The organism is Microbulbifer rhizosphaerae (genome assembly GCF_014191725.1).
Lineage (GTDB): Bacteria > Pseudomonadota > Gammaproteobacteria > Pseudomonadales > Cellvibrionaceae > Microbulbifer > Microbulbifer rhizosphaerae.
This window is the reverse complement of the sequence record NZ_JACHWZ010000026.1, coordinates 1-57,671: the sequence shown is the minus strand read 5'-3', so window position 1 is coordinate 57,671 and position 57,671 is coordinate 1. Positions and strand designations below refer to the sequence as shown.

General features: G+C 54.6%; 50 protein-coding genes, 5 tRNA genes and 1 pseudogene (1 of these 56 running past the window's edge). 46 read left to right on the top strand and 10 right to left on the bottom strand.

Annotated features, from left to right (window positions below; translation table 11 throughout):
• A protein-coding gene (locus FHS09_RS19935; protein ID WP_183463214.1) for a DUF1289 domain-containing protein crosses the window boundary here: on the top strand, positions 1-352 show its 3' portion. It extends 104 nt beyond the left edge of the window; the window shows 352 of its 456 coding nt (coding positions 105-456); its start codon lies off the left edge, out of view; the stop codon is at positions 350-352.
• A gap of 191 nt (positions 353-543) precedes the next feature.
• Here FHS09_RS19935 and FHS09_RS19930 read toward each other — a convergent pair whose 3' ends face one another.
• The gene (locus FHS09_RS19930) at positions 544-1,470 is read right to left on the bottom strand and encodes a hypothetical protein (protein WP_183463212.1); all 927 of its coding nucleotides are present in this window, start codon (positions 1,468-1,470) and stop codon (positions 544-546) included.
• A gap of 183 nt (positions 1,471-1,653) precedes the next feature.
• Between FHS09_RS19930 and FHS09_RS19925 the strand changes: the two genes are divergently transcribed.
• Together FHS09_RS19925 and FHS09_RS19920 are read left to right on the top strand one after the other, a co-directional pair.
• The gene (locus tag FHS09_RS19925) at positions 1,654-2,412 is read left to right on the top strand and encodes an iron-containing redox enzyme family protein (protein WP_183463210.1); all 759 of its coding nucleotides are present in this window, start codon (positions 1,654-1,656) and stop codon (positions 2,410-2,412) included.
• Positions 2,413-2,728: 316 nt separating this feature from the next.
• The gene (locus tag FHS09_RS19920; protein ID WP_183463208.1) at positions 2,729-3,349 is read left to right on the top strand and encodes a MiaE family protein; all 621 of its coding nucleotides are present in this window, start codon (positions 2,729-2,731) and stop codon (positions 3,347-3,349) included.
• A 130-nt stretch (positions 3,350-3,479) separates the two neighbouring features.
• On the opposite strand, the gene FHS09_RS19915 is transcribed toward FHS09_RS19920, so the two are convergent.
• The gene (locus FHS09_RS19915) at positions 3,480-3,740 is read right to left on the bottom strand and encodes a DUF3081 family protein (protein ID WP_183463206.1); all 261 of its coding nucleotides are present in this window, start codon (positions 3,738-3,740) and stop codon (positions 3,480-3,482) included.
• A gap of 81 nt (positions 3,741-3,821) precedes the next feature.
• Here FHS09_RS19915 and FHS09_RS19910 point away from each other — a divergent pair, with 81 nt between their 5' ends.
• Positions 3,822-4,454 carry a malonic semialdehyde reductase gene (locus FHS09_RS19910; RefSeq protein ID WP_183463204.1) on the top strand — a complete coding sequence of 211 codons (633 nt, stop codon included), beginning with the start codon at positions 3,822-3,824 and terminating at the stop codon, positions 4,452-4,454.
• Between the two features lie 86 nt (positions 4,455-4,540).
• On the opposite strand, the gene FHS09_RS19905 is transcribed toward FHS09_RS19910, so the two are convergent.
• Together FHS09_RS19905 and FHS09_RS19900 are read right to left on the bottom strand one after the other, a co-directional pair.
• On the bottom strand, positions 4,541-4,993 hold the full coding sequence (locus FHS09_RS19905) for a DUF2269 domain-containing protein (RefSeq protein WP_183463202.1): 453 nt from the start codon (positions 4,991-4,993) through the stop codon (positions 4,541-4,543).
• A gap of 81 nt (positions 4,994-5,074) precedes the next feature.
• Positions 5,075-6,019, bottom strand: a complete 945-nt coding sequence (locus FHS09_RS19900; protein ID WP_183463200.1) for a LysR substrate-binding domain-containing protein — start codon at positions 6,017-6,019, stop codon at positions 5,075-5,077.
• Between the two features lie 120 nt (positions 6,020-6,139).
• On the opposite strand from FHS09_RS19900, the gene FHS09_RS19895 reads away from it, so the two are divergent.
• Both FHS09_RS19895 and FHS09_RS19890 read left to right on the top strand, forming a co-directional pair.
• The gene (locus FHS09_RS19895) at positions 6,140-6,802 is read left to right on the top strand and encodes a carbonic anhydrase (protein ID WP_183463198.1); all 663 of its coding nucleotides are present in this window, start codon (positions 6,140-6,142) and stop codon (positions 6,800-6,802) included.
• Between the two features lie 7 nt (positions 6,803-6,809).
• Positions 6,810-8,447, top strand: coding sequence for a SulP family inorganic anion transporter (locus tag FHS09_RS19890; RefSeq protein WP_183463196.1), 1,638 nt, complete (start codon positions 6,810-6,812; stop codon positions 8,445-8,447).
• Positions 8,448-8,574: 127 nt separating this feature from the next.
• Here the strand turns inward: FHS09_RS19890 and FHS09_RS19885 are convergent, their stop codons facing one another.
• The 3 genes from FHS09_RS19885 to FHS09_RS19875 all read right to left on the bottom strand — a co-directional run bounded on the left by FHS09_RS19885 (position 8,575) and on the right by FHS09_RS19875 (position 11,181).
• Complete coding sequence (locus FHS09_RS19885) at positions 8,575-9,702, bottom strand: saccharopine dehydrogenase NADP-binding domain-containing protein (protein ID WP_183463194.1); 1,128 nt, start codon at positions 9,700-9,702, stop codon at positions 8,575-8,577.
• Between the two features lie 132 nt (positions 9,703-9,834).
• Positions 9,835-10,560 carry a UDP-2,3-diacylglucosamine diphosphatase gene (locus tag FHS09_RS19880; protein ID WP_183463192.1) on the bottom strand — a complete coding sequence of 242 codons (726 nt, stop codon included), beginning with the start codon at positions 10,558-10,560 and terminating at the stop codon, positions 9,835-9,837.
• 123 nt (positions 10,561-10,683) lie between these two features.
• Positions 10,684-11,181, bottom strand: a complete 498-nt coding sequence (locus FHS09_RS19875; RefSeq protein WP_183463190.1) for a peptidylprolyl isomerase — start codon at positions 11,179-11,181, stop codon at positions 10,684-10,686.
• Between the two features lie 139 nt (positions 11,182-11,320).
• Here FHS09_RS19875 and FHS09_RS19870 point away from each other — a divergent pair, with 139 nt between their 5' ends.
• The 11 genes from FHS09_RS19870 (at position 11,321) to FHS09_RS19820 (ending at position 24,553) form a co-directional block, all read left to right on the top strand.
• Positions 11,321-12,994 (top strand): glutamine--tRNA ligase/YqeY domain fusion protein, encoded by a 1,674-nt coding sequence (locus tag FHS09_RS19870; protein ID WP_183463188.1) that lies wholly within the window; start codon positions 11,321-11,323, stop codon positions 12,992-12,994.
• Positions 12,995-13,126: 132 nt separating this feature from the next.
• Entirely contained in the window at positions 13,127-14,500 is a 1,374-nt protein-coding gene (cysS, locus tag FHS09_RS19865; RefSeq protein ID WP_183463186.1) for a cysteine--tRNA ligase, read from the top strand.
• Positions 14,501-14,654: 154 nt separating this feature from the next.
• Positions 14,655-14,843 carry a DUF3012 domain-containing protein gene (locus FHS09_RS19860; protein ID WP_183463184.1) on the top strand — a complete coding sequence of 63 codons (189 nt, stop codon included), beginning with the start codon at positions 14,655-14,657 and terminating at the stop codon, positions 14,841-14,843.
• A gap of 15 nt (positions 14,844-14,858) precedes the next feature.
• Positions 14,859-16,286, top strand: coding sequence for a Wadjet anti-phage system protein JetA family protein (locus FHS09_RS19855; protein WP_183463182.1), 1,428 nt, complete (start codon positions 14,859-14,861; stop codon positions 16,284-16,286).
• Positions 16,279-16,980, top strand: a complete 702-nt coding sequence (locus tag FHS09_RS19850) for a DUF4194 domain-containing protein (RefSeq protein WP_183463180.1) — start codon at positions 16,279-16,281, stop codon at positions 16,978-16,980. The genes FHS09_RS19855 and FHS09_RS19850 overlap by 8 nt, the downstream gene beginning before the upstream one ends.
• Positions 16,981-17,085: 105 nt before the next feature.
• Positions 17,086-20,712: an ATP-binding protein gene (locus FHS09_RS19845; protein WP_183463178.1), complete on the top strand. Its 3,627-nt coding sequence runs from the start codon at positions 17,086-17,088 to the stop codon at positions 20,710-20,712.
• A 188-nt stretch (positions 20,713-20,900) separates the two neighbouring features.
• Positions 20,901-22,160 (top strand): Wadjet anti-phage system protein JetD domain-containing protein, encoded by a 1,260-nt coding sequence (locus FHS09_RS19840; protein ID WP_183463176.1) that lies wholly within the window; start codon positions 20,901-20,903, stop codon positions 22,158-22,160.
• Positions 22,161-22,353: 193 nt separating this feature from the next.
• Positions 22,354-22,803 (top strand): hypothetical protein, encoded by a 450-nt coding sequence (locus tag FHS09_RS19835; protein ID WP_183463174.1) that lies wholly within the window; start codon positions 22,354-22,356, stop codon positions 22,801-22,803.
• Between the two features lie 10 nt (positions 22,804-22,813).
• Positions 22,814-23,284 (top strand): GAF domain-containing protein, encoded by a 471-nt coding sequence (locus FHS09_RS19830; protein WP_183463172.1) that lies wholly within the window; start codon positions 22,814-22,816, stop codon positions 23,282-23,284.
• The gene (locus tag FHS09_RS19825) at positions 23,284-24,024 is read left to right on the top strand and encodes a spermidine synthase (RefSeq protein ID WP_183463170.1); all 741 of its coding nucleotides are present in this window, start codon (positions 23,284-23,286) and stop codon (positions 24,022-24,024) included. Before FHS09_RS19830 ends, FHS09_RS19825 begins: the two co-directional genes overlap by 1 nt.
• A 73-nt stretch (positions 24,025-24,097) precedes the next feature.
• Entirely contained in the window at positions 24,098-24,553 is a 456-nt protein-coding gene (locus FHS09_RS19820) for a hypothetical protein (RefSeq protein ID WP_183463168.1), read from the top strand.
• 113 nt (positions 24,554-24,666) lie between these two features.
• Here FHS09_RS19820 and FHS09_RS19815 read toward each other — a convergent pair whose 3' ends face one another.
• From FHS09_RS19815 to folD, 3 genes are all read right to left on the bottom strand, one after another.
• Positions 24,667-25,701, bottom strand: a complete 1,035-nt coding sequence (locus FHS09_RS19815; RefSeq protein ID WP_183463166.1) for a class I SAM-dependent methyltransferase — start codon at positions 25,699-25,701, stop codon at positions 24,667-24,669.
• Positions 25,698-26,459: a pseudouridine synthase gene (locus FHS09_RS19810; protein WP_183463164.1), complete on the bottom strand. Its 762-nt coding sequence runs from the start codon at positions 26,457-26,459 to the stop codon at positions 25,698-25,700. The genes FHS09_RS19815 and FHS09_RS19810 overlap by 4 nt, the downstream gene beginning before the upstream one ends.
• 93 nt (positions 26,460-26,552) lie before the next feature.
• Positions 26,553-27,401, bottom strand: a complete 849-nt coding sequence (gene folD / locus FHS09_RS19805; protein ID WP_183463162.1) for a bifunctional methylenetetrahydrofolate dehydrogenase/methenyltetrahydrofolate cyclohydrolase FolD — start codon at positions 27,399-27,401, stop codon at positions 26,553-26,555.
• A gap of 208 nt (positions 27,402-27,609) precedes the next feature.
• Here folD and FHS09_RS19800 point away from each other — a divergent pair.
• From FHS09_RS19800 to FHS09_RS19660, 29 genes and pseudogenes are all read left to right on the top strand, one after another.
• Positions 27,610-27,686 (top strand) — tRNA-Pro (locus FHS09_RS19800).
• A gap of 20 nt (positions 27,687-27,706) precedes the next feature.
• A tRNA-Arg gene (locus FHS09_RS19795) sits at positions 27,707-27,783 on the top strand.
• A gap of 296 nt (positions 27,784-28,079) precedes the next feature.
• Positions 28,080-28,155, top strand: a tRNA-His gene (locus tag FHS09_RS19790).
• A gap of 209 nt (positions 28,156-28,364) precedes the next feature.
• Positions 28,365-28,988 carry an adenylyl-sulfate kinase gene (gene cysC / locus FHS09_RS19785; protein ID WP_183463160.1) on the top strand — a complete coding sequence of 208 codons (624 nt, stop codon included), beginning with the start codon at positions 28,365-28,367 and terminating at the stop codon, positions 28,986-28,988.
• Positions 28,989-29,161: 173 nt separating this feature from the next.
• Positions 29,162-31,537, top strand: coding sequence for a DUF6351 family protein (locus FHS09_RS19780; RefSeq protein ID WP_183463158.1), 2,376 nt, complete (start codon positions 29,162-29,164; stop codon positions 31,535-31,537).
• Positions 31,538-31,790: 253 nt separating this feature from the next.
• Positions 31,791-31,866, top strand: a tRNA-Val gene (locus tag FHS09_RS19775).
• Between the two features lie 18 nt (positions 31,867-31,884).
• Positions 31,885-31,961: transfer RNA gene (locus FHS09_RS19770), tRNA-Asp, on the top strand.
• 283 nt (positions 31,962-32,244) lie between these two features.
• On the top strand, positions 32,245-33,198 hold the full coding sequence (locus FHS09_RS19765) for a pyridoxal-phosphate dependent enzyme (protein ID WP_183463155.1): 954 nt from the start codon (positions 32,245-32,247) through the stop codon (positions 33,196-33,198).
• Positions 33,199-33,406: 208 nt separating this feature from the next.
• Positions 33,407-34,273: an NAD(+) kinase gene (locus FHS09_RS19760; protein WP_183463153.1), complete on the top strand. Its 867-nt coding sequence runs from the start codon at positions 33,407-33,409 to the stop codon at positions 34,271-34,273.
• A gap of 201 nt (positions 34,274-34,474) precedes the next feature.
• Positions 34,475-34,876: a MarR family EPS-associated transcriptional regulator gene (locus FHS09_RS19755; protein ID WP_246395158.1), complete on the top strand. Its 402-nt coding sequence runs from the start codon at positions 34,475-34,477 to the stop codon at positions 34,874-34,876.
• Positions 34,873-35,367, top strand: a complete 495-nt coding sequence (gene rfaH / locus FHS09_RS19750; protein ID WP_183463151.1) for a transcription/translation regulatory transformer protein RfaH — start codon at positions 34,873-34,875, stop codon at positions 35,365-35,367. Before FHS09_RS19755 ends, rfaH begins: the two co-directional genes overlap by 4 nt.
• 192 nt (positions 35,368-35,559) lie before the next feature.
• Positions 35,560-36,729 carry a nucleotide sugar dehydrogenase gene (locus FHS09_RS19745; protein WP_183463149.1) on the top strand — a complete coding sequence of 390 codons (1,170 nt, stop codon included), beginning with the start codon at positions 35,560-35,562 and terminating at the stop codon, positions 36,727-36,729.
• 51 nt (positions 36,730-36,780) lie between these two features.
• Positions 36,781-37,701, top strand: coding sequence for a hypothetical protein (locus FHS09_RS19740; RefSeq protein WP_183463147.1), 921 nt, complete (start codon positions 36,781-36,783; stop codon positions 37,699-37,701).
• Positions 37,702-37,754: 53 nt separating this feature from the next.
• Positions 37,755-40,550 carry a hypothetical protein gene (locus FHS09_RS19735; RefSeq protein ID WP_183463145.1) on the top strand — a complete coding sequence of 932 codons (2,796 nt, stop codon included), beginning with the start codon at positions 37,755-37,757 and terminating at the stop codon, positions 40,548-40,550.
• A 32-nt stretch (positions 40,551-40,582) separates the two neighbouring features.
• On the top strand, positions 40,583-41,581 hold the full coding sequence (pseB, locus tag FHS09_RS19730) for a UDP-N-acetylglucosamine 4,6-dehydratase (inverting) (RefSeq protein WP_183463142.1): 999 nt from the start codon (positions 40,583-40,585) through the stop codon (positions 41,579-41,581).
• Positions 41,582-42,742, top strand: a complete 1,161-nt coding sequence (pseC, locus tag FHS09_RS19725) for a UDP-4-amino-4,6-dideoxy-N-acetyl-beta-L-altrosamine transaminase (protein WP_183463140.1) — start codon at positions 41,582-41,584, stop codon at positions 42,740-42,742. It abuts the gene before it with no gap.
• Positions 42,739-43,437 (top strand): pseudaminic acid cytidylyltransferase, encoded by a 699-nt coding sequence (gene pseF / locus FHS09_RS19720; protein WP_183463138.1) that lies wholly within the window; start codon positions 42,739-42,741, stop codon positions 43,435-43,437. The genes pseC and pseF overlap by 4 nt, the downstream gene beginning before the upstream one ends.
• Before the next feature lie 4 nt (positions 43,438-43,441).
• Positions 43,442-44,560, top strand: a complete 1,119-nt coding sequence (pseG, locus tag FHS09_RS19715) for a UDP-2,4-diacetamido-2,4,6-trideoxy-beta-L-altropyranose hydrolase (RefSeq protein ID WP_183463136.1) — start codon at positions 43,442-43,444, stop codon at positions 44,558-44,560.
• Entirely contained in the window at positions 44,557-45,069 is a 513-nt protein-coding gene (gene pseH / locus FHS09_RS19710) for a UDP-4-amino-4,6-dideoxy-N-acetyl-beta-L-altrosamine N-acetyltransferase (RefSeq protein WP_221192147.1), read from the top strand. Before pseG ends, pseH begins: the two co-directional genes overlap by 4 nt.
• Before the next feature lie 5 nt (positions 45,070-45,074).
• On the top strand, positions 45,075-46,154 hold the full coding sequence (gene pseI / locus FHS09_RS19705; RefSeq protein ID WP_183463134.1) for a pseudaminic acid synthase: 1,080 nt from the start codon (positions 45,075-45,077) through the stop codon (positions 46,152-46,154).
• 191 nt (positions 46,155-46,345) lie between these two features.
• The gene (locus FHS09_RS19700) at positions 46,346-48,115 is read left to right on the top strand and encodes a hypothetical protein (RefSeq protein WP_183463132.1); all 1,770 of its coding nucleotides are present in this window, start codon (positions 46,346-46,348) and stop codon (positions 48,113-48,115) included.
• Entirely contained in the window at positions 48,084-50,414 is a 2,331-nt protein-coding gene (locus FHS09_RS19695) for an alginate lyase family protein (RefSeq protein WP_183463130.1), read from the top strand. Before FHS09_RS19700 ends, FHS09_RS19695 begins: the two co-directional genes overlap by 32 nt.
• Before the next feature lie 103 nt (positions 50,415-50,517).
• Entirely contained in the window at positions 50,518-51,387 is an 870-nt protein-coding gene (locus tag FHS09_RS19690; RefSeq protein ID WP_183463128.1) for a glycosyltransferase family 2 protein, read from the top strand.
• 77 nt (positions 51,388-51,464) lie between these two features.
• Positions 51,465-52,604, top strand: a complete 1,140-nt coding sequence (locus FHS09_RS19685; protein WP_183463126.1) for a glycosyltransferase — start codon at positions 51,465-51,467, stop codon at positions 52,602-52,604.
• Between the two features lie 107 nt (positions 52,605-52,711).
• On the top strand, positions 52,712-53,830 hold the full coding sequence (gmd, locus tag FHS09_RS19680; protein WP_183463124.1) for a GDP-mannose 4,6-dehydratase: 1,119 nt from the start codon (positions 52,712-52,714) through the stop codon (positions 53,828-53,830).
• On the top strand, positions 53,831-54,817 hold the full coding sequence (gene fcl, locus FHS09_RS19675; protein WP_183463123.1) for a GDP-L-fucose synthase: 987 nt from the start codon (positions 53,831-53,833) through the stop codon (positions 54,815-54,817).
• A 55-nt stretch (positions 54,818-54,872) separates the two neighbouring features.
• Positions 54,873-55,628: a glycosyltransferase gene (locus FHS09_RS19670; RefSeq protein ID WP_183463121.1), complete on the top strand. Its 756-nt coding sequence runs from the start codon at positions 54,873-54,875 to the stop codon at positions 55,626-55,628.
• Positions 55,629-55,736: 108 nt separating this feature from the next.
• A pseudogene (locus FHS09_RS23305) lies at positions 55,737-56,162 on the top strand (transposase).
• Between the two features lie 151 nt (positions 56,163-56,313).
• A complete protein-coding gene (locus tag FHS09_RS19660) occupies positions 56,314-57,393 on the top strand; it encodes a polysaccharide pyruvyl transferase family protein (RefSeq protein ID WP_183463117.1) in 1,080 nt (359 codons plus the stop codon).
• Positions 57,394-57,671 lie beyond the last annotated feature (278 nt).

Here is a 57,671-nt window from a genome sequence, read left to right as displayed (position 1 = left end):
GAATGCCTATTCCGAGGAGCAGCGGCGGATTATCGCCGAGCGTCGCGAGGGTTACCTGGCCAATGCGGTGCGCAGCCAGTTGGAGATTGTGGATGATCGGGTGCTGCTGGCGCAGTTGCGCCATCAGCAGATCGCCTTCAATGCGGACCAGAATCCCTACTGTTGGGTGTTCGAACTGCTGCGCGCCGGCGCCAGCCAGATCGACAACCCGGCGGACTACGGCCTGCGCCCCACAGCCCAGGCCCGGGGTGTGCCGCTGACGGAGCTGCGCCGGCGTATCGACGAGGATTTTTATGCGCTATCGGGGGCCTACTACCAGCGCTATGTGGCCCCCGGGTTGCAGAAAGCCTGATTCCCGGAATTTCCCGTTGCTTACACAACAACAAATATCCTTATCTATGTAGGAGAAGCGGCCGTTGGCCGCGATGGGCGTCATTTCGTAGTTGAGGGCGGGCAACCCTGCGATCAGTGGCCTTTTTGCATCTCGTCTTCCGTCCTTGTCTGATACCAATCGCGGCCAACGGCCACTCCTACAGTGACGCGCTAGCCGGCCTCGCGCAAATACACCCGCAACGCCGCCAGAAACGGCTCGCGGGACAACGCCAAATCCCGCCGCTGCCGGCGCAGGCTCACCGCCGGCTGGTGATCCACCCGGGTAAATTCCGGCAGCTGGCTGCTTTCATCCCCCAGTACCAGAACCGGCATGGCCGCGTAGCCCACTTGGCGATAGGTTTCGCCACTTTTGTCGCGAAAAATTTCCGCCACCTGCAGATTGGGGCGGCTCTGCACCTGCACTTGGCGCAGGTCGCCGTGCTGGTTCCGGTGCAGCCCCGCCAGCAATTGCCGCTGGTACTGGATGCCCGGGTCCGCCCCCTGGGGGTCCAGCTGCACCAGTTTTCTCTCGCACCATTCCACCGATACCTTGCGGATCGACTTGCGCGCTTTGATCCAACTCAGTGCGATGGCCTGGGGCCGCTCGGGGCAGAGCAGCACCTGGCGGTAGCACTGGCGCAGATGGGCGCGGGGGTGGCCGGCGGTTGAGAGCAGGTCGCGCAACTGGCGGTCCCGTTCCGGGGCGGGGCGTTCAGCCAGTGCGGCCTTGAATTCAGCCACGGCTTTGAAGAAGGCGTCTTTGTCCATATTCAGCTGTTGCGCGAGTTCGATAACCGGCGCGGGCACGCAGAGCAGGCCGGGAATCTGCAGGGTGGCGCGGGCGTCGCCGGGAGTGCCCGCGGAATCGCAGTAGTCCAGTTGGGCGTAGAGGGCGCCAGCGAGGGCGAAGGGTTTTTCGAAAGTACCGCCCAGCAGTTCGGCGGCATTGCGGGCGAAAACCGGCTGTAACAGGTAGTGCTGCCAGGGCCTGGGTGAATCCTGCAACTGTTCCAACGCGTTGCGGAGTTCGTCGGCGCTGGCATGCAGTTTGTCGAGCAATGGCGGAATGCGCCGAGCCAGCTTTTGCTGTTCGCCCATCTGGAAATCTCCCATGTACTTCCTGCAATATTAAACCACTTAATAAACCGTTATCAATTTGGAATTTAATCAGGGTCAGGTTTCGGAGTACAACCAGAAGTCATCAGGGTAGGGGATTAGTAGGGTGGATAAGCGCAGCAGGCCGATTAGTGCCGGTGCCCCGATCTTCCTACCATTCTCCATATGAACCGAAGCGAATTTCGAGAGGGACTGCTGCGGGTGATGGAGCGCAAGGTGCATTGGGCCTGTCCGGCGTTTGCCGGTGGGCTGGTGTTGAAGGAGCGGTTGCATATCCATCTGGAGCAGGAGTACGCGGTCTATGTGCGCGATCTTCCGGTAATGATCGGCCGCGCCTATGTGCAGTGTCCGGTGGCCAAGGTGCGACAGGAACTGGCGGAAGATCTCTACGAGGAGGAGACCGGCGGCCTGAGCGGCGGCAGGCCGCATCCGGAGCTGTTCCTGCAGTATCCCCGCGGCCTGGGAATGAACCTGGATCGCTTCAGGCGGGTGAAGCTGCTGCCGAAGGCGGCGGAGTTTCGCGCGCTGCTGGATGAGGCCGTCAGCGGTCACGGCTGGGAGGTGGCGGCGGCGGTGACCACAATTTTTATCCAGGGCACCCAGTACGAGCGCGGTGAACTGGAGCCCGGTGCGCCCCGGCGCCCGCAACTGCCGCTGTCCCAGCACCCGCTGGTGAAACACTACGGGCTGCCGATCGAGAACCTGGTCCTGGCGCGGGTGCACCGCCAAGTGGAGCGGGGCCACCGCAAGGTCGCCTGGCACCTGATGCTGGATTTTGTGGAGGAGGGCGCCCGCCCGCGGGTGCTGCAGTGGATGGGGAAGGTATTGCACGGCTGGCAGGCCTATCGCGATGAAGTGGCCGAAGCCTGTGGCTTGGTGAAGTCCGACGGCGGCGCTGCAAATCCGCGGGCGTCGTCGTTATAATCCCGCGCTCGAATCAGACAACTGCTAGTGTCCTGTATGGTACTAAATAGTGATACCAGAGCCCCCCAGGTTGTTCACAGTTAGGCGCAGCTCGCAGGGAATGGTCATTCCATTTTCAAGAGCTGCAACACGGCTGTGGGCCCTCTCGATTGGTGAAGAGGGGGAGCTCCCTTCGGGCGGGCCGCTAAGCAGCCATCTGCGGCGTTGCACTTGCTTGACGTAGAATGACTACGCCGGCGCAAGTGCGCCTTGCATCTGGCCGCTTAGCGGCCCGCTGGTATCACTATTTAGTACCATACAGGACACAGTACCGCCCATGAACGCTCCGGTCCCCGATCTCTCCGCCATTCACGATTTTCTGTTGTGCCCCACGCCGGATGCCTGGGTGCGGGCCGCGCTGGAGTCGCCGGAATTGATGCTGGTGGACCACGCCAACTGCGAGAAAAAGGCGGCGGGAACGGCGTTGAACCTGATGTTCCGCTACCTCGACAACTTCGACCTGCTCAGCAAGATGTCGCGCCTGGCTCGCGAGGAACTGCGCCACTTCGAGCAGGTGCTGGCAATTATGAAAAAGCGCGGCATCGCCTATCCCCATATCAGCGCCTCCCGCTACGCCGCCGGCCTGCGCGAGCAGGTGCGCAGCGCGGAGCCGGGGCGGCTGGTGGATACGCTGATCTGCGGCGCGATTATCGAGGCCCGCTCCTGCGAACGCTTTGCGCGCATCGCGCCGCATCTGGACGAGGAGCTGCAGAAGTTCTACCTGTCGCTGCTGAAATCCGAGGCGCGACATTTTCGCGATTACCTGGCCCTGGCGAAGAAGGCCAGCGAGGAGGATATAGAGCCCCGGGTGCGGCAGTTGCTGGAGGTGGAGCGGCAATTGGTCGAGGGGGCGGACGGCCAGTTCCGCTTCCACAGCGGCGTGCCCGCCGGGGCCTAGTTTCAATACAGTTGGGTTAAGACTTGGCACCCTGTAGGAGCCTGCTTGCGGGCGAAAAGACCAGTGCTCCGTAGCTGTTCGCTTGCAAGCAAGCTCCTATAAAAAGTGGTCTGACTCAACGGTATGTGGCCTAACTGCGCTCGATTTTCTCCAGCAGATTGACGAATTCCTCAAGCTCCGCCGCGTTGGCGTAATCGACCGTATATTTGTTGTGAAAGAAAATGGTCAGCTGCACCTTTGATGAACTGATAAAAACCGTATAGCCGTCGAAATCGGTACTTGCGGTCAGGCCGCTGTAGTGCCAGCCGTCTCCCTCTTTCACGCCTTTTCTGGTGATCTTGTCAAACACGCGCAATGCCTGTTTGACGTCGATTTTGTGCTCTTGGTCCACGTCTTCGCCCGTTGTCGGAAGTAGCTGATACCACGCTATAGTATCTATTCGATACCGGCAATCCCACACAAGGAGCAGACCATGGGTGAGAGCATTTCCAGCGAGTCCCTGAAGCAGCTCTTTACCGAGGCGCGCACCCACAGCCACTGGCTCGACAAGCCGGTGAGCGATGAGACGCTCCGGCAGCTGTACGACCTGATGAAAATGGGGCCCACCAGTGCCAACTGCTGCCCGGTGCGGGTCTTGTTTCTACGCAGCAAGGAGGCCAAGGAGCGCCTCAAGCCGGCGCTGAATGAGGGCAACGTGGATAAGACCATGGCCGCGCCGGTAACCGCGATCATCGCTCACGATATGAAGTTTTACGACTACCTGCCGAAACTGTTCCCCCACGCGCCGGCGCGGGACTGGTTCGTGGACAACTCCGAACTGGCGGCCGCCACGGCGTTCCGCAACGCCTCCCTGCAGGGCGGTTACTTCATTCTCGCCGCGCGCGCGGTGGGACTGGATTGCGGACCCATGTCCGGTTTCGACAACACCGCGGTGGACAAGGAATTCTTCAGCGAACCCTGCGAGGACAGGGCATTCCAGCAGGAGCACTCCCCGGACAGCCATATCAAATCGAATTTCCTGTGCAACCTGGGCTACGGCGATCCGGTAATGTTGCACCCGCGCAGCCCGCGGTTCGATTTCGACGACGTCTGCAAAGTCATCTGACAAATCGCAGGGGCGAACGCAATTTCGTCGTTTCGGCGCCGGTATGACGAGTCGATGAGAAGTTGATTTGAAGCAGAGTATCCACATCAAAAATGCGGTTTTGCCACCATCAGAAAAACAATGGCAATCATCAGCGGAAATGCAGCGGCGCCGAGTGCGCACCAGAGTTTCATCACCCGGTGGACTTCGAGGTCACTGGACTTTTGGGCGTGTATTCTCAGGCGATATTGCAAAACCATCACCGGCAACCACAGCAGGAAAACCAGCACTGTCAGGGTCATGGCGACTTTTAGCCAGGATTGCTGCAACCAGGCGGGGTAGATGGACAGCATTCCGGCGGCGCTGCCGAGCAGCATAACGATAGCGCTGGTGGTAAATACCCAGTCTGCGGTCACCGTTTCGCGGCTGATCCAGCGGAATACCTGCCGGTCTCCGGAAAGCCAGCCGCGCAGCGTATACCAGGCGATACCGACGCCGGTGCCGAGCACGACAATGGCGCTGATGACATGCAGGGTTTTCAGCAGCAGGTAGATGGACATGGGGCACCGCGGTGAATTTCGCACTCAAATTACCACAATTGCCCGGGGCAACATCAACGTCCGCGCCGAACCTTCGCCCACTCACGGACTGTCGACCGTGACCACGTCACCCAGCCGCCGGCGTATGATCTCCCGTGTATGGGCCGCGAGCTCCCGGTAGAACCGCCGTCCCGGCGCGCTGGCGCGCCACACCAGCCCGTGTTGGCGGAGAATGGGCTTGGCCTTGAGTTCGCTCACATGGAGCGCTTCGGGATTATGCATTTCGGAGTGCACGTAGAGCCCGGGCAGGAAAGCCACCCCGAGCCCCATCACCACCATTTGCCGCAGGGTGTCCAGGCTGGTGCCCTCGTAGTCCCGCTGCAGCTGCGCTCCCAGGTCCTCGCAGATTTCCTGTACCTGGTGGTGGAAGTGGTGCTGCTCCTCCAGCGTGAGCACCTTCTCCCCGCGCAGTTGCGAGGGCATAACCTGGGGTTTCCCCGCGAGGCGGTGGTCCGCCGGAACCACAAATTTGAGGGGTTCGGTAAACAGCGGCTCCACCGCCAACCCCTCCACGTCCACCGGCAGCGGCACGATCGCCAGGTCGTATGCGCCCTCCACCAGGCCCCGCTGGAGCAGTCGCGGAGGACCCTCCCGTACGTAGAGTTTCAGCGCGTGGTAGCGGGCGTGTAGCTCGGGCAGAACGTTGGGCAGCAGGTAGGGGCCGACGGTGGGTGGCACGCCCAGTTTGTAAGTGGTCTGGTACCCCTGGGCGAGCACCTGGGCGTTTTCCCTGAATTCCCGCATTGCGAGCAGCATCTGGCGCGCCTGATCCAGCAGCTCGCGGCCCTCCGGCGTGAGTAGGGTGCCGGCGCGGGAGCGCTCAAACAGGGAGAGGCCGAGCGCGCTTTCCAGCGCTGCAATCTGGGTGGTCAGAGCCGGTTGGCTGACCCCTAGTTCCTCCGCTGCGCGGCGATAGCTGGACTGCCCGGCGATGGCTGTAAAGTACTCCAACTGCTTGATCGTCGGCGCCTGTCGATTGGAAGCCACGGGATCCTCCGGCGGTTATATGATAATAAAAAGTTATCATTAAATGGTATTTCATCCTATTGAGCTATCAATAAATAATGATTGCCACAATTGTTCGGTAGGTTCGCAAAAGGAGTTTCCATGGAGCACGTGATATCCGGGGTGGCCAAGTTTCAGAAAGAGGTCTATCCGGCGAAGAAAGAGCGATTTGCCAAACTGGCAAACGGCCAGAATCCGGAGGTGCTGTTTATCACCTGTGCGGATTCCCGTATCGATCCCAACCTGGTGACCCAGACGGAGCCGGGGGAGCTGTTTATCTGCCGCAATGCCGGCAACGTGGTGCCGCCCCACAGCAGCCAGACCGGCGGCATGACGGCGTCCATCGAGTTTGCGGTGGCCGCCCTCGGCGTCTCCCATATCGTGGTCTGCGGCCACACCGATTGCGGTGCGATGAAGGGCGCCATCGAGCCGGAAAAGCTGGAGGGCCTGCCCCATGTGAAGGAATGGCTGGGCCACTGCCGCTCCGCCACCGAGGTGGTGCGCGGGCGGCGGGGCGGCCTGAGCAAAGATCACCTGGAGGAGGTGACCTGCGAGAACGTGGTACAGCAATTGCAGCACTTGCGCACACACCCTGCGGTTGCCACCGGCCTGGCCAACGGCCGCATCGAGCTGCACGGCTGGCTGTACAACATCGCCAGCGGAGAAGTGCTCTATTACCACGGGCAGTCCGGTGGCTTCAAACCCATGGACGAGGAATATCGGGCCGCATTCGGGGCCCGTTCAATGGAGGCAGTCGAGGAGTAAGGCTGAGATGAAGTTCGATCTATCTACGTTGCGGGGCGACATCACCGGCGGCGTCACCGCCGGTGTGGTGGCGCTGCCCCTGGCCCTGGCGCTGGGGGTGGCCTCGGGGCTCGGCCCCATGGCCGGTATCTACGGCGCCATCGCGGTCGGCTTTTTTGCCGCCCTGTTCGGCGGTACCGGTCCGCAGATCTCCGGCCCCACCGGGCCCATGGTGGTGGTTCTGGCCGGTCTCTTTGCCAGCCTCTCCGGCGACGCTGCGCTGATTTTCACCGCGGTGATTCTCGCGGGCCTTATCCAGGTGGCATTCGGCCTGTTTGGCCTCGGCCACTACATTCGGCTGGTGCCTTACCCGGTGATCTCGGGCTTTATGACCGGTATTGGCGTCATCATCATTATCCTGCAGCTCAACCCGCTGCTGGGTCACGACTCACCCAGCGGGACCCTCGGGGCCCTCGGTTTCCTGCCCACAGCGCTGTCGGACGTCCATCTGGTAAACCTGCTCCTCGGCCTGGGCACCCTGGCGATGGTGTACAGCTGGCCCGCCCGTTTCGGCCGCTACCTGCCGGCGCCGCTGGCGGCCCTGATCGCCGGTACCCTGGTGGCTTACTTCGCGTTTGAGGTGCCCGTGCTCGGTAATATTCCGACCGGCCTGCCGGAGCTGCACCTGCCGGTATTCAATGGCGACAAGGTGTTCCTGGTGGTGGAAGCGGCGGTCATTCTCGCGGTGCTCGGTTCTCTCGACAGCCTGCTCACGTCACTGGTTGCCGACAACATGACCCGCGAGCGGCACCACAGCAACCGGGAACTGATCGGGCAGGGGCTCGGCAATACCGCGGCCGGTCTGGTCGGCGGTATCGCCGGGGCCGGCGCCACCATGCGTACCGTGGTCAACATCCGCTCCGGTGGGTGCAGCCGCCTGTCGGGGATGATTCATGCCCTGGTGCTGTTGGCGGTGGCTCTGGGCCTGGGCCCGCTCGCGGCGAATATCCCGATGGCGGTGCTGGCAGGCATCCTGGTGAAAGTCGGCCTGGATATCATCGACTGGAGTTACCTGAAGCGCGCCCACCAGGGCCCGCGATGGGACTTGATCCTGATGGCACTGGTACTGGTGCTGACCATTTTCGTGGACCTGATCACCGCGGTGGCCGCCGGTGTGGTGCTGGCTGCCCTGGCGTTCGTGAAGCAGATGGCCCAGTTGCAGATTGCCGGCCTGCGTCACCTGCCGGAGCATCTGGACTCCCCGGAGGACAAGGCTATTCTCGAGTGCAATCGCGAGGCCATTGCGCTGTTCGAGTTCAGCGGCCCCCTGAGCTTCGGTGCCGCCGCCGATCTCGGTCACCACGTGCGCGAGCACAGCGAGCCGGGCTCCCGGATTCTGATCCTGGATTTCTCCTCGGTGCCGTTCCTGGACCTGTCCGCTGCGCTGGCGGTGGAGACTATCGTCGCGGATGCCCGGAGCAGCGGCCGGCAGCTGTATCTCGCGGGCATGAATGAGGAGGTACGCTCCGTACTCGCCAACCTGAACGGGGGGCTGCCCGGGGACGGCCAGTTCCACGATCGCAGCGAGGCCCTGCGGGTGGGGGACGGAGCTCTGCGGCAGCGGGAAAGCGAGAGCGGCGGCGACTGGCTGCCGGCGGGAGCCTGAGCCGGTGCATCCGGTGGTTCGAATGGCATAAGCGCCCCTTGTAGGAGCGGGCCATGCCCGCGATCAATGTGGAATTCAACCACCGCCGATCGCGGGCATGGCCCGCTCCTACAGGTAGGTTCAAGGCTCAGCTATCCGGTTCCAGCCTTTCCACAGCAGTCACCACCGAGAAGCGGGTCAGTTCGCGCAGGATTTCGTCCAGGTTGAGCAGCTGCCAGCAGGCCTGCGCCCCCGCCCGGTTCCACTCGCCGCGCAGTATTTTCCTGGCCATCGCCGCCGCCGGTGCCGCGGGAATCCAGGGCCCGTCACCGTTCAGGCCGAGGGCCTGCCAGCGGTAACCCAACGGCTGGCCGTTCCGGTCTATGCCGCCCAGGTGGATCAGCATACCGCCGTGGCCGCTGCCGCCGGGCCAGTGCGCGGCGAGCCGGTAGCCGAGTCTCGACAGTTGCAGTTTGTTGAACGGTAGCGGCTGCCGGGCCAGCTGTGCGCACAGGACCAGGCCCAGTTGCAGTGCGCGCGGCTCGACGCCGGTGGCAAAGCGGGCATTTTTCAGGCCGGGGAGGGCGCGGGGCCAGAGTTCCAGGTCCGGCACGTCGAAGTCGCACAGCCAGCGTTCACCCACCGGGTGGGCCAGCCTGTGCCGGCGCAGGTGATTGCCGGCGTAGGTCTCGCGCCACTGGCCATCCTGCAGTTGGGGAAAGCTGTTGCCCAGGGACTCGAATCCGGCGCGCACCGTGGCCAGCCCGCGCTCGATACGGTGCGCGGGGGCGATGCTGATATCCACTGAGTCCAGTTCGGCGAACTTGTCCTGCAGTTCCTTCAATACCGCCGAACTGAGCGCCGGCAGGCTGCTGGCGCCGGAGACCAGCGGCACACCCGCGCCCTCGGCGGCGGGGGAGAGGCGCTGGAAATCGCATACGAAGCGGCGCCCGTCGGCGATATCGATATAGGGGGTGCGGGCTTCGATACAGGCCCGGGCTACGCGGTAGTCCTGATGCTGGAAGGGGCCGGCACAGTGAATCAACAGGTCCAGGTGCAGGGCCTTGAGCTGTGCGGCCAGGTTGACCGCGTCGCGCTCCAGGCGCAGGCCCTCGGCGAAATTGGGGAACTGGGAGGCGCAGAGGTCTGCCTTGAACTTGTCGTGCCCGGCTATGATCAGTTGCAGTTCGCTGTCGCTGCTGAGCAACCGGGCGATACGGGAGCCGAAGGTGCCGTAGCCGCCGAGGATCAGTACGCGTTTTTTCAGGTTCTTCACGTCAGCGGTTCTCTGATCCGTTATTTCTCCAGGGCGGGTCTCCGGCCCGATGCCTGGCTGGGCTCGGCGGTGATTCGTTCCATCCCTGGCGCTCGTCCGCGTCGCGGGCGGCTGCGGTGTCCTAATCGGCAATCATGCTATGGGCCAGTGGATCAGTTCAAGCGAATCCCCGTCGGCCTTCACGCACCAGCCCAGGTCTCCCCAGTCGCCGAGCACGATGCGCTCGGCGGCTTCGCCGTCCATGGTGATCGCGTGGCGTGCGGGCCTGTGGGTGTGGCCGTGGATCAGGGTGCGCACGCCCTGTTCGCGCATCACTCTCTCCACTTCCTCCGGGGTCACGTCCATGATGTCTTCCGCCTTGCGGCTGTTCATGGACTTGGATACCGCGCGCAACTGCGCGGCGATAGCGCGCCGCTCCTCGAGGGGCTTGGCCAGCAGCTCCCGCTGCCAGTTGGGATCGCGGGCTTGCTGGCGGAAGGTCATATATTCGCTGTCGCGGGTGCAGAGGCTGTCGCCATGCATCAGCAGGACGCTCCGCCCGGCCAGGGTGACTGCGGTGGGGTCCGGCAGCAGGATAGCGCCGGCGCGGTGGGCGAAGTCCTCGCCGATCAGGAAATCCCGGTTGCCGTGCATCAGGTACAGCTCGGCGCCGGTGCCGCTGTAGGCGCTCAACTCGGCGGCCACTTCCGCGGCCAGCGGGGCGTCGTCGTCGTCGCCAATCCACACTTCGAAGAAATCACCGAGGATATACAGGGCCCCGGCGCCGGCGGCGGGGCCGCGCAGGAAGTCGAAGAAGGCCCGGGTTACCTGCGGGCGGCTCTCGTCTAGGTGCAGATCGGAGATCAGGTAGCTGGTCACTTGTTTGCTCCCTTTGCCGGGACCGCGGAGCTGTTTGCCTTTGAGCGCTGAAGGCCCCAGCTCCGCATTGTTGAATGGCGGGCCTTTGGCCCGCTTGCGGAGCTGGAGCTCCGCGCTCCCGGGTCAGTCCTCGGTGATAGTCACACCGGTGATTTCGATGGTCTCCACCGGCACATCCTGGTGGAAGCCCTTACTGCCGGTCGGCACGCCCTTGATCTTGTTGACCACGTCCATACCCTCTACCACCTTGCCGAATACGCAGTAGCCCCAGCCCTGAGAGTCCTTGCTGCGGAAGTTGAGGAAGTCGTTGTCGTTGACGTTGATGAAAAACTGGGAGCTGGCAGAGTGCGGCTCCATGGTGCGCGCCATGGCCAGGGTGCCGGTATCGTTTTTGAGACCGTTGTCCGCCTCGTTTTCGATAGTGTCGCGGGTGGGCTTTTGCTCCATATCCGGAGTCATGCCGCCGGCCTGGACCATAAAGTTGTCGATCACCCGGTGAAAAATCGTGCCGGTGTAGAAGTCTTCGCGGCAGTACTGCAGGAAGTTGGCGGCGGTTTTCGGGGCCTTGTCGAAATCCAGTTCAACGACGATATCGCCATAGGTGGTGTGCAGGGTGATCATAAAACATCCTGTGAGTGGCTGGTTAGGTAAATTGCGGCCGGCATCATACCTTAGGACGCCGTTCCGCAAAACCGATGTTCTGAGACTCAACTGCGCTATAATCCGCCGCTTACATTGCACAGCTGTAATCGAGACATCTATGACATCCGAGAGCAAGCCGGCTCACTTTTTACAGAACATTATCCGCGAAGACCTGGCCGGGGGCCGGGTATCCGAGGTGGTCACGCGCTTTCCGCCCGAGCCCAACGGCTACCTGCATATCGGCCACGCCAAGTCCATCTGCCTGAACTTCGGCCTGGCGCAGGAATTCGGTGGCAGCTGCAACCTGCGCTTCGACGACACCAACCCCGCCAAGGAGGAGGAGGAGTACGTCGAATCCATCAAGCGGGACGTGTCCTGGCTGGGCTTTCAATGGGCCGGCGAAGCCAAATACACTTCGGACTACTTCGATCAGTTGTACGACTGGGCGCTGCACCTGATAAAGGAAGGCAAGGCCTACGTCTGCCACCTGTCGCCGGAGGAGGCCCGCGCCTACCGCGGCACCCTGACCGAGCCGGGTAAAAACAGCCCCTACCGGGACCGCTCCGTGGAGGAGAACCTGGCGCTGTTCGAGCAGATGAAGAATGGCGAGATGAAAGAGGGCGAGTGCAGCCTGCGCGCCAGGATCGATATGGCCGCGCCCAATATCAACCTGCGCGACCCGATCATCTACCGCATCAAGAAGATGGCCCATCACCAGACCGGCGACAAGTGGTGCATCTACCCCAGCTACGACTTCGCCCACGGCCAGTCGGACGCCATGGAGGGCATCAGCCACTCGATCTGCACCCTGGAGTTCGAGGACCACAGGCCGCTGTACGACTGGTTCCTGGAGAACCTGCCGGTGCCGGCACACCCGCGCCAGTATGAATTTGCGCGCCTGAACCTGAATTACACGGTGGTCTCCAAGCGCAAGCTCAAGCAATTGGTGGACGAAAAGCACGTGGACGGCTGGGACGATCCGCGCATGCCCACCCTGTCCGGCATGCGTCGCCGCGGCGTACCGCCGGCGGCGATCCGCAATTTCTGCGAGATGATCGGCGTGACCCGTTCCGACTCGGTGGTGGACCTGGGCATGCTGGAGTATGCCATCCGCGATGACCTGGACAAGAACGCCCCCCGCGCCATGTGCGTGATGGACCCGCTCAAGGTTACCCTCACCAACTATCCGGAAGGCGAGGAGGAAAACCTCAACGCCCCCGGCCACCCGGTGCGCGAGGATCTCCCGGCGCGGGTGCTGCCGTTTACCCGCACCCTCTATATCGAGCGGGAGGACTTCCGCGAAGAGGCCAACAAAAAGTACAAGCGCCTGGTACTGGGCAAGAAAGTGCGTCTGCGCAACGCCTATGTAATCCACGCGGACGAAGTGGTGAAGGATGCCAACGGCGAAATCGTCGAACTGCGCTGCTCTGTGGACCGGGATACCCTGGGCAAAGATCCGGCGGATGGCGTCAAGCCCAAGGGCGTGATTCACTGGGTCTCCGCGGAAAAAAATGTCGACTGTGAAGTGCGACTCTACGACCGCCTGTTCAGCGATCCGGCGCCGGATGCTGGGGACAAGAATTTCCTGGACTTCGTCAACCCGGACAACCTGGAAATCCTCAGCGGCTGCAAGGCTGAGATCGGCCTGGCGAATGCCGAGCCGGAACAAAGCTACCAGTTCGAACGCAATGGCTACTTCTGCCGCGACAGCAAATACGGCACTGTGGAAAAGCCGGTGTTCAACCGCACCATTGGCCTGCGGGACAGTTGGGCCAAGGAACAAGATAAGTAGCGAGGCCGGGTACTGGATGCCGGCCTGCGCCGGCATGACGAAAATTAAATATCGTCATTCCGGCGAAGGCCGGAATCCAGATTTATCGCACTCGACGCGCAGTGAATTCACAAAAAATAGTTATCGAAATCAATGCCTCTACAGCTCTACAACACCCTCTCCGGGAAAAAGGAAATCTTCAAGCCATTGCTGGAAGACCGGGTGCGCATGTACGTCTGCGGCCCCACCGTGTACAACCGCGTGCATATCGGCAACGCCCGCCCGGTGGTGGTGTTCGATACCCTCTACCGGCTGTTGAAAAACCGTTTCAGCGACGTGGTCTACGCGCGCAATATTACCGATATCGACGACAAGATCATGAAGGCCGCGCGGGACAACGGCGAGGAGATCGGTGTGCTCTCCACGCGCTTTGCCCAGGCCTATTTCGAGGATATGGCCGCGCTCAATAACCTGGAGCCGGACGTCACCCCCTACGCCACCGAACACCTGCCGGAAATGATCGCCATGATCGAGCGGCTGGTCGAGAAAGGCCACGCCTACGCGGCCGAGGGCCACGTGCTCTTCGCGGTGGAATCCATGGACGGCTACGGCAAGCTCTCCAAGCGTTCGCTGGACGACATGCTCGCCGGCGCCCGCGTCGAAGTGGCCCCCTACAAGAAATACGCCGGCGACTTCGTGCTGTGGAAACCCTCGAAAGATGACGAGCCCGGCTGGGACAGCCCCTGGGGCCGCGGCCGCCCCGGCTGGCACCTGGAGTGCTCGGCGATGATCAAGAAACACCTGGGGGACACCATCGATATTCACGGCGGCGGCCGCGATTTGACTTTCCCCCACCACGAAAACGAGCGCGCCCAGAGCTGCTGCGCCAACGGCGTGGATTTCGTGCGCTACTGGATGCACAACGGCTACGTCAATATTGAAGGCGAGAAGATGTCCAAATCCCTGGGCAACTTCCGCATGGTCAATGACCTGCTGCAGCAGTACCCGGGCGAAGTACTACGCTTCGCATTGCTCTCCGCCCACTATCGCTCGGAACTGAATTTCAGTGCCGACCTGCTGGAGCAGGCGTGGCGCAGCCTCGATTCACTCTATGGTGCTTTGCGCGAGGCGCAAAGCATAAAAGTAGACGAGTCGAACCTTGAGGGCACTGCATTTATGGCTGCACTTGAGGACGACCTGAACACGCCGGTGGCCATCGGTGAACTGCATCAGATGGCCAGGGAGCTGAACAAGTCGGAGACGGCAGGGAAGGCGCGTTGGAAAGCCTTATTGCTGGCCGCAGGCCGGCAACTGGGCGTCCTGCAACAGGACCCGGAAGCCTGGTTCAAGCAGGCCCGGGGAGCGGAGACGATTTCCGAACAGGAAATCGAGCAACTGATCGCCGAGCGCCAGCAGAGTAAACTCGACAAAAACTACGCCCGTGCAGACGAAATCCGCGAGGAGTTGAAAGCCAAGGGCGTCGTTCTGGAAGACAGCCGCGAAGGCACCAAGTGGCGGCGGGAATAGCTATTGCGCCCCCCTCTCCCTAACCCTCTCCTCAAAGGGGAGAGGGAAAAGATACATAGATGGGCAAAGCGCAGCGTGCCCATCAAGACCCGGGAAGATGGGCATGTCGCTGCGCTCCTTTGCCCATCCTACAAAAGAAGCAACAGATAGCAGAATGAAAAAACTATTTATCCTCACGACCGCCATTATCGCCGTACTAACCGTCACCGCCTGCGAACCCAAGCGCGGCTCAGAGAAGTGGTGCAACAAAATGGACGAAACCCCCAAAGGCGACTGGACCCTGACCGATGCCGGTGACTACACCAAGTACTGTGTGCTCAACCAGAAGCCCGAAGAAGAATAAGCGGAACCTGCCCTGTTGTTTTTCGCGGATGCCTACCAGCACTTCTTCCGCCCGCTCACCGGAAAATACCGCGAGCAGGTGGTGGAGTGCCTGCGCCTGCTGTACGAGCGCCTGTACACCGCCAAGGCGGACTACGGCGAATCCCTGGCGCGCGAGCAGATCCTGGAGATTTTCAGCGAAGCGCTGACCCGCGCCCCGCAACTGGATACCGACGACAATAATCCGGATTCCGAAGGGCGCTTTCGCAACCTGCGCGAGCAGGCGGTCTGGGTGCTGAACAGCCTGGTGGAATACGGCTGGCTGGAAAAGCAGGTGGACAGCGCCACGCTCAGCGCCAGCTATCCCTTCAGCCGCCGCGGCCGCCTGTTTACCCAGCCGCTGGTGGAGGTGAACAGTACCCGCGTGCGCACCCGCCACCGCAATACCCGCAACACCCTCAATGCCCTGGAAGCCTTTGCCAGCCGTGGTGAAGTGCACGACCTGATCGACGCCTGGGAGTATTCCGAGCGCATCGTCGCCGACTTCACCGATATGATCGCGGAGCTGGAAGAGCGCAAGCGCGAACTGGTGCGCGAGGTGGAGGCGCAGCTGCTGGTGCAGCAGGCCACGGATGAATTTTTTTCCTTTATGGAGAGTCGTTTCCAGCCGGACCTGGCGATCCGCCTCTCTGCCGACAGCGTGGAAAAGCACCGGGACGCCATCGGCCGGGTGATCGCGCGTATCCGTCGCAAAGACAGGGAGCGCAAGGCGCAGTGGGAGCGGCGCCTGCGCCAGCTGCTGCCGGAACTGGCGGAAGAGGGCCGCTCGCTGCTGTGGCTGATGCTGGACACCATCGAGGACCGCATGCGCCGCGCCTGCGAGGTAAAATTGCCGGCCCTGCGCCGCGCACTGCAAGGCTTTACCAAGCGCGCGGACATCATTATCCGCCAGCTCAGCTATCTGCACAGTCAGTCCGAGGGCGAGTTTGCGGATATGTGCCAGCGCCTCGGTGAGCAGCCGGAAAAAAAGGAATTGCTGGAGCGGCTCGGCGATCAACTGGGTGGATTTCAGCTGCGCCTGTTCGACCCCAGGCAGACCCAGCTGTGGCAGCGCAGCCGCCGCCAGCCGGTGAATACCCTGGTGGAGGAAGATGTGCCGCTGGCAGAGGAAAACCAGCGGGATATCCTCCTGCAGCAGTTGCTGGACCAGGCGTTCAATTTCAACGGTGGCGATCTGCGGAATTACCTGCAGACCGCCCTCGGCAGTGGCCGGCGTATTAATAGCCGCGACCTGCCGTTAAAAGACGCGCGGGATCTGCTGGCCATGAGCCACGCGCTGGAAGCGGCCGCGGTCAACCAGGATTCCGCCGCGGCGCTGCGGGTGGAGTTTACTGGGGAGACCGCGAGCAATGACTACTTTGCCCAATTCGACGAGTACTTTTTAGAGTTGAAAGAAAGTGATTGAACAGGCCTTGGAAGAAGCGTTGGCCCAGTGCCGCCTGACCCGCGGGGAATTTTCCGAGTTACTGGTGCGCCTGCTGGACTACGGAGTGATCTGCCGGGAGGAGAGCCAGGTGGAGGCGCAACTCTACGACCGCTTCCAGCGCTGCGAGCAACTCATTCGCGAGTGGCTGGCGCCGCTGGGGCTGCGCCTGCAGCACGACAGCCGCTTCCAGTTTATCCGCGTCTATCCGCCGGGTTCCGAAGTGCCGGGCCTGCCGGACCAGGAGGAACCCCATCACGGCGGCCTGCGCGCGCGCCTCAGCCAGTGGGAAGTGGCGGCGATCCTGGTGTTGCGGGTGGAGTACGACAAGGCGCTGCGGGAGGGGCAGGTGGACGACAGTGGCTGTGTAGCCCTCTCCCTCGAGGCACTGGAACTGGGCCTGCGCAACCTGCTGAAGATGTCGCTGCCGGACAAGTTGGCGGAGCGTAAAAGTCTGTTAAAGAAACTGCGCCAGCTGCGCCTGGTGCAGTTTGCCGGCGACGACGCGGAACCCCTGGCGGAAACCTGGCTGCGGGTGCGCCCGACCATCGCGCACTTTGTCACGGAATCGACGTTGCAGCAGTTGTTCGACGGCCAGCCAGCCGGAGAACCGGAAGAGCGCATAACCCCGGAGAGCGAAGACCACAGTCTCTTCGTTGCCACCGAGTCCGAATAGTGGTTGTAGGAGCCTGCTTGCAGGCGAAAGGCTACGGAGTTCCGATCTTTTCGCCTGCAAGCAGGCTCCTACAGGCACCATCCCTGCATCTGTGATGGCAAAAAAATGTTTCTAAAAAAACTGATCCTGATCAACTGGGGCAATATCCCCCAGCTGGAATACGAATTCGGCCCCATCAACCTGTTTTCCGGCGGCAACGGCTCCGGCAAGACCACCGCGGCCGACGCTATCCAGACACTGATGACCGCGGCCCACGATACCCTGTTTACCTTCAACCCGGGGCAGGATGAAACCACCCAGCGCGGCCGCGGCGGCAAGCAGGTGCGCACCCTGGCGTCCTACGTGCTGGGCTGTGACGACGGCAGCTACGCGCGGCTGCAGCCCACCGACTGCTATATCGCCGGAATTTTTTCTCCCACGGAAGGAGAGGACGGTGAACCCTTTACCTCAGTGATGGCGATCCGCGCCCACCTGGACAACAGCACCAAGCCGGCCCAGGCGCGCCAGGACGACCTGCGCTTCTTTATCTTTCCCGGCGAAGAGCTGGCCATCGGCGATTTTATCCGCGAATACAAGGACGGCAGGCATCTGCTGCCGCTGGATAAGTTCCTCTCGGTGCTGGGCAAGCAGTTTGCCAAGGTGGAGCAGTACGATAAAAAGAAAGCCTATCTGCGCCGCCTCTACGGCGCCCTGCGCGGCCGCCGCGATGCGGTGCCGGATCGCGAGGCTATGCACGCCGCGCGCACCTTCTCCAACTTCATGGCCTACAAGCCGGTCAAGAGCATCAACGATTTCGTCGCCCAGGAAGTACTGGAAAAGCGCGACCTGGGTGAGGCCATCCGCTCCGTCTCCGAATTGATGAAAACCATCCACGCCATGGAGCAGGAGGCCCGGCAGATTGTCGAGCGGGTCGGCGCACTGGAACAGATAGCCCAGTCCGCAAGCCTGTACCGCGAGCAGTGGCTGCAGCTGCGTCTGCAAGAGTATCTGCAGGCGCGCCACCGCCAGCTGCGGGTGCAGAAAACCTATCTCGCCGGCAAGAACAGCCAGCAGCAGTTGCGCGCCGATCTGGAGAACAATGGGCGTGAAACGCGCATCGTCGCCGAGCGCGCCGAACAGCTGAACCAGCAGCTGGTGGAATTGCAGGCCCAGCGCCTGGGTATCGACGCCCTGCGCAGCAAGGACGAACTGGAGCAGCGCATAGCCCGCGCGCGCCAGCAGCTCTCCGGCCAGGGTGGGCCGCTAGCAACTCAGGAGCAGCGATGGCAGCACAACCGCGACGCCGCCGGCGAGTTACTGGAACTGCTGAACAGCTCCGCAGCGGAACTGGAAATTCCGGCACGGCGCAACAAGGCATTGGTCCAGTGTGTCAAACAGGTGATCCGCGAAGAGGATCTGCCGGATCTGCACAAGCTGCTGGGCAAGGATTGGATAGACCTGGCCGCACTGGAACCCCTGCGCGAGCGGGCTGCCGGCAGCGAAGCGCTGCACAACAAACTTTGCGATCTGCTGGCCGGCACAGACGCGGGTGAAACCTCGCTGCGCGAACGGATCAGCCAGCAGGTTTCCCGCTGGGAGCTGCAGGTACAGCAGCTGCAAAAACGATTGCAGGCGCAGGAGAGCCGCATCCAGCACCTGCAGGCCAACCGCGTGCGCTATCCGCAGTCGGTGGAGCAGGCGCTGGCGGCGATCCGCGAGCAGTGCCCTCTGGCTGAGCCGCGGGTGCTGTGCGACTATGTGGAAGTATTGGACGAGCGCTGGCAGATGGCCGTTGAAGGCTATCTCGGCGGTGCGCGCTTCTCGATCATCGTAGAACCCGAGCACGAGGCCGCTGCCATCCGCATAGTCCGCAACCTGCCCGGTAGAAACAACCGCGCGCGGGTGATCCAGGGGGACAAGGCGCGCCGGGATGCGGAACGTGTGCCGCTGCCCAAAGACTCCATCGTCGAACTGATGGAGTTCAATCACAAAACCGCCGAATACTACCTGCGCGCCTCCTATGGCTCAGTATTGCAGGTGCGCGATGAGAACGAACTGCGCGGCACCCGCCGCGGCCTTACCGCGGACGGCATGGCCAGCGGCAATTACAGCATGTGGCGCTGCGATATCGACGACGCCGAGCTGGTTTTCGGCCAGGGTGCCCGCGCCCGCGCACTGGCCGCCCAGCAGCAGGCGCTGGAACAGTTACTGGCGGAAGCGGCGCAGGTGAACGAACAGCACCGGCTTTACCGCCGCGTCGCCTCCGCGGTGCGCGACCTGAACGGCCTGCAGCTGCTACCGGTGGTGGACGCGGCACTGGCGGCCCAGCGCGACTGGCGCAGTGCTGAACAGGCGCTGGAAAACCTGGACCTGAAGGACTGCGAACAGCTGGAACAGCAGGTGGAGGAACTGAAGGCCCAGCTGCAGGCGCAGCAGAAACTGCAGTCCGGCCTGCTGCTCGACGCCGGCAAGCTGGAGCGGGACCTGGAAAATACCGGCAGGCAGCTAAAGGCACTTTCCACCGAGCTGGACACACTGGACGATGCCCTGAGCGATTGCGAGTCCGCGGTGCGCCGCATCGCCCAGATCACTCCGGACTACAATGCAGAAGAAAGCCTGGAACAGGCGGACGGGCAGGCGGAGCGCGCCGGCGACAGCTTTGATTTCGGTGCGGATATCGAAGAGATGCAGGGGCGCCTGGAAAAATACTGCCGCCAATTGGACCGATCAGTAATGGAATACAATGCCAGCACCGCCGCCGGCGATACCCTGGTCTTCGAGCCGGACCTGGGCGCCGGTCATAACGAGGCGCTGTTCAAACTGGTGTGCAGCCTGCGCGACCAGGTGGAGGCGCTGCGCAACCGATTGAAAAACAATCTGCTGGTGGACCGACACGAGCAGTTGATGGGCCTGAAGAAATCCTTCAACACCACCTTCGTCACGCATTTGTGCCACGCTATCTACCAGTCGATCAACGATGGCAAGCGGGTGCTGGACGATCTGAACAGGGAGCTGGAACACCACCGCTTCGGCGCCGATCGCGAGCGCTTCCGTTTCGCCTACAGCTGGGTGCCGGAATTCAGGGAGTACTGGAATTTCTTCAAGGCGGTGATCGAACTGCCGAACCTGGGCGAGGAGGAGAGCCTGTTCGACGCGCAGTTAAACCCTGCCCAGCAGAAAGTGCGCGACAAGCTGCTCAATATGCTGCTCAGCGAAGACGAGCAGGTGGCGCGACGGGAACTGGATCGTATCAGCGACTATCGCAATTACCGCAACTACGAGATTTTCAAGGAGCCGGAGGGCAAGGAGCCGATTGCGCTGAGCCAGTACGGCACCGGCTCCGGCGGCCAGCTGGAGACCCCCGCGTACATTATCCGCTCCGCCGCGGTGACCTCGGCCTTCCGTTTCAACGAGGGCAGCAGTCATCTGCAGATGGTGCTGGTGGACGAGGCTTTCTCCAAGATGGATGAATCCCGCTCGCGGGAGGTGATCCGCTACCTGACGGAAACCCTGGGCCTGCAGTTGCTGTTCATTATGCCGAGCAGCAAGTCCGGCCCGTTTATGGACCTGATCTCCAATCAATTTGTGTTCAGCAAGTGCCCGAGCGCCAAGCCCATCGGCCAGCTCAATACCCGCGTTTATGTGGATCGCAAAATCTGCAACCGGGAGAAGATCGCCGAACTCTGGGCCAACCACCGCCGCACCATCCGCCGGCAGGCTTCGCTGGATTTTATGGAGCTGGTGGAGAATTAGTTGCGTGTGTTGTAGGTGGCCCGGGCTGCCGGACCCGACTTTGTGCCACATTGAACATTTGACCGCACTCCTTGTAGGAGCGGCCGTTGGCCGCGATCGGTGTGGCTACCGGTAAAGACCGATCGCGGCCAACGGCGGAGGGCCGCCCCGCCGCTCCTACAAGGGATGGCGAAAACAGGGAGGAGTGTATGACGAGGCAAATCCCCGAACTGGCCGCGGCCAACCCGGTGATTATGGGGCTGCTGGAATACGTGCTCGACAGGCGCGACGAGCAGATTCTCACCGGCGAGGAAAAGCCGATCGGCATGACTCTCGACCCGAGGAAGGCACCCCGTGCGCTGCGCGCCGCGCTGGCTCCCTTTACTGATCCCGTGTACGACGACGGTGAACTCTGGGACGAACTGGTGTGGCTGTCCCGCGATTACCGCTGTTTTTCTATCAAGCCTCCGGGGCGCCGGCCCGCGGGCGGCGCCGCCTGGGAGGGGGCGCGGCTCTACTTTGAAGACAGCCGCGAGTCGATGATCCGCGAGTGGCTGGACAGGTCGCGCCCGGTGCGGCTGGACCCGGAGTGGCAGGCTGCGCTGACAAAGTTTGCCGGGCGCTTCGAAGTCCCGGATGCATTTCCGCCCGGCGGCCTGGAGCTGGACCCGGGCTTCGAGGATTTCGAACAGATGCTGGCCTGCTGGGCCGACCTGGGCGAAGAACTGAACCGCGCGGAAGGCCGCCCCGCGGAAGGCCCCCCTGCGGAGGGCCGCCCCGCGGAGCGCCTTTCCTGGCGCCAGCTGTCGGCGCGCTGTTTTCTCGGCGATTCCAAATACCTGGACGGTGATGGGCGCCAGGCACTGGTTCGCGCGCTCTTCCCGAGCCATTGCGACAGGGTTCACGAGCGGCCGCTGCTGATGCACTTGTACCTGCCAGCGCAAACGGAGCGGGTGCTGCTGATAGAAAACCAGGACTCCTTCCTGATGCTGGCGGACTGCGGGCCAGAGCACACGGCACTGGTGTATATCGAGGGCTACCGCGGCGGCGCGGCGCGGGTGCGTACGCCCGGTGTGGCCCGCTTTAGCACCCTGAACAATGCGCAGCAGACAGTGCGCAGGGATTTCCTCCAGTGGTGGCAGGGGCAGGGCGCGGTGGAGCTGCCGGTGTACTTCTGGGGTGACCTGGATTACGAGGGCATGCAGATCGCCGCGGCTCTCAAGCGCAGCTTCGCCAACCTGGTTTGCTGGCGGCCGGGCTATGAGCCATTGCTGGAGAGGTTGCTCGCCGGTGACGGCCACCTGCCGCAGCAGACCAGAAAGACGGGCCAGCGGCCAATCGAGAGCACCGGCTGTGAATACGCCGACGGGAAACTGATCCCGGCGCTTCGGCAGAGCGGATGCTGCGTGGATCAGGAGGCGGTGACGCCGGAACAGCTGCTCGCTGCGGTATCGTCCGACAATGAGTGAAATATAACCCCCAGCTTTTTAGGTGAAGGGTTAATGCAGCACAGGGAGGCGTCGCCGCTGGATAATGAAGCAGGTTGCCCGGTCACCATCCGCTATTGAGATTTATGCACAAGTTCGCAGAAGATAGCCGCAGTTTATTTGGATAATGCCTGTTACTTTTAGTGGGGCGAAAGGGGACTTATCGGAGATTGTTATGCGTCAGTTTTCCATTCTGGTTGTTTTTGCCCTGGCCTTCGGCGGCGCCGCGGTACTCTACGAGCAGGAGAGCCGCAAGGTAAAAGGGGTGTTGACCCAGATTACCGAGCTGCAGGCGCAGCTGGGCGATCTGCAGGCGGAAGTTAACCGGCTCAGCGCTGAGCTGGAGGCAACAAAGTTGACCGAGCGGCGCCGCCCAGGTTTGAAGTCCATGGCCAGCCGCGTGTTGCGCGATGAAAAACCGGCCGACAAGCCGGCGGTCCAGGTGCGGGATTCCTCCGGTAAGCTGATTGCTTCCGATGTCACCAGCGCCCCGCCCGCCATTCGCGGCCGTGGAGAAGACCCGGATGAGGACGAATGGAACAGGCCGACGATGGATGCGGAGCAGTATCAACCGGAGTCTGCCGGCTCGCAGTCGGAACAGGCTGTTGCCGATCCCTATCAGTAGTTGAAGACGCATGTCATTAACATCATTTTATTCTTCCCTTTGTGCCCAGCTATCCGGCCTGCTGACCGATGAGCGCGACTGGCTGGCGAACACAGCCAATGCCAGTGCGCTGCTGTTCCTGGAACTGCGGGATATCAACTGGGCCGGCTTCTATTTCCTGTATGGTGATGAGCTTCGCCTCGGGCCTTTCCAGGGCAAACCGGCCTGCACCCGCATCGCCGTGGGTTCCGGTGTCTGTGGTACCGCGCTGGCCAGTGGTGAGTCGCAATTGGTGGAGGATGTGCACCAGTTTCCCGGGCATATTGCCTGCGATGCGGTTTCTGCGTCGGAAGTGGTGATCCCCCTCTATGCTGGCGGGCGCTGCCTGGGCGTGCTGGATATCGACAGTCCCTCGCTGGCGCGCTTCGATGCGGAGGACCTGGCGGGCCTGGAAGCGTTCGCGCAGGTATTGCTGGACCACTCGGATACCCCTGGCGCCTGATGGCTGTCGTATGGCAGCGGCAGATGGGGGGCACCTGCTACCAGGTGCGCCGACACGGTGCCAGCGTGCGCCTCTACAGCAACGGCATATTTCACTCCCAGTGGAATCCCCGCGATCCGCTAAAAGGTTCGCTCTGGGAACTGTTATTGTTGCCGGCTTTCTTCCTGCCGCCGCGAAAAATTCGTTCGGTGCTGGTCCTGGGTGTGGGCGGTGGTGCGGTGATCCGCCTGCTGCAGCAATTTGTCGAACCCGAATGCATTGTCGGTGTGGATCTGGATGCGGTTCATCTCTCTGTTGCGCGCCGCTATTTTGGTGTACGAGGCGCCGAGCTGGTATGTGCCGATGCGAGGGAGTATGTTGCCGGCAGCCTCGCTGCAACAAAACAAAATTCCTATGACCTGATAGTCGATGACCTTTTCGGCCACAATGAGAGGGAAGCGGAGCGAACGGTTGCCGCCGACCTGGACTGGTGTAAGAGCCTTTTGCAACTGCTGGCGCCGGATGGACTGGTAGTCAGCAACTTTGGCAGCCGGCGGGAGATGATTACCAGCGGCTGGCGCCGTACCGGGCTGCGCGAGCAGTTGGCCAACTGGAGTGCGGAAATGCCCCAGTATGAGAACTGTGTGTTGACCGTGAGCCGCCGGCCGCTGGCGATGACTGACTTGGTCACCCGGGCCCCGGGTGCCATCAACCCCCAGAATCCCCGCCGGCGGCTCAAATGCCGGCTTCGGCGCCTCTGAGTTATTTGATTGGCGCCTTTTCGCACTGGCTGTCTATACTCAGGAAGAGACAGAATTTCCCTGAGGCGGGGCGATGCGCTACAAAACCTTGGAGGATGTGATCCAGGAGGGAAGGGATTTCCACGCGAAGCTGGCTCAGCAGTATGGTGAGTACGAGCAACTTGCCAGCGATGAGCGTATAGAGTTGCTGTTGGACCAGCTGCGGCGACGGGAGGATTCAATGACCCACTCGCTGGAAAACTTCCGCGAGGATATTTCCCCCGGTGCTCTGCACACCTGGTTCCAGTTCGCCCCAGAAGGACGCGAGCAGGAATTCCTGAAGCGGGTGCGCAATCTGGATATCAACAAGCTGGACAGCATCGCCGAACTGGCGATGGATATCGAGATGTACCTGGCGGATCAATATCGGGACCTGTTACAGGGGGCGGACACACCGTCCGCCCGCGAAGCGATGGAGCGGTTGCTGGAACTGGAGGAACTGGAGGAGCACACGCTTTCCAGGAATCTGTTTAATCTGCGGGATTATTGAACCGGCCTCGTCGCTCCGTCATACCGGCGCAGGCCGGTATCCAGTGCCATATGGGTTCCGGCCTGCGCCGGAACGACGAAAGTACACCGTAGGGGCGAACACAAGATTCGCCCCTACGTCTTGAATTCGCCTGGGTTACGGAGGCGGTAGACGCAGAAGCCCTGATCCTTCGCAATCATTTCCACCTCGGCAAAGCAGGCCCCGGCTTTTTTCCCCAGCGGAATAAATTCATTCACCACAAACAGCGCCTGGCCGCCGGGTTTCAACAGCCGTGCGGCCTGCTTCAGGAAACGGTCGGTAAGATCCCCCTCTACCTGGAATCCCTGGTGAAAAGGTGGGTTGCAGATCAGGTAGTCGGCGATGTCGCTTTCCAGCTCATCGCCCGCATTGGAGGGAAGTACAACGCCCTGCAATCCAAGGTCCTGGAAATTTTTCGTGCAGGCGAGCAGGGCGGCGGCATTGTTGTCCGTTGCGGTGAACCGGTAATCACCCAGCGTTGACAGTTGGGTACAGAGGTAGCCGTAGCCGCAGCCCAGGTCCACCACGCTTGCATTGTCCACTGGTGGGCAGTGGGTGAACTGTTGCGCTAGCAGGGCGCTGCCGGTATCGATCTTGTCCCAGCCGAACAGGCCAGGCTTGCTGTAAAGCCGGTTCAGCGTCTCCCGTTGGCGTAGGTGGGAATAGTCCTGGTCGTCCAGCATTGTGCCAGTGGCAGTTTCGCCGGAGCGGATATTGGTGCTCGAGTAGTTCGCGCCGTGCTTCTGAAGATTTTTCCCGCCGGCAAAACGTTGTGCGGCCTTGGCCGCATAGGTTTTGATGCCGCTCTGCTTGCCGCCCAGCAGTATCAGTTCTCCACCTTCGGTGAGCGCGTCCGGTGTGCAGTTGATAATATGGTGCACCACCGCCTTTTCCTTGGATACCGGGTAGACGATACGGCGATAGCGCTGCTCCAGTTCCTCGAAGCGGAAGTCGTTAAAACAGCTGCGTCTTACTCTGCCTTCCGCCAGCTTGGCGATATCCCAGCGATTGCTGAGCAGGTCACCGGCAAAAGTGAAGCCCTCGACCAGTAATTCCTTGCTGTTCTCGTCGGCGATCCACAGGGTTTCTCCGGGGTCTTGTTGCAGCAGTTGGCTCAGCAGTGTGTTCATTGAACGGAGGCAATTTCTTCCGGGGTGAGCGGGCGATATTCGCCTTCAGGCAAATCCTCGTCGAGCTGGATTTCGCCGATGCGCTCCCGGTGCAGCTCCAGTACCCGGTTGCCCAGGGCGGCGAACATGCGCTTGACTTGGTGGTAGCGGCCTTCGCTGATGGTGATGCGCACTTCGTTGGCAAAGAGGATTTCCAGGTTTGCGGGTCTGGTGCGCTTTTTTAGCCGGACGCGTCCCTGCGTCCGGCCCTTCGGGCCGCTGCGCGGCTCAAAATCGTTCCTGACGATTTTGTCATCCGCGAGCCATATCCCCTTGGCAAATTTTTCCACCGCACTTTGATCAATTTTCTCCGCCAAGTGGGCGTAATAGGTCTTGTCACAGTGATGGCGAGGGGAGGTGATTCTGTGGGACCACTGGCCGTCGTCGGTGAGCAGTACCAGGCCGCTGGTGTCGATATCCAGGCGGCCGGCGATATGCAGTTTGTGCTTGTTGGGCTCGTCGATCAGGTCGAGCACCGTGGGGTGTTCGCTATCCTTGGTGGCGCTGATGTAGCCGAGCGGCTTGTGCAGCATAAAGTAGCGCGGCCCCGGCTCCAGCAGCGGCTCGCCGTCCAGGCACAGGGTATCCGATTCCGAGACTTTTGTGGCGGGATCGGTCACTACCGCGCCGTTGACGGTGATGCGCTCCGCTTTGGCGGCTCGCTTTACCTGGACGCGGGAGAGGTCGGTGACCTGGCTGACAGCTTTGTCTAGGCGCACGGGTTTTCCCTCTCCTCAACCCTCTTTCCAGAGGAGACACGGAGTGCTGCTCCCTCTCCCCTCATGGGGGGGAGGGCTGGGGAGAGGGGGATACTAACGGCCAATTTTGCGCTCGCCGGAATCTACGGACTGATAGATCAGGGTATTGATCGTCATGGGGCCGACCCCGCCGGGTACCGGGGTGTAAGCGGCGACGCGGTCCACCAGCGGGCCGAGTTCGATATCGCCGACGCCGCCCGGATGGTAGCCGGCATCCACGACCACGGCGCCATCCTTGATCCAGTCTGCCTTGATAAATTCCGGTCGGCCCACGGCGCCGACGACGATATCGGCGCGGCGGATATGCTCGGCCAGGTCCCGGGTGCGGGAGTGGCAGATGGTCACGGTGGCATTGGCATTCAGCAGCATGGCCGCCATGGGTTTGCCGAGGATGGGGCTGCGGCCCACGACCACTGCGTGCTTGCCGGCGATGTCGATTTTGTAGGCTTCCAACAGGCGCATAATGCCCTTGGGTGTGGCGCAGCCGTAGGCTTCTTCGCCCATGGCCATGCGACCGAAGCCCAGACAGGTGACGCCGTCGACGTCTTTGTCCAACGCGATGGCATCGAAGCAGGCGCGCTCGTCGATCTGTTCCGGCACCGGGTGCTGTAACAGTATGCCGTGCACATTGGGGTTGGTATTGAATTCTTCGATCTCGGCCAGCAATTGCTCGGTTGTGGTTGAGGAGGGCAGTTCCACCTGCAGGGAATCCATGCCCACGCGGCGGCAGGCATTGCCCTTCATCTTGACGTAGGTGGCGGAGGCGGGGTCGTCGCCCACCAGGATGGTGGCCAGGATCGGCGTCTGGCCGCCGCTCTTTTCCTTTAGCGCGGCAACGCGGGTCGAGAGTTCCTGTTCGGTCTTCTGCGCCAGGGCTTTGCCGTCCAGAACGAGTGCAGACATAGATGGTTTTCTCTGATTTGCGAAGGGCGCTATTTTGGCACAGCCCGAGGGTAATTTCCCGGCCGATAAACCTTCGCAAAAAGAATGGCTTAGCGACGTTGACTCCCCCGGGGGCCGCAAGTATTATGCGCGCTCTCGCAAGGGAGGCAGTTGCCGACCGGTGAGATTGCGGGGAGCTTTTTAAACCCCGTTGCCGGATTTGGCGATTCGGGGCATAGCGCAGTCTGGTAGCGCGCCTGCTTTGGGAGCAGGATGTCGGGGGTTCGAATCCCTCTGCCCCGACCAATTTGCACCGGGTATACCATGCGCCCGTAGCTCAGCTGGATAGAGCATCCGCCTTCTAAGCGGATGGTCGCAGGTTCGAGTCCTGCCGGGCGCGCCAATCTTTCGGGATGGGTTCGAAGTTTGGCTGCTCCGATTGGGCTCATTGCCGGATTGTAGTCGCAGGACTATTCCGGCCCATCAGCACAGCTGATGGGCGCCGAGTCGGCCGCAAAGCGGTGCTTTGCAAACGGCCGCCCCGGCCCTGCCGGGCGCGCCAATCTTTCGGGATGGGTTCGAAGTTTGGCTGCTCCGATTGGGCTCATTACCGGGTTGTAGTCGCAGGACTATTCCGGGCTAAATGCTCGGCTCAAATTCACAGCACTGCCACAAGGTGCTGACATATCACGATTTATGGTGGCCGTAGCTCAGTTGGTAGAGCACAGGATTGTGGCTCCTGAGGTCGCGGGTTCGATCCCCGTCGGCCACCCCATATCTTCCGGCCCGTTTCTCGGGCCTGAAAAGCCCGGCCCTTGTGTCGGGCTTTTTTGTGCCGCCGGGGTGGCCGGCGCAAGTGCTTTACGCTGCCTGGCTAATGTTCGATAATTAGCCATCGAGTGCATTTCAATAACTTTTAGTTATAAGGAAATTCCATTGAAGTGCGGTAAACAGAGGCCATTGAAGAGACTACAGGGGGGATCGGTGACAGCGACGATAGAACGCAAGGCAACCAACATCCATTGGCACGAAGGTGATGTAACTCGCGAGGATCGCGCGAGTATGCTCGGCCATAAGGGTGCGACTCTGTGGTTCACCGGCCTTTCCGGCTCCGGCAAGAGCACGGTAGCCGTGGCCCTGGAGAAGGCGCTGGCCGCCCGCGGGGTGCTGAGCTACCGCTTGGACGGCGACAATATCCGACATGGTATTAACGCCAACCTGGGCTTCTCCGCCGAGGACCGCCAGGAGAATATCCGTCGCGTGGGTGAGATCTCGCGCCTGTTCGCCGACAGCTGCGTGATAGTGCTGAGCAGCTTTATCAGCCCCTACCGCGAGGATCGTGAACTGGTGCGTCGCATGCACGCGGAGAGCGATCTGGATTACCTGGAAGTGTTTGTCGACTGCTCCCTGGAAGAAGCTGAGTCGCGGGACCCCAAAGGTCTGTACAAGAAGGCCCGCGCCGGAGAAATCCGTGGCTTTACCGGTATCGACGACCCCTACGAGGAACCGGCGTCCCCCGAACTCCACCTGCGAACAGACTCAATGAGCCTGGAGGAGGAGGTGGAAATAATGATTTCCAGTCTCCAGACCCGCGGCATTATTGCCTGACCTGCCGCGTCACGGGAGGCTTTCAGCCGTTTGAAGCCTCCCGAAGTCCCTCTCTGACCTCAACCCCTTATTCCTTTTATACGTACTCTTGTACGCCAACTCCCCGCCAGTTCGCCCGTCTCTACATATACTCAATTTGTACCAATTAGGCAGTCGGCTGTGTGGAGGCGGTTATGGCGGTACGGAGGGCAGGGATTCTCTCTGGAGTAGTGTTTGGGGTTGTGGGCCTGTTGATTTTCGGCGCCTGGTACGGCTATCAGGAGCTGCCCAGAATGCCGGGCGTGCCCGAGGCGCCGGTGGTTGGCGTTCCCGATGGCGCCTTGGACCACCAGCCGCTGCCCGCCTATTCCGGTGCCCACCCGCGAGTGCAGGAGCGCCCCCCGGAATACTATCCCTTCCCGATCGCCATCGGCGAAATCGGCCCGGCGGAGACACTGTTTGCCGGACCCTCCATCTATCCCTTCTATTGTGGTGAAAATTCGGTCACCGATCGCCAGCCGATGGTGGACAACCAGAAGGGTGAGGGGGTGCCGGTGTACGCCCTGGATGCTGAGGGCAACAAAACGAGTGACATCATCGGCTACAGCCGCGACTGCAGCCACCCGACCCATGTGACCTACTACTATCGCAGCGTGACCGACGGCGACTTCCATCCCCTGGAAAAGGCCGATGGGGACATCGACCAGGTCACGGTGAATGGCAGGGCTGTCGACTTTGTGGTGCGCCTGGAAACCGGCACTATCAACCGCTTCTTCTACGCCATAGCGGCGCTGAGAGGAGAGGGGGAGTCTCCCGAAAACCCCAGCCCCAGTAACTGGAACCGGCGGTTGATCTATCAATTCCGCGGTGGTGTGGGAATAGGTCGCCGGCAGGGCGATATCGGCAAGGGCGACGTTGTCGAGCGCCGCGCCGACCAGTTGGCGCGGGGCTATGCCATTGTCTATTCCACTGCCAACCAGACCAGCAATCACTACAATATCTGGCTCGCCGAGGATACCGCGCGCCGGCTCAAACAGCAGTTTAGTGCGCTCTACGACGAGCCTCTCTACACCGTGGGCATCGGCGGCTCCGGTGGCGCCATCCAGCAGTACCTGATCGCGCAGAACGCCCCGGGCCTGCTGGATGCGGCGATTCCCCTCTACTCCTATCCGGATATGGTCAGCCAGACCATCTACGTGTTTGACTGCGAGCCGCTGGAGTACTACTTCGATGTGGTGGACGGGGACAACCCCCGCTGGCGCAACGCCGAGGAGCGTTCGGTTATCCAGGGGCTCCCCGCCAGCAACAATGTCAAGAATCGCTTCCATCTTCTGGAGACGGCCGCCACTCTGTTCGACGGTCGCTATCGGGACGGCACCGAGGGGGCCACCGAGTGTATCCAGGGGTGGCGCGGCCTGGTCCCGCTGGTAAACAATCCCCACTTCGTGCACTTTATCAATAATTACGCGGACGATATTGCCCGCAACACCCACTGGTCCCACTGGGAGGACCTGCGCAGTTTCTACGGGGCGGATGAGACCGGCTATGCCAACAGTGCCTGGGACAATGAAGGGGTACAGTACGGCCTGCAGGCGCTGCGCGACGGCGATATTTCCATGGAGACTTTCCTGGAACTGAACGCCACTATCGGCGGCTGGAAGGCGCCGCTGGATCAGGGGGATGAGAAGCTGTGGTTCCTCAACGGCAACCTGTTCCCGGTGCAGTTTTCCGTGTGGAGCGACCACAATATGAACTTGGGTACCCTGGACCGGCCGGCCCGGCGCAGCCGCGCGAACGTCGATACGATCCGGGGCATCTATCGCTCGGGCCACGTCTTCCTGGGGGATGTGGAAATTCCCATTATCGATCTGCGCCACTACCTGGATGGCGAGCTGGATATGCATCACAGCCTGGCATCCTTCTCCAGTCGGGAACGCATTCGCCGTGCTCGCGGTCACGCCGACAACCAGCTGATCTGGGTCAGCCACAAAAAGTACACGCCCCTGGACGAAGCCCTGGACACCATGGACCGCTGGATGCGGAACATTATGGAAAATCCCCAGCGGGGCGTTGCAGCCAACCGTCCGGTGGACGCCAGCGACCAGTGTTTCGACAGCGAGGGCAATGTGATCGCCGCAGGCCCCGATGTATGGAACGGCGAGTGGAATCGCAAGGCCCGGGGCAAGTGCATGCGGGAGTACCCCATCTACAGTACGCCGCGCCAGGTCGCCGGGGCACCGATCACCGGGGATATCTTCAAATGTGCGCTGCAGCCCATTGAGCGTGCCCTGGCAAAAGGGGTGTATGGCTCCGCCTCCGAGGATGTCGCCGAGCACATAGTGGAGATGGGACGAATCTTCCCCTCCGGTGTATGCAATTACAACTATCCAGACGAGGGACGCCCGAAGGAGAACCTGATCCCCGGCACCGCGCCGGTTACCATCGCCGGCCACAAAATCGCGCCGGACTACCGCCTCTCGTCGAAAGGCTATGTGCAGGAGCCGATGTCCAAAGAGGCCGAACAGCCCGTGCCAGTCTCCCTGCCGGGGGAAAAGGCCGCCAGTGAGTAATCCGAAATTCCGGCGCGCCATTTGTTGACAGACCAATGCAATCCGGTATGATGCGCGTCGCTCCAGGGGCAGTGCTCCTGAAGCCAGTTCGGGAATCACCCCCGAGGCTGCAGTGATCGCGCCGAGATCTGTGCAGCCAGTGTATTTTTTTCGCGTACGTGCATGCTTACTGCATGTACTAGCGGAAAAAATATGCTGGCTGTGCAGAGATCAAGCGAGCGCGCAGCCTCCGGGGTGATTCCCGGACTCAGAAGGGTGGTTAGCTCAGTTGGGAGAGCGGCGGCCTTACAAGCCGTAGGTCACAGGTTCGACCCCTGTACCACCCACCATCCCCAACGGGGATACGCGGACCGGTAGTTCAGTTGGTTAGAATGCCGGCCTGTCACGCCGGAGGTCGCGGGTTCGAGTCCCGTCCGGTCCGCCATATACAAAAAAGCCCTTCTCGTAAGAGAAGGGCTTTTTTGTATATGGGGGATCGCGGGTGAGCCCCTCGTTCGACAAAATTGCCGGGAGCAATTTTGGACGCCGAAGGCGCCCGAAGAGCGAGGGTCAGGACAAATCTGCCGGGAGCGGATTTGGGCAGTATTAGCTGGCCGTGGGCCCGAGCCACGAGTCATTGCCCGAGTCAGTCCCGTCCGGTCCAGGTAAAGAGCAAAGCCCGCGAAGCGGGCTTTTCATAATTTAACTAGCTTCCAACTGAAAATCCCGTGACTCCCAGATACCTCTCCAGCCTGGACCTGAATGACTTCACTCAAGCCGCCCGCGAAGTTCCCTACCAACGCATCGACAGCGACCTGTTCCCCTGCGTAGAAGTTTGGATCCGCCGCGACGACCTCCTCGACCCGATTATCTCCGGCAACAAGGCCTACAAACTGCTGTTCAATCTGCTGGAAGCGAGGAAGCAGGGCGTCGATACCCTGATCACCTGTGGAGGAGCCTGGTCAAATCATATCCACGCCACGGCGGCTGCCGGTTGTCGCTTCGGTTTTAACACCGTAGGAATTATCCGGGGAGAGAGATCTCCCCAACTGAGTGCCACTCTGCAGGATGCAGAACGCTTTGGTATGCGGTTGCTATTCATTACCCGTCAGTCCTATCGAAGGCGAGATCATCCGGGCTTTCTGAAGGAACTCGGTATAGTAGAGCAGTGTCCTTTCTTTATACCGGAGGGCGGCGCAAACCTGGCCGGAGCCAGGGGAGCCCAGCTGCTTGGTCAAATTATCGACAATACGTGTCCGGTTAATGCGGATCAGGTCTGGTTAGCCTGTGGAACTGGATTGACCTGGGCTGGCGTTCAGTGCGGAATCGGTAAAGTGCCGGTGATAGCTGTCCCCATTCTCAAAGCTGCCGACTCAATTCGGAACGCGGCAATACAATGGCGAGTGACATTGGCAAATGGGGGAAAGCAAACCAGCAGTCGCTCTACCATTGATAGTCGTAGTGGCTATCACTGTGGTGGTTACGCCAAATACCCAAACTATCTGCACGACTTTCAGCAAACAGTCGAACGGGAAACTGGAATACCGTTGGATCCGGTGTACACAGCCAAACTGCTATATGGTTTACATCGAGAAATCGCGCTTGGCCACGTCCCGGCCGGCAGCAAAATCCTTGTTTTACACTCGGGGGGCTTGCAGGGGCGTCGAGGGTTGTTGGGTTAGAGCAAAAAATATGCAGGCGTCTATTATTTGAGCAGCGCTCCTGATTACCTGGACGGAGTTCGACTCACAAAACAAGCTCAGGCATAATCGCCTGTCACTGAAAATTCGGGAAAAATCTTCCCGCCAGTGCGCAAAAAATATACAGATGTAGCGTGCTGGGCCAAGGAACAAATCGCAAGGGCCCGGATTCGGGCACCATGGGGGAGCGGTGTCGGAATTCCAGAATATTGGCCTGATCGGCCGTACAGAAAGCGACAGTGCCGTCCTCTCGCTCAAGCGCCTGATGGCATTTCTGGAGCGGGAGGACTATGCCATAGTCCTCGAGGAAGAAACCGCCACCGCGGTTCCTGGCCACAGTGCCCGCGTCTCTCCTAAGGAAAAGTTGGGCGAACTTTGCGATCTGGTCATCGTGGTTGGAGGCGACGGCAGCCTTCTTGCCGCAGCTCGCGCCTTGGCCAAATTCAGCGTCCCTCTACTAGGCATCAACCGTGGCCGCCTGGGATTCCTGACTGATATTACCCCTGACAAAATTGAGCAAAAAGTAGGCGAGGTGCTGGCCGGTAAGTACATGGCGGAAAGTCGTTTCTTACTGGATATGTCTGTAACCCGTGAGGGTAAACCCATCGGCAGTGGTTCCGCACTCAACGACGTGGTGCTGCACTCCAGCGAAATTCGCATGGTGGAGTTCGATCTCTATATAGATGGGCAATTCGTCTACACCCAGCGCTCCGATGGCTTGGTTATCTCCACTCCAACTGGCTCCACTGCTTATGCCCTTTCCGGCGGTGGCCCTATCATGCACCCCAAATTGGACGCCATAGTGTTAGTACCACTGAATCCTCATACCCTGAGTAGCCGGCCGATAGTGGTAGAGGGAAGCAGCGAGTTCAAAATCGTTATAGGTGAATACAATATCGCCAGTCCACATGTAACTTGTGATGGACATGATCAGATTGCCACAGAACCTGGCGATACAATTCGTATTCATAAAAAGCCTCATCGAATGACGCTGATTCATCCGATAGAGCATAATTTTTATGAAACGTGTCGCTCAAAGCTGGGTTGGACCAGTTAGCACTAAAGGTGTCGGGAGGTTGAGCATGCCGATGAAAGCCTTGGCTACATTTTAACCATTGGATATGTTGCTTGAGCTTGCCATGGAAATCCCTTACCATCCGTTCACTCGATGAACGCAGTGCTTAAGCTATATTTGAGCCGCTCTCGGTTAACTAAAGTGCTGACGCGTAATGTGATAGGAAAGCATGCGCGAGGATGTATGTTTGGCTCACCGCCACCACACAAAAAAGCAGTACTTGGCCTGATGCTTACTGACGAATACCGCTACAAAGTTCTGAAACTACTGGCCGATAATCCCTGCCTCAGCCAGCGCGAGCTCGCGCGCGAACTCGGCATTAGCCTGGGCAAAGTCAACTACTGTCTCAAAGCTCTGATCGACATTGGTATGATCAAAGTCAATAACTTCAAGAATAGCCACAACAAGCAGGCTTACGTCTACCTTCTCACGCCCAAAGGTATCGAAGATAAAGCCAAAGTTACTGTGCGCTTCCTCAACCGCAAGTTGGAGGAGCACCAAGTCCTGCAGCAGGAAATCGAAGCTCTACGCCAAGAAGTAATAGAGGAAGAGCATACAACGCAAGGCGAGAAACTCCTCCAATGACTAAGTGGTACCTCGTCCAGTGCAAACCCCAGGCCGCATACCGGGCCGAACTTAACCTGCGCAACCAACAGTTTGAATGCTTCTTGCCCACTCACCGGGTTCGGCGCAAACGTGCAGGCACGTTGCGGTGGGTTACGGAGCCAATGTTCCCGCACTATCTGTTTATACAGCTTAACGAAGACAGCAACTGGCGTGTCATCCGTTCCACCCGCGGGGTTGCGAGGGTCGTCAGCTTCAATGGCCAGCCCTGCCCGGTGCCGGAAGGCATAGTGACAGGCCTACAGGAGCGATGCGCCGAGCTCAATAGCATCGAGCCGGCCCAATTATACAAGCCCGGCGATACAGCCTTTATTACTGAGGGTTGCTTTAAAGACCTGGAGGCCATCGTCCAAGCCGTCAAGGGCGAAGAGCGGGTGATTCTGCTGCTCAACCTGCTCAATCGCAACCAGACCATAGAGATCCCGCTGGGCGCCATTAGCTGCACCCGGTAAAAGAGCGCGGATCAGCTCTGCGCGCCGTGCCAACAGCAGAGACCCATTGGTGATGCCGCCATAAACAAGGTAGGGCGGTAGCGTACCTAAATATCCGCAATCGGACAAACCTGTGTCTACACGGCTTGAAGAAGTCATGAACATAGTATTGCCGAACGGTAAAATAACTAACACCTCAGATGCCCAATAACCATGAAAAGAATAGCCATCGCAGGAACCGGCTATGTAGGTCTTTCCAACGCCCTACTATTGGCTCAACACAACGAAGTTACGGCCCTTGATATAGTCCCGGAAAAGGTCGAGATGCTAAACCGCAAGTACTCGCCCTTCGTCGACGTGGAGATTGAAGATTTTCTGCAAAACCACGACCTGAACTTCCGCGCTACGTTGAACAAGGCTGAAGCTTACGATGGGGCGCAGTTCGTGATTATCGCCACGCCCACAGATTATGACCCGGAAACGAACTACTTTGATACCAAAAGCGTAGAGGCTGTCATCAGAGATGTGTTGGAGGTCAACCCCGACGCGGTAATGATTATTAAATCTACCGTGCCCGTAGGTTATACCCAGGGAGTCTGCGAAAAATTCAATATCCAAAACATCATCTTCTCGCCTGAGTTTCTGCGTGAAGGTAAAGCGTTACACGACAATCTCTACCCCTCGCGCATTGTTATTGGAGAGCGCTCAGAACGGGCGGAACAGTTTGCCGCTCTTCTACAGCAGGGCGCTATCAAAAAAGATGTGCCGACACTCTTTACCGATAGCACAGAAGCCGAGGCAATCAAGCTGTTCTCCAACACCTATCTGGCTATGCGAGTTGCCTACTTTAACGAGCTTGACACATACGCCGAGACTCACGGCCTGAATGCTCGGCAGATCATTGACGGGGTAGGACTGGACCCGCGTATCGGCAGCCATTACAACAACCCCTCGTTCGGTTATGGTGGTTACTGTCTGCCCAAAGACACCAAGCAACTGCTGGCCAACTACAACGACGTACCTAACAATTTGATCAAAGCTATTGTCGATGCCAACACAACGCGCAAAGACTTTATTGCCGAGGCCGTCCTCAAGCGTGACCCCACAACTGTAGGAGTATACCGGCTGATTATGAAGGCTGGATCTGACAACTTTCGTACCAGCGCCATGCAAGGCGTGATGAAACGTATTAAAGCTAAAGGTATTAACGTCATTGTCTATGAGCCCGCGCTAAACCAGAAGGAGTTTTTTCATTCTCCGGTGATAAATGACCTGTTTGTATTTAAACAGCAGGCAGACATCATCCTGGCCAACCGCCTTGTTGAAGAGCTTGAAGATGTGGAGCACAAAGTTTACTCGCGAGATCTGTTCGGCAGTGACTAACCCCTATTTAAAATTAGGAATTAAATTGAGCGCTTCAGGAGCTATGCCAGAATGACCCTTACCATCGGTGCAATGCCCAGCAGCCAATGGCAACATATTATCCCCCTCTTGGAATGTCTTGGCTGGCAGTCACAAGCTAACGATCCTGAAAGGTGGTATCAAGATGAACAGGCCGTTATCACCCTGCCAACTGATGGTCGTTATCTTCTGCTATACACAAGACCAGAAGTGGTGATCACACAGGCCATTGATAAAGAACAGCACCCAATCGCCGCTTTGAAGCAATGGCAGGATACCGCTTTGCATCTATTAAATTTTTACAAGCGCTATTCCAACTGCTCAATCCTTGTGGAAATTGTTGGTGCACTTCAGTATCCGCAAAACTCTCTTGAGGAAATCAGCAAACGCCTGAACCTAACAGTTGAGAGCGAGGTGCCTGAACTAAGTACTCCAGTTGAAACTCCAGCCTTATATCAACTATTGGCCTGCCAGCTTGTTGTTCAAACTCCAGCAATTGATAATATATTGGCTGAACTGAAGGCTTGCTCTTTTCTGCTCAGCGAAGGTACCCTGGCGGCCCCTAGATTAGATATTGCCATGTTGCACCAGCAGTTATTAGCCAAGGATGAAATCGAGCTGCAAAATAAAACCGCTTTAAAATCTGAGGAAGAAAAAAATGAGCTCATTCTATGGCAATTGCATCAGACACAAGTAGAGCTTGAAAAGCTTTATCAGCAAATCGAAACTAAGCGACAAATATCCGTGAAAGGCACGGGCGGCAGTAGATTGATCAGAAAGATCGATGGGTATTTCAAGCGAGCGTTAGATGCAATCTATGCATTATTAATCAAACTAATTCGGCCTCAAAATAGCATTATCTGGAAAATCACTGCACCCGCTAGGTTCTTAATAAGATCACTTCGAACAGCTTGGGCTAAGCAGAGAAATGCTAAAAAATTTAGATGGAATTGATACGCTATTTCATATAGTGAAGTGCGTAACATTTACGTTTCTTTGGAGGCTGTGTGATTGATAATCATCTAATTTATTTGTTTGAATTAGGTTTGGTTAAGGTTTCGAGTGTCGTAGATGGTAATCCTGAATACGATCTAATTCTTGGGGAGAGATTAAATAAAGATTTCTATAAAAATATTGAAAAAAGTGATGGGAAGATTTGTCAGGAAGATGCCTGTCGTTTGTTTGCTAGAAGACTCTCAGAGAATAAGGTTTCTGCCTATAAAGTAAGTTCTGAGCCCGGAATTTTGGCTTACGGGTCAACGCATAACAATAGAAAAGAATTTGCTTTTTTATCTGACCTCCTTATTCGCAATGGCTATCGTGGGGCCGTGCTGAACGTGAGTGACTGTTTAAGTGAAAGGGTATCACTGCAGCCTGAACAATTTTGCAAGAGCGTATTGGAAATTATCGGTCACTTTTTTTCTTCAAGAGGCGTCGTCACAAAATCCCTTCTGCATCAAACACTGAATTACAGTCGGACGTTTTTTGGGGCTCTGGCTGCCCTGAGGAATACTAAAGCAAAGCTTTTTGTGGTCGCAAATGATCACTCTCCAACGACTGTCGCTTACACTATGGCTGCGAGATTTTATGGTTTAAAAACTTTATACGTACAGCATGCGGAAGTAACAGCAATTTTCCCGCGAAATGATTTTGATTTTTCCATATTCAGGAATCAAGCATCAAGAAATTTGTATCGAGAAATCGGCCCTTTGACGGGGAGTAGCATATGCCTAAGTCGTATTAGCGATGGTTTGACTACAGATAAAATTAAGGCAAGCCGTCAAGGCTTGCGAAATAGCCCCTCTCCCTCGGTTGTTATTTATCCAAGCAGTGTGCTATTGCCGGAAAAGTTGAAAGTGTTACTTTCTAGGCTAAGGAACAATGGTTATCTAACTGACATTAAAGTTAAGCCGCACCCGGCATTTGGCAAGCGAAATATACTTACAGCGCTTAATGTAGATCTGATCAATGAAATCCCGAATCACCCTCATATTGCAATATGTGGAAACTCGTCAGTTGTGATTGAGCTGTTAGCCTGCGGGAATTTAGTTTATCAAGATTTTAGCCTGGATAGTATTTCCGATGATTATTATGGATTTGTCGAAAAGGGTTTAGCGGACAGGTTCAGTATTAATACTTGCAGAGAAAAATTTTGGTCTAAGGGAGAGGAGTTCGAGGGCTGGCTAGTTAATCTTGGAGATTATTTACCAAATCTAGATACTGCGTTTAACAGTATAGAAAAAGAGAGGGAAGGTTTATTTCTCCGCAATATGCTGTTTTCTAGCCAGCTTGTGGATGAGTTGGATAATGAAGTTTCCAGGGAATTCTACTTTTGTAGAGACTTATTTTATTTTACTAATTCATTTTTATCCCTCGTAAGAAGCAAGGGGTGCGTATATGGTAGCGACTCTTGGATGATACGGCAGTTAAACGCCTATTTTGATAAGCGTGATATCAGGCTGAATGTACTTTATGGTAGAGCAAGTCCAGAAATATGTAAATCTGTATTGGATTTTTGGTTAATAACTAAAAAAATTGAATGGACAGGTTATAGGCCAACACAAGAAAATATTAAAAGTTTAATTGAATTTTCAAAAAGCTATTCTAGTGAATATAGTGCTTTATCGTGGGTTGAATCAAAGATTTTTGAAGTATTGCTGCGTTACTCTAAGGCAGAAGATCTGAACCATTTTTTGGAAAATTCCAGGCGGTTTTCAGTTGCCACATCGAGCATTAATAGGCGTATTGCTTTTGTTCGTTATGTGCAATCTTTTCCGGAAGATCGCGGGTTTCTGTTAAAATATTTCGATTACCGCAATGCGCATTTAACTCCCTTGGAGCGATTAAAAGTTTCAGTCCAATGCCTACTGAAAAGCAATGGAAGGCTCGAATATTCTGATTATCAAGTTGTCGAGCAAGCATTCTTGCAAGCTCATACTCCAATTGTGAAAGAGTACAAAAGTACTGTCATAGCGTCATATGCAGCCATTAGGGATAGAGCAGTTTTAATTGATGTTAAACGAAATTTACATCAAGAAAAGAAGTTTATCGGACTAATTAAAAACAGGTTGATTTCACGAACAGGTTTCTCATTTATTAGGCTTAGTGACGGTGAGGGATACATTTTCCAGGATTTTAGTCAACACTTCACGGAGAGTGATGCTTGCAACAGGGAGCGGCACTGGTGGGGGAGGGAAATCCCTTTGGATATTAGAGCACAACTGATTTTAAATACAGTGGATGCTGTAAAAAACGCTGATGTTTTAGGTATTCCAAGCGTTTATCGTTTTCTTAGAGATCATTCCGATAGATCTGTTTCGCTTGAGAATAGCATTCAAGGGCGCGGTCTTTTATCTGTGCTTCAAGGTATCCAAGTCGTCGACCAGGGTCGCGCCTTATATACTGATGATAAGGCAAATATAGCAATTTTCAATAAAATCGAAAATATCCGGTATCTCTGCAAATTTGCTAAGAAATTGATTGTGATATCAAGTGGTAGTTCAGAGTGCCTGAAGAAAGCCTTTGGAGAAAGCTTTAATTTTCATCTTATTAATATTCCCACTCATAACAAGACTCAACTAAATGAAAGGTATATTACATGTGATAAGCCTTTACCTTATATTTATAAAGATGTGTATGATGAAATATTAGAGATCGCCGAGGCGGGGGATCTTGTGTTGGTGGGTGCTGGGGTTTCTGGAAAAGCATTCATGGATGCAGCAAAACAGAAAGATGCTGTAGGCTTGGATTTGGGTAGCGTAATGGATGAACTTCTGAATGCCGGGATTCATTCTTTACGTTGATAAATAATCTTACATGTATGGAGTAAAATATTGTGTTTAATAATTCTTCTATTCTAGTCACTGGAGGAACAGGTTCATTTGGGCATACATTTATTCCAATGCTTCTTGAGCGTTATAACCCTAATCGCGTGATTATTTTTTCTCGTGATGAGATGAAACAATGGGAAATGGCGAAAAAATTTCAAACTGATCCTCGGGTTCGTTTTTTTATTGGTGATGTTCGTGATCGCGATCGCATTTATCGAGCCCTTGACGGTGTAGATTATGTGGTGCACGCTGCAGCTACCAAAATAGTGCCTACGGCAGAGTACAACCCATTTGAATGCGTCAAAACTAACGTAATGGGTGCGATGAACCTGATTGATGCCTGCATTGACAAAGGTGTGAAGAAGGTAGTTGCCCTGTCCACTGACAAAGCTAGCAGCCCGGTTAACTTGTATGGCGCTACAAAGTTAACGTCTGATAAATTGTTTGTGGCTGGGAACTCCTATGCCGGTTCTCATAATACGCGTTTTTCTGTAGTGCGTTATGGTAACGTTATGGGCTCTCGTGGTTCGGTAATTCCTTTCTTTATGTCAATAAGGGGGACAGGAGTTCTACCAATTACAGACCCTCGTATGACCCGTTTTATGATTTCTTTAGAGCAGGGGGTAGAACTGGTTTGGCATGCTTTCGAAGATATGGAGGGTGGTGAAATTTATGTCAAAAAAATCCCTTCAATGAAAGTTACTGACGTGGCTCAAACGATTGCTCCAGATGCAAAGCAAGAAGTAATTGGGATACGTCCCGGGGAAAAATTGCACGAGCAGATGATTGGAACTGAGGACTCATTTTATACTTATGAGTATCCGGAGCATTATAAAATTCTGCCGGCAATACATGACTGGGACCAAGATGTTAATCGTATAAAAGATGGGAAGAAAGTTTCTGAAGGGTTTATTTATTCCAGTGATAATAACTCCGATTGGATGAGTGAAGATGAGCTGGGGGCCTGGATTGACATTAATAGAGGCAAGATAGGAAGCATCTAAATGATTCCATATGGTCGCCAAGATATAACTCAGACCGATATTGATACTGTAGTGTCGGTACTGAAGTCTGACTTTCTAACACAGGGGCCGATGGTGCCCCGTTTTGAGCGGACTGTTGCCAGCCATGTTGGTGCCGAACACGCGCTGGCGGTCAACAGTGCCACCTCGGCACTGCATATAGCCTGCCTGGCGCTAGGCCTGAGAGCGGGAGATCGACTCTGGACCAGTCCGATTACCTTCGTGGCTTCCGCGAACTGTGGGCTTTACTGCGGCGCAGAGATCGACTTCGTGGATATAGATCCACGCACTTACAACCTCTGTCCGATTGCCCTGGCGCATAAACTGAAGCAGGCCGATCGAGAGGGATGCTTGCCAAAAGTTGTAGTTGCAGTCCACCTGTGCGGTCAGCCTTGCGACATGCAAGCTATCCATAAACTGGCTCAGCGCTATGGCTTCAAGGTTATCGAGGATGCCTCCCACGCGATTGGGGGAAAGTATCGCGGCGAGTTCATTGGCAGCTGCCGCTATAGCGATATCACAGTATTCAGTTTCCATCCTGTGAAGATCATCACCACTGCGGAAGGTGGCATGGCATTGACCAACAGTACCGAACTGGCCAACAAAATGGCCCTGTTGCGCAGCCATGGCATTACCCGCGACCAGGCGCTGATGACTCACGAGGCGGAGGGCCCCTGGTACTACCAGCAAGTCGACCTCGGCTTCAACTATCGAATGACAGAACTGCAAGCCGCATTAGGCGTCAGCCAGATGGATCGCTTGGATCAGTACGTCGCGCGCCGTCACCAATTGGCTGATCGCTACAACGATTTGCTGGCGGGGCTACCCATTGCCACTCCCTGGCAACATCCGGACAGCTATTCTGGCTTTCACCTTTATGTAATCCGACTGGAGTTGAAGAAGCTGCAAGTTAGTCACCGCCAGGTCTTCGAATCCCTGCGCCAGCTGGATATTGGGGTTAATCTGCACTACATTCCAGTGCACACCCAGCCGTACTATCAGCGCATGGGCTTCAGACCAGGGGACTTCCCGCAAGCGGAAAGCTACTATCGCGAAGCCATCAGCTTGCCGATGTTCCAGACCATGAGTGAGGAGCAGCAAGACACCGTCGTTGCAGCTCTGCGCAAGGCGATCGATGTATGAAACTGGCCGTCATACCAGCCCGAGGTGGCAGCAAACGCATTCCGCGCAAGAACATCAAGTCATTCTGTGGCAAACCGATGATTGCATGGTCGATCGAAGTGGCTCTGGAAAGCGACTGTTTCGATCAAATCATCGTTTCTACGGACGATGCCGAAATCGCCGAAGTCGCTCGTGAGTATGGTGCAACGGTGCCCTTCATACGACCCGCAGAGTTATCGGACGACCACACAGGTACCATCCCAGTTGTCCGCCATGCGATCGAATGGTTCAAGAGTCAGGGGCAAAGTCCCGAACAGGTCTGTTGCCTCTATGCCACGGCCCCCTTCGTACGTGCTGAGGATATTCTGCGGGGCCTGGAGGCCCTCACCGACTTCGATTGCGACTATGCCTTTCCCGTAACCAGCTACGCATCGCCCATCCAGCGAGCCATCCGCATCACATCAGCTGGGCGAGTCGAAATGTTCATGTCCGAGCATTTCAATACCCGCTCCCAGGATCTGGAAGAGGCCTACCATGATGCTGGACAGTTCTATTGGGGCTATGCCAGTGCCTGGCTGGAAGGCAAGGTGATCTTTGCAACGGGCTCCGCTCCTGTGCTTCTGCCACGCCACCGGGTACAGGACATTGATACGGCCGAAGACTGGAAGCGAGCTGAATGGATGTTTAAAGCCATGCAAGCTCAAGAAGGGCGGTAATCTGATGAAGATTGCATTCCGCGCGGATGCCTCACTGCAGATAGGTAGTGGCCATGTCATGCGCTGCCTGACACTGGCCAATGAGTTGACAGTGCGGGGTGCCGATTGCCATTTCATTTGCCGCGAACATCCAGGCCATCTGATCGAGCTTATTCGCAGTCAGGGTTACACCACTTATTCCTTACCTTACAAAGGCTCAGTGGAAGCTGACTTGATCTTAAACAGTAGTGTAATACCAGACAGTCTGGCGCATGCCAACTGGCTGGGGGTCACGCAGGAACAGGACGCTGAAGTGTGCTCAGCAATCCTTAAGGAGCTGCAGCCTGATTGGTTGATCGCTGATCACTATGGACTTGATGCCCGGTGGGAGCTTGCACTTAAGCATCTCTACCGACATTTATTAGTCGTCGATGACCTTGCCGACCGGCCACATGCCTGCGATCTCTTACTAGACCAGAATCTGGGGCGCGAGGTTGCCGACTACGGCAGTTTGATTCCTGAGTACTGCCGCGTATTGGTAGGCCCCAAATACGCACTGCTGCGACCGGAGTTCGCAGGGCTACGTGAATACAGCCTGCAGCGTCGTAAGCAATCTCGCCCCCGCAACATCCTGATCACTATGGGTGGGGTGGATCAGCCCAACGCCACTGGGCAAGTACTTGAAGCCCTGAAACATTGCTCGCTCCCTGCCGATTGCCAAATTACAGCGGTTATTGGAGGGCAGTCTCCGTGGCTTCACGATGTCAGCGTCTTGGCAGCTGAGATGCCCTGGCGTACCAAAGTATTAGTCAATATTAGTGATATGGCACAGCGTATGGCTGACAGCGACTTGGCGATTGGTGCTGCCGGCAGTACTTCATGGGAGCGATGCTGTCTAGGCGTACCTACACTGATGGTTGTGCTTGCAGAGAACCAGTGGCCCGGCGCCAGAGCTCTACAAAGTTCTCAGGGAGCACAGCTGGTTGGTGAAGTCAGCGATATCCGGGAGCAACTTCCAGTGTTGCTGTCTAAGTTGTTTATAGGGCATGGGTTGGAGAAAATGGGACGCATGGCTACGCAGTTAACTGATGGTCTAGGCGTTGTCCAAGTTGCAGGGCTACTGAAAAGGCTATTTGCCGCATGAATAATAACTCTATTCGTAGAATGACCCAATCTGATCTGCAACTGGTTCTAGAGTGGCGGAACCACCCCGATGTTCGTCGCTATATGTATACCCAGCATGAAATCAGTCTCGAAGAGCATCGGTGCTGGTTTGAGAACAGCTCAAAAAATTCGTCAAGGCATTTATTAATATTTGAGCTGAACGGTGCGTCCCAGGGATTCATTAATTTCAATCTGTTGAGTGCTGGTGGTGTAGCTGACTGGGGATTCTATGCAGCTCCTGCCGCGCCTAAAGGAAGTGGGCGTCAAATGGGTTATGCAGCTCTGAATTACGCATTTTTTGAACTAAAGTTTCACAAGGTTTGTGGGCAGGCACTGGCTTACAATTCACGATCAATCAATTTTCATCAAAGCCTGGGTTTTCAACAGGAGGGCCTTCTGCGAGACCAGTATTTCGATGGAGAACAATATCACTCAGTGGTGTGTTTCGGCCTACTCAAGCACGAATGGCAGCCATCTCAAGAAGGATAAAAGATATGTCGAATCATCCAAGTATTACTATCGCTGGTCGTCGCATCGCTATTGACGCGTCGCCTTACATCATCGCAGAGCTATCGGCAAACCATAATGGAAAACTGGAGACGGCCCTGAGCATTGTCAAAGAAGCCAAGGCAGCCGGCGCTGATGCGGTCAAGCTACAGACCTATCGCCCGGACACTATTACGGTTGATTGCGACTCGGAGGATTTCAGGATTCGCGGTGGGCTTTGGGATGGGCGTACATTATATGAGCTTTATGAAGAAGCGCACATGCCCTGGGAGTGGCATAAGCCGCTATTTGACTATGCGCGTCAGATTGGCATCACTATCTTTAGCTCGCCATTTGACAGTACTGCGGTTGACCTGCTAGAAGACCTGAATGCACCGGCATACAAAATTGCCTCTTTCGAGGCTGTTGATTTACCTTTGATTAAATATGCGGCCAGTACCGGTAAACCAATGATTATCTCCACAGGCATGGCCGACGCCGATGAAATCGAAGAGGCGATTACGGCCGCCCACGAAGGTGGATGCAAGCAATTGGCGATTCTCCACTGCGTCAGTGGTTACCCGGCCCCGGCGGAGGATTACAATCTGCGCACCATACTTGATATGAAACAGCGATATGGCTTGGTAACCGGCTTGTCTGATCACACTCTCGACAATACAACAGCTATTACCAGTATAGCTTTAGGTGCATCAATTATTGAAAAGCATTTTACTCTGGATAGGAGCGGTGGAGGTCCGGATGACAGTTTCTCTCTTGAACCTGACGGTCTCAAAGCGCTATGCCGAGATAGCAGTACTGCCTGGAGAGCGCTTGGTCTTGTGGACTACGGTCGTAAATCCAGCGAGCAGGATAATGTGCAATTTCGGAGATCGCTGTATTTTGTGAAGCCCCTGCAAGCAGGGGATATAATTACGAAAGACGCCATTCGGAGTATTAGGCCCGGTTATGGTGTGTCCCCAAAGTTTTACTCTGAAGTGATAGGCAAGAAGGTGCTGTGCGCTGTTGCCGCGAATACGCCAGTTACTCCGGACTCCGTCGATTTGAAAAGAACTGACAACATTGTATGATTTCGACCCACCAATATCTATTTACGATGGTTACTGTTATCAGTGTTGATTTAGTCTTAGTACCAGCTACTCAATGCGATTCGAGGTTATAGCAGCCTCGATTCAGTTACACATGCGGATCCCGAAGCTAGACAAAATTATTTGCCTTGCATTTCCGGAGAGACTGAAAGGCGTTAAAAAAGAGTTGATGTATGAACCTTTTCCAGCAAACAGGATTTTTTTTCACTTGGTTCAATAAGGTTTTCGGTTCTTTCTGGCAGGTGCGGCCGGGAATCTCTTTAGTTGTGATCTTTGCGGCAGTAGTGGCGCGGATCTGCAGACTTTTGGCCTTTGTATTACCCCTTAAGGTAATACTGCTGGCGAGCTCTGAAGGGGTACCGAGATACTTTCGCCACTTGATTGATCCGGCAGATAAGATGGGTTGGATTATCGGCCTGTCCATCGCAGCATTTGCTTTCTATGCACTGGTTTTGGTATTGGATGCGCTTTCAGAACGTTTAGCTGCACTTGGCGGAAGCGAAGCGATGTCGGAGGCGAATGAGATCAATATTATTGTTGGACAGGAGGATAGGGTAAAGAGCTATTACGCGATATGTTGCCGGATCTGGTCAAATACCCTATTCGCGATGATTGGGTTGTCAGCATTGGCCTTGTTGAACGTATCGCTGTTTGTCACACTGTTAGCACTAATTGCCGCTGAGTATCTATTGTCTGCCTGGGTCGTTAAGGGACTGGACAAGATCGTAATATCTGGCTTCGCAAAATTTGTCAGGGACGGCCTTGGACGTTACTTAAATATACTTATTACTATTAATTTTTTAATCGGCTTCCTCGTGATTCTGATGCCTTTTGTGGTTTTGGGAGGCTCCAATGTCTTAATTGCTATTATTTCAATTATTGCGATTCGCCACATTCTTAATGCATTGTCCTCAATTGTCAGTGACTGCGTTAGGTTGGTAATGGCCAAGGATCGCATTGATCCCCTGGTATTCCGGCATGTTCAAGTTAGAAATAAAGAAATTCGCGATTTTGTCTCGTTAAAGCGGTTACTTTGTAAGGGATTCAGGGAGCAGTGGATTTCGCGGAGAATTTCCTCTTTTGTTTCTGATAGTGAGTCTATTACGATAAAATGGTTAGATCCCTCAGTAAGAGATATTAGTATATTCTCTGTTAGAACAAGTGAGAAATTTACGAATGGCTCAGACTGTCTTCAGTTACAAGTGTTCGGGTCAAGATGGCGTCATTTCTTGGCGAATGAAAGATTCTTATTTGATAAAGTCGCTAGGAGCGACTTACTGGCGCCGGAATTAATAGCCACTTTTGAGGAGGAAGGATTTCCATGTCAGATGTTGGATTTTGGTAAGGGAGTGGACATTCCCAAAAGCAAGTGGAAGGCCGCGGATCACCTGATCCTTCAGAAGCATTGGTCTTGTGCACCTCCGAAAAATTTGGTTATCGCCTATACTGCTTCTCACCCATTGCTACATCAGCGAGTGACAGTTGATCTGGTTAAACGGATAGAACTTGCTGCAGATTCATGCGTGGAAATTGAATTGCTGGCGAAGTTTATAGAGGAACTACCGCGGATCAGAAAAATCGTAAAGAACCTTCCAATGTACATTCATAATCCAGATTTCCAACCAGCGAATGTTGTTATGTCTTCGGAAAAAGAAGGATATCTGGTAATGAATTGGGGAAGGTGGACATTGGAGCCGATTGGAGTAAAGCTTCCGACCAAAGTGAATGACGAAGATGTCATACAAATGCTACAGAATATCAAACAGGCGCGTTCAGATATTCCCGGAGAATTCGGAATTGAACATATCCGACTCGCCTCACAAGTGTCTCAACTTGAAAATTTGATAATAAGACAAAAATATAAAGCTGCGTTAAAAAATATTTCAACTATACTGAAAAGCCCGGTTATTAATGAAGAATATTCTCTTGCCGAAACTGCGTAGTATCACAGCGATTATACCTGGGGCACTCTATTTAAGACAAAAGCTTAGGAAAATGCGCATCGGCCATAACGTCCATGTGATTTATCCGAAATATCGAAAGAAACATACTTCTTTTGATGCGAATTTAGCCGACCAAAACTCGAGTTTGGTAAATGACTGTATTTACAAACCAGATACTTTCGTGCTATATCGTATTATTGGTAACGATTTAGTGCCTCGGCACAAAAAGGGACAGTCAAGAGAAAACTTGGTTTTTATACTGACCAATGAACCTGAGCTGCAAGATTGCGAAAAGCGATTTATCGTTAACCGTATTGTTGATCTAGAGGAAGAAAAGGAAATTATCCAACTTTTGGAAAATTTTGGAATGCCTTATCTTTGCATTCCATTTGACTGGGAAGCCTATAGATGTCAGCCTTGGGATATCTGGGGTGTACCTCCACGATATTCTCCTCACTCGAAGCTGTTTTCTTTACTGGAACCATCTCGTCAAAACCAGATCCAGATGCGGCTTTACCGACATAAGAATAACTATGTGATGCATAATAACGGAGCGCGGAATATTGCACTGCGCGATGGCCGCAGACGAGCAAAATGGATATTGCCCTGGGATGGAAATTGTTTTGTAACGACTGAGGCATGGGAGAGTATAAGGTCAGCAGTTGTTTCGCGCCCGGAAATTCCCTATTACTTTACGCCTATGGCGAGAGTGATCGATAATCGAAAACTTTTACAAACCGGTTTCCAGCCACCCGCTACGGAAGAGCCGCAGCTATTGTTTCGATGTGATTCTAAATTGGAGTTTGATCCAGAATATTTTTACGGTCGCAGACCGAAAGTAGAATTGTTCTGGCGACTGGGAATTCCTGGAAAGTGGGAATACTGGCCTGTTGACCCTTGGGATCTGCCCTGTCCAGACTATGCAAAAGAAGCAGGGCAATTCGCGGAGGCAGGTTGGGTGGCTCGATTGTTCTCAGGTCAGGCAAAGTTGGAAAAGCAAAATGATCAACAAGCATGGGTAGGGCGCGGTGAGGCTCGTATGGAAGCTATCGCCGGATTCCTGGGCCAGCTTGACGAATGCGCTTTCAAATCACGCTTGAATCCTGAAGAGCCTGTTTTTATCAATGGCCGGGATTCTGGGAAAGTCGCCGCTCCAATGTTGATGCAGCTTCGCAATGCCGCGGACGAAGCTCTCGACCGTGGGCCCTACTCCGTAGTGGACAAACAAACCCTGGCGCCTAGCGGCAACCCACATGATTATTGGCATCCGGCGCCTTACTATTGGCCTAACCCCTCGCGAATACCGGGCTTACCTTATGTGCGACGCGATGGAAGAAGAGTCCCTGGCACGAGGATGTATGAACCGCTGAGTGAGAATTATGATCGAACACGGCTACAGCATTTATTCGATGATACTTACATTCTTATGTTGGCGTGCCGTGGATTGGGTGAGGAATGCTATGGGAAGCACGCGGCAAAGCTAGTCCGTCACTGGTTCTTAAACCCAGAGACTATGATGAATCCGCACCTAAAGTATGCTCAGGTACGGCGTGGGCATAACAATAATCTTGGCGCCAGTCCTGGCATTATTGAAATGAAGGATCTGTACTACTTTCTGGATGCTGTGCGGTTATTATGGGAAGGAAACTTGCTTTCGCATGCGGAATACGAAGAGTTTAAATTATGGCTTGACCGCTACTTATACTGGTTACGAAGTAGTGAACAAGGGCGTGGTGAACGTGCAGCGCTCAATAACCATGGTACCTACTACGACCTGCAAGTAGCATCGATCTGTACTTTTCTTGGTAAACAACAATTGTTGCGGGAAACTCTTTGTGATTCCCGTTTCCGCATCATTGAACAGTTTGATTCTATAGGTCGCCAACCACGGGAAATGGAGCGGGCCACCACTGCACATTACTGCTGCTTCAACTTGCAGGGATGGATACACCTCGCACAGCTGGCGGAATCTGTAGGGGAGGATCTCTGGGGGTTTGAGGGGCCTGATGGTCAGTGTATAAGAAAGGCTATGGAATGGCTTCTTGGGCATGTGGGTAAGCCTTGGCCTTATAAGCAGATTGATGAGTTTGACAGTGAACGTTTTTCACCGATTTACTACATTTATCGGAGTAAATACGGAATGTCTGATAATAGTTTTAATGTTCAGGCCTCGGATCTCTCACAAATCAAACCACTATTTTTCCCTCATGACGGCATAAGGCCTTTTTGGAATTATAATTTTCCTGAAGTTTGTGCTAGCAAGAGTGATAGCAGAAAACAGGAATCGGTAGCCTTGTGAAAAGTAACCTATCAAATTTCGTGATAGAGGAAAGTAAATTCTTACAATATTAGTATTCGGTGTTAGAAGTGTTTCAATGTATAACTTTAATCCAACTTGAATTATGATTGATTTATTGCGAGTAACTATAATCGTCCCAACCTATCAAGATTGGGATAGGTTAAAGTATTGTATTAAAGCACTTCAGCTCCAGAGTTACCCGCCAGAGCTATATGAAATTATTATTGTGAATAATAATACGAGTGATGAACTTCCGGAATTGGATTTGTCTGAAAATATAAAAATCATCTCTGAGTCAAGACCTGGATCGTATTCGGCCAGAAATACTGGATTGTCCGTTGCAAAAGGCGATATTATTGCTTTTACTGATTCAGACTGTATTCCGGATAAAGATTGGCTGAGGAATGCAATTAAAAAGTTTCAATCTGATAGCGGTGTCGAGCGGGTAACTGGCCCAGTTAGCATTTTTAGAGCCCCCGGAACCTCTTGGCTGTCATGGAAATTTGAATCAATTACTGCCTTTAACCAAAAGTACAATGTGCTGAATGGCGTCTCTGTGACAGCAAATCTTTTTGTTAAGAAGTCAATATTTGACCAAGTAGGCAGGTTCAATGCCAGTTTGCTATCCGGTGGAGATGTTGAATGGAATGAACGTGCAACAGATGCTAATATTGCTTTGCTTTTTTCCAAGGATGTAGTTGTGCTGCATCCAGCACGGGTTTCGTTGAGCGACTTGATTATTAAATCCAGAAGAGTTACAGGCGGCGGTTTTCTTCGGGCGAAGGATGAGAAAAAATTGCTCAATTTTATATTGTGGTATTTTGTTCCACCATTGAGATTTGCAAAAGTCTTAATTACTGATGGCAAATCGTTTTTAGAGGTTCTCCTGGCTGTCTCAGTATTCTGGCCTATTAAGTTATTAATGATTTTTGAAATTATTCGGTTAAGTCTTGACGGAAAACCATTGCGCTAAATGTAAAGAAATCTATATTCATAGTCGTTTAGCTGCGTCAGAAATGTACTATCTATTCAGTGTTTCGAGTATAACCGATGTCGATTTTGATCAATCTTTACAATCAAATTGCCGCAGGGCCAAAGAATATATCTTTAAATCTTATTCGAGAAATTTTGAACTCAGAGAAATGGAATTTTAATTGCTTGATCATAGTTCCGAATATAGATGAATATTCCGCTTTAAAACAATCGCATAGAATAAAATTGCTGAAATTGCCTATATTTAATAATGTTTTTTTAAAAATTTCTTTTAGGATTTATCTTGAGATTATATTAATTCCATATTTGTGTTCTAAATGCAAAATAAAAAAAATATTAGCTTTCGGAAATTTTCTATTTTCGCCTGTGAGAGTGAAAAAAATTGTTTTGCTACACCATCCATATATAGTCGATGATTTGATATTTTCCAGGTTGAGTCTTGCAGATAAAATTATTGAAACACTAAAGCGAATCGCTTTCCGTGCTTCATTACATAATGTTCACAATGCTATTGTTCAAAGTGGATATATGCATTCTCTTGCCATAAGAAAATGGTCCGATCAGCAGCATAAATTTCAAATTATTCCTAATCCAATCAGTGCGAAATTGAATAAAGTCTTCATTGAGCCCATAGACCAGCTAATAGCAAATAGACTGGAGTCTATGAATAAGTCAGTTAATCTGTTATATGTGAGCCGATTTTATCCTCATAAGAATCACCAGTTTCTGCTAGAGCTTTCTCGCCACTTAAATAAAATTGGAATAATGCATACGATAACGGTGACAGTTAATCCTGAAATTAGTGAGGCCAAACTATTTATTGGTGAATTATCGGATAGTAATGTTTCAATTATAAATGTTGGTGAACTGGAGCAAGAAAAACTTATTGAACACTATAAAAAGGCTGGTTTGTTCTTATTCTCATCGAGATCAGAAACTTTCGGTAATCCGCTGATCGAAGCCATGCGGTTTGCGTTGCCTATAGTTGTTCCTTCATTGGGGTATGCACACTCAATTGTTGGTGAATCTGGAACCTATTATCAAGAGGACAGCGTCCTTGCCTGCGCGCAAAAAATAGTTGGATTGTCAAAAAATAAGCAGCACTATAGACAGAAAAGTTTAGAATCATTTAATCAATTTAAATCATATCCTGATATTGAAGAGTGGTTAAACCAATATTTGGCAATGATGCGGTAATATGGTGCGTCGATTTGAATGCTCTCACTTTATTTTCCGGATTATAGAAATAAGTGCGAGTATATCATATAATTTAAATTCTTTGAACTCTGAAGGCGGGAGATAAATTGCGAAAAGCTTTGATTACAGGTATTACAGGGCAGGACGGCTCTTACCTCGCTGAGTATTTACTTGCGCGAGGATATGAGGTTCACGGTATCAAACGCCGTGCGTCGTCATTTAATACAGAGCGAGTGGATCATCTTTATCAAGATCCTCACGAGTCAGGGCGTTGTTTTTTTCTCCATTATGGAGATCTCACTGATAGCTCGAACTTGACACGTATTCTCCAGGAAGTGCAGCCGGATGAAGTTTATAATCTTGCAGCACAGTCTCACGTAGCTGTGAGCTTTGAGTCGCCTGAATATACTGCAGATGTGGATGCATTGGGCACCTTGCGGTTGCTGGAAGCTATCCGATTGCTGGGTATGGATAAAAAAACGCGCTTTTATCAGGCCTCCTCATCGGAATTGTACGGCTTGGTTCAAGAGACACCACAAAACGAGACTACACCTTTTTATCCTCGCTCTCCTTATGCGGTAGCAAAACTCTACGCCTACTGGATAACAGTGAATTTTCGTGAGGCCTATGGGATTTATGCCTGCAATGGCATTCTTTTCAATCATGAGTCACCGCGGCGAGGTGAAACTTTCGTTACCAGAAAAATCACACGTGGTTTGGCGAATATCGCCCAAGGCTTGGAGCGCTGTCTCTATCTTGGAAACATGGATGCACTTCGAGACTGGGGCCATGCACGCGATTATGTGGAAATGCAATGGCTTATGCTCCAGCAGGATCAACCGGAAGACTTCGTAATTGCAACCGGTATCCAGTATTCAGTACGTGAGTTCGTGCAAATGGCTGCCGCTGAACTTGGCATTGAACTTAACTTTATAGGAAAAGGGCTCGAAGAGCACGGAGTTGTCCAAGCTATTCGCGGTAATAAAGCACCAGGAGTAAAGGTGCGGGACGTCGTTATTCGGGTAGACCCGCGATACTTCCGACCGGCGGAGGTCGAGACCTTGTTGGGTGATCCCAGCCGAGCAAAGGAAAGATTGGGCTGGGAACCAAAAACAACTGTACAGGAAATGGTTGCGGAAATGGTAGCCTATGATCTGGATCAGGCCAAACGGCATGTCTTACTGAAGCGCAACGGGTACACTGTTCCAGGTAGGCAGGAGAGCTAGGTGCACAAAGAGCAGTGTATATTTGTTGCTGGTCACAAGGGTATGGTTGGGTCGGCGATCGTGCAGAGCTTGCGGTCCGCGGGTTACAAAAAAATTCTCACGCGGACACGTGCGGAACTTAATCTCGCTAACCAAGCCGATGTTGAAGCTTTTTTTTCCGATGAAGCCATTGACGCGGTGTATCTGGCTGCAGCAAAAGTGGGTGGCATTCAGGCGAACAACAATTATCCGGCCGAGTTTATTTACCAAAATCTGATTATAGAATGCAATATCATTCACGCAGCACATCTGACAAACGTTCAGCAGCTGCTTTTTTTGGGGTCATCGTGTATTTATCCCCGATGTGCGCCACTACCAATTCCTGAGCAAGCTCTGTTGCAAGGCAGGCTTGAACCGACGAACGAGCCCTACGCGATTGCCAAGATTGCTGGTATTAAGCTTTGCGAATCCTACGCACGGCAGTATAGACGTGATTACCGCAGTGTAATGCCCACAAATTTGTACGGCCCGAACGACAATTTTCATCCAGAAAATTCTCATGTGGTGCCGGCGTTAATCCATCGCCTCCATGAGGCGAAGAAGAGTAGAGCGCCCGAGGTTGTAATTTGGGGAACAGGAAAACCCATGCGCGAGTTTCTTCATGTGGATGACATGGCAGCGGCCTGTTTACATATTATGGAGCTTAAAAGGGAGGCTTATAAAGCTTGTACAGATCCGATGCTATCACATATCAATGTTGGAACAGGCGTCGATTGCACGATACAGGAGCTGGCCGAGTTGATAGCTCGCGTTGTTGGGTATAATGGCAGATTGGTGTTTGACGCCAGCAAACCGGATGGTGCTCCGAGGAAGTTGCTTGACGTGTCTAGAGTGAGACAGCTTGGCTGGAAGGCTTCGATTTCTCTGGAAGATGGCTTACGAGATACTTACCGATGGTATCTGAATAATCTCGATCGGGCTGAAACCCTAGGCGATAGGAGGGAGTAGTGAAGTTACAAGCTTATCATTTGTGTGACCGGGGTCTATTGAACCAGAATATACCGTGAAAAACATTAGTATTGTTACTGTGAGTTTTAATAGCGCTGATACCATTAGAGACACAATTGAATCGGTACTTGGCCAGAATTACCCGCATATCGAATACATCATTGTGGACGGTGGCTCTACAGACGGAACTATAAAGATCGTTGAAGAGTACAGGCATCGGATAACGACTATTATCTCAGAACCAGATAGTGGCATCTACGATGCGATGAATAAGGGTATTACGGTAGCGACGGGCGATATTGTTGGAATCCTGAATTCCGATGACGTTTATACAGATAATCAGGTAATTACTGATGTGGCGAGTGAGTTTGAGGCATCAGGGGCTGATTCGGTTTTTTCTGATCTTTTGATTGTCGATCGGAATAACTTGAATAAGAGAGTCCGTTACTATAGTTCTGAAAAATTTAGTGTGTCAAAGCTTAAGTGGGGATGGATGGTTCCGCACCCGACTTTTTTCGTTAGAAAATACTGTTACGAGAAATTTGGACTCTACAAGATGGGATATCGTGTAGCCGCTGATTTTGAATTGGTTGCAAGGTTTCTATGGCAGGCAGGAATTAGTCATTCTCGACTTCCTAGGTACATTATAAGAATGCGTGAAGGTGGGATTAGTTCAAAAGGAATCTGGTGGCGTCTTCATCAAAATTTAGAAGTAGTTCGAGCTTGCAGAGAAAACGGTATCTATACAAATATCTTGATAGTGCTACTCAAAGTTCCATTCAAGCTATTGGAGTATACAAGAGTTGAGTAGGCATGAGCTTATAGTCTTAGCGATTACTAAAACGGAGAATTTCATCTGGAAGCGTACTGCTAGGTCGATGGTGAGGACCATGATCGCAGAAGATTGGAATCTGTCGGAATGGATAATGCATATTGGTACCGATGCATACTCGGACTCATCTATAGCGTGGATATAACCGCCGCCAATGCAAATGACATTACCGGTACGGAACGAGTTTTATACGGTGGGGAGTCCCGTGTTTGGGGAGATACAGGGTATACCGGTGTAGAAAACCGCGAGGAGCTATAGGACAGAGAAGTGGAACGGCACATAGCGATGAACCCCAGCAAGCTAAGGAACCTTCCGTGGAAGGATGCCGCTCGCGCCGTGGAAAAAATCAAAGCGCAGATTCGATCGAAGTTTGAGCATCCGTTCCGCTACATAAAGCGCGTCTTTGGCTACAGCAAGATACGTTACCGGGGTTTGACAAAGAATACGGAGCGCTTGTTCCTACAGGCAGGCTTTGCCAACTTACTTATCGGGAGAAAATACCTGCCTGCCTAGGGGCTGTGTGTCTGAAATCCATGGATTGACGGGTTTCAGACATAGAAAACGTGGGTTCGCTGGCGAAGAACGGCGAGTTAATCAGAGGCTCCTAAACGCAAGTAGCGCAAGGATATGGTGAGGTATAAGTCTGAACAGCCTGAGCAAGAATATGAAGATAACTGTTATTTCAACTTTTAGACGTGGAAAACTAAATATCGGGGACCACTTGATAACCAAGGCCACCGTTGAGGCCGTTAAGAAATTGTACGGCAGTAGAGCTAAAATTAATATCATCTTCCGTGCCGAGAACTGGGCCAAGGTGCAGCCCCAGATTGAGGATTCAGACTTTATTATTTTTGCTTGCCTGGCGATTCGAAAAAATTTATCCGCGACCTATAGATTTCTTCCGCAAATCATTGAATCCGGTATTCCCTATGGAATTCTCTCAGCTGGCACATCCTTAAATGTTTCATCCTCACGCCTACTACTGCGTAAAGCGTTTGATGAAGGTGACCAGAATATCTTAAGAGAGCTAGCCAGTAAGTCTAGTTTCTTTACAACACGAGGCTTGCTAACACAAGCCGTTTGTGAGGACATTGGAATTACAAATGCGTCGCCAGCTGGTGATATTGCTTTTGTCGACAGTCGATTTGAAAAGAGAGCTTTCCAGAAAGTTGGGACAGTTAAAAAAATAGCTATTTCCGATCCGCATTATGCAGATAAGTATCAAAATTCATTTCTTTATATGCTAGCCAGAATTTGCGACATTTTTCCAGATGCCCAAGTGGATCTCTTGCTGCACGGAATCAATGACCTTACCAAGAAGCTTGCTTCTGATATGGGAATAGGGATTCGCGAAATATATTTGGATAGCAAAAATGGACTCGATGTGTACGATGAATACAACTTGCATGTAGGCTATCGTGTGCACGGGCATGTTTCAGCTCTGTCGCGACGGAAACCATCCTATCTATTGGAGCAGGATGGTCGGGGTTGTGATTATGGACTCGCTATTTCTCGAAAGATAACGGTGCCCAATTACAAGCCAATGAAGGTGGAAAAAATTGATCAGGCCGCGACGACCCCTGTGGATATTTTGACATCAATGATCAAAATCGATAGTGAGCTTGAGTTCTCTCGTTTCCTTGGTCTTGAAAGTGAGATTCGGAATTTCTCAGAGAATAATCTAAAAACTCTGCGAACGATAAATAACGAAGGGAAAGATTTGTTCAAGCGCGACATATCCTAATCAGGTCCCAGATTCAACTTGTAAGTGCATATCTTGAGAGGACTAGAAAAATTGGACAGTTGCCGGTAGGCTTCGCGCTTTTTCTCTGGCAAGAGATAGATAATGAAGCACTACAAGCAACTGACCTGAATGGCGCTGACTTAAGCGTAACTAATTGAAAGATAAGAGGAATTTTAGAGATTTATAAAAGAAGGCTGGTTCCGTGATAGGCTAATTGCGCCTAAACAAAACACCAACCACGGAGGGCCAGCCTGTATGAATCCTAACCAGAAACATGC

Excerpts from the sequence above, each read along its gene's own strand:
- pseF (WP_183463138.1), top strand. The coding sequence starts at position 42,739 with ATGAAACTGGCCGTCATACCAGCCCGAGGTGGCAGCAAACGCATTCCG.
- FHS09_RS19660 (WP_183463117.1), top strand. The coding sequence starts at position 56,314 with ATGAAGATAACTGTTATTTCAACTTTTAGACGTGGAAAACTAAATATC.
- FHS09_RS19690 (WP_183463128.1), top strand. The coding sequence starts at position 50,518 with ATGATTGATTTATTGCGAGTAACTATAATCGTCCCAACCTATCAAGAT.
- FHS09_RS19875 (WP_183463190.1), bottom strand. The coding sequence starts at position 11,181 with ATGATCACCCTGCACACCACCTATGGCGATATCGTCGTTGAACTGGAT.
- FHS09_RS19825 (WP_183463170.1), top strand. The coding sequence starts at position 23,284 with ATGGCTGTCGTATGGCAGCGGCAGATGGGGGGCACCTGCTACCAGGTG.
- FHS09_RS19895 (WP_183463198.1), top strand. The coding sequence starts at position 6,140 with ATGGAGCACGTGATATCCGGGGTGGCCAAGTTTCAGAAAGAGGTCTAT.
- FHS09_RS19830 (WP_183463172.1), top strand. The coding sequence starts at position 22,814 with ATGTCATTAACATCATTTTATTCTTCCCTTTGTGCCCAGCTATCCGGC.
- FHS09_RS19845 (WP_183463178.1), top strand. The coding sequence starts at position 17,086 with ATGTTTCTAAAAAAACTGATCCTGATCAACTGGGGCAATATCCCCCAG.
- FHS09_RS19910 (WP_183463204.1), top strand. The coding sequence starts at position 3,822 with ATGGGTGAGAGCATTTCCAGCGAGTCCCTGAAGCAGCTCTTTACCGAG.
- pseC (WP_183463140.1), top strand. The coding sequence starts at position 41,582 with ATGATTCCATATGGTCGCCAAGATATAACTCAGACCGATATTGATACT.
- FHS09_RS19695 (WP_183463130.1), top strand. The coding sequence starts at position 48,084 with ATGAAGAATATTCTCTTGCCGAAACTGCGTAGTATCACAGCGATTATA.
- cysS (WP_183463186.1), top strand. The coding sequence starts at position 13,127 with ATGCCTCTACAGCTCTACAACACCCTCTCCGGGAAAAAGGAAATCTTC.
- FHS09_RS19870 (WP_183463188.1), top strand. The coding sequence starts at position 11,321 with ATGACATCCGAGAGCAAGCCGGCTCACTTTTTACAGAACATTATCCGC.
- FHS09_RS19890 (WP_183463196.1), top strand. The coding sequence starts at position 6,810 with ATGAAGTTCGATCTATCTACGTTGCGGGGCGACATCACCGGCGGCGTC.
- FHS09_RS19740 (WP_183463147.1), top strand. The coding sequence starts at position 36,781 with ATGACCCTTACCATCGGTGCAATGCCCAGCAGCCAATGGCAACATATT.
- FHS09_RS19700 (WP_183463132.1), top strand. The coding sequence starts at position 46,346 with ATGAACCTTTTCCAGCAAACAGGATTTTTTTTCACTTGGTTCAATAAG.
- folD (WP_183463162.1), bottom strand. The coding sequence starts at position 27,401 with ATGTCTGCACTCGTTCTGGACGGCAAAGCCCTGGCGCAGAAGACCGAA.
- FHS09_RS19745 (WP_183463149.1), top strand. The coding sequence starts at position 35,560 with ATGAAAAGAATAGCCATCGCAGGAACCGGCTATGTAGGTCTTTCCAAC.
- FHS09_RS19925 (WP_183463210.1), top strand. The coding sequence starts at position 1,654 with ATGAACCGAAGCGAATTTCGAGAGGGACTGCTGCGGGTGATGGAGCGC.
- pseG (WP_183463136.1), top strand. The coding sequence starts at position 43,442 with ATGAAGATTGCATTCCGCGCGGATGCCTCACTGCAGATAGGTAGTGGC.
- FHS09_RS19815 (WP_183463166.1), bottom strand. The coding sequence starts at position 25,701 with ATGAACACACTGCTGAGCCAACTGCTGCAACAAGACCCCGGAGAAACC.
- FHS09_RS19780 (WP_183463158.1), top strand. The coding sequence starts at position 29,162 with ATGGCGGTACGGAGGGCAGGGATTCTCTCTGGAGTAGTGTTTGGGGTT.
- FHS09_RS19835 (WP_183463174.1), top strand. The coding sequence starts at position 22,354 with ATGCGTCAGTTTTCCATTCTGGTTGTTTTTGCCCTGGCCTTCGGCGGC.
- FHS09_RS19840 (WP_183463176.1), top strand. The coding sequence starts at position 20,901 with ATGACGAGGCAAATCCCCGAACTGGCCGCGGCCAACCCGGTGATTATG.
- FHS09_RS19860 (WP_183463184.1), top strand. The coding sequence starts at position 14,655 with ATGAAAAAACTATTTATCCTCACGACCGCCATTATCGCCGTACTAACC.
- FHS09_RS19685 (WP_183463126.1), top strand. The coding sequence starts at position 51,465 with ATGTCGATTTTGATCAATCTTTACAATCAAATTGCCGCAGGGCCAAAG.
- FHS09_RS19905 (WP_183463202.1), bottom strand. The coding sequence starts at position 4,993 with ATGTCCATCTACCTGCTGCTGAAAACCCTGCATGTCATCAGCGCCATT.
- pseH (WP_221192147.1), top strand. The coding sequence starts at position 44,557 with ATGAATAATAACTCTATTCGTAGAATGACCCAATCTGATCTGCAACTG.
- FHS09_RS19755 (WP_246395158.1), top strand. The coding sequence starts at position 34,475 with ATGTTTGGCTCACCGCCACCACACAAAAAAGCAGTACTTGGCCTGATG.
- pseI (WP_183463134.1), top strand. The coding sequence starts at position 45,075 with ATGTCGAATCATCCAAGTATTACTATCGCTGGTCGTCGCATCGCTATT.
- FHS09_RS19920 (WP_183463208.1), top strand. The coding sequence starts at position 2,729 with ATGAACGCTCCGGTCCCCGATCTCTCCGCCATTCACGATTTTCTGTTG.
- FHS09_RS19930 (WP_183463212.1), bottom strand. The coding sequence starts at position 1,470 with ATGGGCGAACAGCAAAAGCTGGCTCGGCGCATTCCGCCATTGCTCGAC.
- FHS09_RS19820 (WP_183463168.1), top strand. The coding sequence starts at position 24,098 with ATGCGCTACAAAACCTTGGAGGATGTGATCCAGGAGGGAAGGGATTTC.
- rfaH (WP_183463151.1), top strand. The coding sequence starts at position 34,873 with ATGACTAAGTGGTACCTCGTCCAGTGCAAACCCCAGGCCGCATACCGG.